Here is a 43,366-nt window from a genome sequence, read left to right as displayed (position 1 = left end):
ATGTGGTGATACCAACACCCATTCATTAGTAAGTATATTTAAGCGCTTATGTGAATAGTCTTGTAAATCTGGATTCATTTTCTATACTTCAATTGAGTTAGTTATAAGATGTGTTCCATTAGAAAGTTTAACTGAATATATAGAACATGCCTTGTTGAATTTTTTCTTGTATACTTCTGAAATAAAGGTTTTAAAAGAAGACGTTTCTGTTTTCAAAATTAGATTAATGGTACAGCCACCAAAACCACCACCCATCATTCTCGCTCCTAAAATATTAGGATTTATTTTTGCTTGTTCAACTAAAAAATCTAATTCTTCACAGCTTACTTTATATTGATTTTGCAATCCGTTGTGAGAAGCGTAAATCAGTTCTCCTAAGGTTTTTAAATCTCCATCTTGCATGGCTTTTGAAGCTTTAACTACCCGTTCGTTTTCTTGAATGACATACAATGCTTTTTGATAATTCTCTGGCGTAACCTGATCTTTAATGGTTTCCAAATCAAACGCTGTAGCATCCCGAAGTGCTTTTACCTTCAGCATTTCTGCAATAGTTTCACATACAGAACGTCTGTCGTTATAGGCGCTATCAGATAAACTGTGTTTTACATTGGTATTAATTAAAATGAGTTCATAATCTTTAAAATCTATCTTGAAAGGTTTGGATTTTACAGTTCTACAATCTAACAATAAGGCATGGTTTTCTATACCAAACATACTAGCATACTGGTCCATAATCCCACATTTTACACCCACATAGTTGTGTTCAGCTTTTTGTGAAATTAAAATCATATCATCTTTTGATAACCCTAAACTAAAAAGGGTGTTAAGTCCAAAAACTACACTGTTTTCTAAAGCTGCTGAAGAGGACATGCCCGCACCTCCTGGAATATCGCCCCCAAATACAATATTGAAATTGCCTATAGTTTTACTTCTATTTTGAATTTCTGCAACAACACCAAGAATATAATTTTGCCAGCTTCCTTGCTGTAATGGTTTTATGAGATTTAAATTAAATTCTAAGATTTCTTCTTTATCGGCTGCAAAGGCTATGGACGCATTAGAGTCACTCTTACCAATAGCAGCAACAATGCCTTTGTCTACTGCCGCTGGAAATACAAAACCATCGTTATAGTCGGTGTGTTCTCCTATAATGTTTATTCTTCCTGATGAGAAAATCATTAGTGGTTCTGTTCCGAATTTATTTTTATAAGTGCTTTTAATGCTTTTTATTAATAAAGTATTCATTTCTAATTTAGTTTAAGCTTCCAATTAATATAATAACTGCCGTTTGGTTTTAAGGTTTTTAAACCTATCTTATTACTAAAACTATTTGAAACTCCGGTAGTTGGCTCTATAGCTATGGTATTCGATTTTGGCGGTGTGTATAATTGTAAAAAACAATCTTTTTCAGAAGAGGTCAACTCAAAACTATAATCCGGCGTTTCAAATAAAATTTTATTTGAGTCTAGTACAAAACAATCATCTAAAGACTTATTTTCAACCTTAAATTCATCATTTATTTCAAAATCTCTTAATCCTTGAGTAATATTTCTTTCATCAAAATAAACCTGTTTATGGCTTTTAAATCGAACGATACTGTTATATAAATCTGAAGTATTAAAATAAGGATGCCAGCCTAAAGTAAAAGGGAATTTATTAGTGTCTGTGTTTTTGACTGAGACTGATAAATCTAGACTTTGCTTAGTTAAAGTGTATTTTAAATCAATTTTATAGGTATAAGGAAATCCTTGAGTATGCTCTTTTTCTTCGTATTGTAGTAAAACTGAAGCTACTTCTTTTGTGGCTTTTTTTTCAACTAATTCAAATGTTTTATTATAAACAAAGCCATGTAAAGCATTATTTTCTTGGGCTTGATTTATATCTAATAAATAGTCCTTTCCTCCAAACTTGTAAACTCCATCCTCAATACGATTTGCAAAAGGAAACAAAATTGAAGAGGCATAAGTGCTATCATAGGTTAAAGGACTTAAATCTTTTATGATATGGTGTTTATTAAGTAGCAATTCTTGCAGGCTTGCCCCTAAATTCAAATGAATTTTGGCATAGCATATTTTTTCAGAATCCTCTATCTCTATATAATCAAGATTTATTGTTGAGTCTTTGATATGTTTGATATTGCACATATATTTAAATTTAGGATCGTTTCAAATTTTAATTTTTTTTGTTGCACCTGAAAATCAATAGTGACTAACTCGTAGTCTGGAAATAAATTAGCTGTTTTATACTTTTTATATGATAAAATGCTAATAGACAGACACATTATACAATGAATAAATCCTTTTTATTTCATTTTCTTTGAGAGTATTTGCTAAATATGAGAAACAATAAACCACATAATAACCAAGCAGGAAGTGTAACAAATGATAGAAATACATCAAACTGAACTGATATAAAGTAGAATATTCCAAAGCTAATAGCCCAAGCCAAAAACACAGATTTATTGAATGAGAGGTTAGCTACTTCTGCATAATTTTTCACAATACCAGCTTTTTTATGGAAGAAGTGTTCAAACACTATAATCGCTCCAAAAGGTGCTAAAATAAACCCATAAAGGGCTACAAAACCTAATAACTTCATTGCAAACGCTGGAAATAAACCTGCAATTGTTGCTATTGCTCCGGCAAGTATAGTAACTTTTCCAGTTGAAAGCTTAGGTAAAATAGCTTGAAACGCTAAACCTGCTCTATAAATGGTTGGGTTTGCAGTTGTCCAACCAGCTAATACCACAGCAATAATTCCAAAAACACCACTCGCATTATTAGCTAGAGGTCCAGGAGCCACTGGAGGTGCATCGCCTACACTTAAAAAAGCTTGTGCTTCAGGAGATTTTAAATATACCGCATATAATAGAGCTGCTGCTATCCACGCCATATAATGGCCAACATACATACCTGCTGCGGTTGTCCAACCTGCTTTTGCTTTCTTAGCAAATCTAAACACTGATAAATCAGACATGCCTATATGCATAGCTCCATTAGCAAACCATGACCAAATAACAACATGCCAAAATGTGAATTTTATTTGTCCTGGAAAAGGCTCAGCTCCTTCTCCCCAAATATTCCAAAAATCAGAAAAACTACTTACGCCTAATTGATTTAATGCAACTATCCCACAAGCAATAAAAGCTACTACGATTATTGGTGACATCCAGTTGGCGGCTTTAGTTACTGTATCATAACCACGAGCTGCAATAATAGAAATTACTGCCCCTATGAGGATAACAATAATAACCCAAGTTGCACCATTAGGTATGGTGTCGGTTAACTTTGGCATCGGCATATCAAATGGAATACCCACCGCAGTAGCTGAAACAGTTATCATTGAACCTGCTAAAAAACAAAATAAAATACCATTGGCTAGATTGTAACCTGTTACTAGTTTTTTACCACAGATTTTTTCTAATTGAAAATATAATGTCAATCTATTTTTAACGGCAATTTCAGCAGTTAAAAAACGCCAACTTAAAACAGCTAATAGATTTCCTATTAATAATCCAACAATCAAATCAAAAGCACTTACTCCAGCAGTCAAAAATAAGGGACCAATCATAAATTCAGTGCCTGCGGCGTGCTCACCAGCATACATACCTATAAAACTTTTCCAACCTTTTAATTTTGATTGAGGCACGGGAGTTCTTTCAAATTCTCCTCCTGCTATCTCTTCAATCATATCTTCTTCAATGCTTACTTGGCTCATAATTATTTAGTTTTATTTAGTGTTGGTATTCTATAATAAATTAGTTGATTAAGTGATATGGGAAATCTGATGTCTTTTCGCAGCACAGTTGCTCCATAACTTGCTGTAATTCTGTTTTTAATAAAGATATGGTGTGATTTCCGCCTTTATTTCCTAATGCCGAAACGCCATACATAAATGAACGTCCCATAAAAGTGAATTTAGCCCCAGAAGCCATAGCTCTGGCCACATCAGGCCCTGATCTAATTCCGCTATCCATCATAACCTCTATTTGATCTCCGTATTTTTCAGCTATCGTCGTTAGTGGTTTAATTGTAGATTGTCCAGCATCTAATTGTCGACCTCCATGATTGGACACAATAATACCATCAATCCCTAGTCTGATAGCCTCTTCTGTATCATATTCTGATGCTACGCCTTTAAGTACCAATTTCCCTTTCCACATATCACGTATTGGTTTTATTTTTTCAGCATTTAATCGGCCACTAAATGTTTGATCCATAAATTTCCCAAGTTGTTTTAAATCTAAACCTTTTGGCATATAAGGTTTTAAAACTTCGAAAGTTGGTATGCCATGTTTTAGAGTTTGTAAGCTCCAATGCGGTCTTCCAAATGCTTGTAAAATATTAGTTAAATTCATTTTAGGTGGCATTGCCAAACCATTTCTAATATCTCGTGGTCTAAATCCAAAACTAGGCACATCACATAGAATAACCAAAACTGGACATTCAGCAACTTCTGCTCGTTTAATAATATCATCTCGTAATCGATCCTCTGCTGGATGGTATAATTGAAACCATGCTTTCCCTTCGGTTAATTCACTTGCACGTTCGATACTTGTTGTGGTAACTGTACTAAGAATAAAGGGGATATTATGCTTAAAAGCTGCTTTGGCTAAAATTTCTGGTGAATTAGGCCACATAAGACCTTGCAATCCTACAGGAGCTATTCCAAAAGGCGCATCATACTCAATACCAAATAGTTTTGTTTTTAAAGACGAGCCGTGATGCGTTCTTAAATAGTTTGGTTTAAGCTGCACATCTCTCAGTTCTGAGGTATTTCTAATTAAATTAACATCTTCATTACAACCCCCATCTAAATATTCAAAGGCAAACTTTGGTATTTTCTTTTGAGCTTTGGTTCTTAAGTCATCTATAGATGGATATCGAGTATCAAATGTTAAGTCCATAATTAGTTATTTTAAAATAAAAGGCACATGTTTTTTAAGTGCATAATTCTGTTTTAAAAATTTTGAATTCAGTTTATTATCTGAAATTGAAATGGCAGCACCTAAAGCAGAACCTAAAGATGCATCTGTAGTACTTAATTTTTTATCTTTAAAGTGATGAGATAGCAACTTTATATAAATATCATTATTGCTAAAACCACCATCCACATAAATTCGAGCAATACTGTTGTTGCCTAAAGCTTCTTTGATGGATTTAATTTGAAGCATTACTAGTTCTGTCATTAACTGATGGTAGGCGTGTTCGTATTTATGGTAAGAGATATGAGTTTTCTCAGGCATATCAACATCTGTAATACTCTCCCATCTGTAACAATGTTTAAAGTCTTGAATGATTTCAAAACAAGTATCATAATCAAACTTAACACTCCGGTGGTAATCATCGTTAACACCAAAATGTTTATCAAGTTTATTAACCTGAACTTTGTATTCATTTCCTAAAAACATGCGCGTTGCTTTAACAGGCTTTCCATTAATACGCATATAATTAATAGCATCTTTATTATCAGTCTCTTCAGAAATTGGTTTTTCTGTAAATGGATTAAAAACAATACTCCATGTTCCTGTAGATACTAAAACAAATTTTTTCTTGATACTTCTTACGTAAGGAAGTAAAGCTGCTGAACTATCATGAATACCAACACCAATTTTGATACGGCTACCATTGTAGTTCATATTTATACTTGTTTCGGTTGAAACTATTGGTGGTAAAATTTTATCAATCCCTTCTCTATACACCCAAGTATGGTAATCTTTTTTACTATAATCCCATAATGCTGTGTGGCAACCAATACTGGTGTATTCACTTAAAGGAATACCCGTAAAAATATAACTGAGATACTGTGGTAAGTGTAATGCATATTTTATCTTACTATAAACCTTTGGCTTAGATTTTTTCAACCAATACAACTGTAATCCAGAGTTTAACATACTTAAATCTGCACAACCTGTGTCTCTAAGAAATTCTTCTCTAGGGCCATATTCCTCAAAAAATTCAGTGACTATGTTTTCAGGCAGTGGCTTTGTATAATTGTAAAGTGGTGTTAATCGATTACCATGTGCATCAATATGTACAAAACTTGCTCCATAGGTTGAAAAATTTATCGCTTTAACTTCAAACACCTTAGCCTCAAGAATGCGATTAAAAACGTCTTTTAACCATTTTTGTAATGCAGGAAGATTTTCTGTTGGATGCCCGTCTTCATCTTCTATCTCTTCAAAAGACGTGTATTCTTTATGTACTTCTTTAAAATTAGTGTCAAATAAGAAAAACTTTTTATTGGTTTTACCAATATCGAAAACAGCAGTTACTTTTTTTTTCATACTATAACCATTAAAGTCCTGTAGCTACAGTATTTTTACCTCTTTCTTTTATAAGTCCGCCTCTAACATCTAAAGCTCTATAGGCGTTAATTGGACTTAAAACACCGCCACTATTTAGACGTGCTTTTTCGAGTAAAGGTCTTACGTCTGTTCTATAAGCACCTTGTAAAATTTCTTGGCATTTAACCACATCATTATTAGATTGAGCAGCTTTTAGTGCAGCTTGATCAATAAGCATTGCTTTGGCATAAGCCTCTTGTATCGCCTCTAAAGATTGAATTAAATCCTCTAAAGGATCTTTGACGTTATGACTTGCATCTATCATCCACGCTAAATCTGGATTCTGAGGGTTATTTGCCATACCGTACACCAACTCATTAAAAATTAAGAATAAGGCATAGGGTTTAATACTTCCTACGGTTAAATCATCATCACCATATTTACTATCATTAAAGTGGAAGCCTCCTAATTTTCCTTTCAATTGTAAAATAGAAACAATTTGTTCTATGTTAGAATTTGGAAGGTGGTGTCCTAAATCTACTAAGGTGTATGCTTTTTTACCACATGCGTTTGCTAGCATTAATGAAGCACCCCAATCTTGGATAACGGTGCTATAAAAGTTTGGTTCATATGGTTTGTACTCGATTAACAATTTCCAATCATCTGGTAAGCCTTTATATATAGCTTTAAGGCTATCTTCTGTGTTTTGAAAAGCCGTTTGGAAGTTATTTTGCCCTGGAAAACAAGCCCCATCTGCCAACCAAACGGTTAAGCTTTTAGAACCTAATTTGTTTCCTATATTGATAACATCTAAGTTATGTTGTATAGCTTGATCCCTAATAGATTGATTTACATTGCTTAAAGACCCATATTTATAACTTTCTTTGGCGTCTTTTTGATCCTGAAAGGTATTAGAATTTACGGAATCAAATTTTATATTTAAACTATCAGCTTGTTCTTTTATAGCATTATAATCTGAAGGGATATCCCAAGGAATATGGAGCGATACTGCGCCAGCAGTTTGTGTTAGACTATGCAAAACACCAACATCTTCTATTTTTTGTTCTAAGCTTGAGGGTTCCCCAAAAAAAGAAAAGCGCCCGAAACGAGTTCCGCCAGCGCCCAAAGCCCAACTTGGTATTGCAATTTGAAATTCTGCTAGTCTAGATATTATATCATTAACATCATGGCCTTGTTTACTTAGCTTACTTGATAAAAAATCAAAACTTTCATTGTGGTTTTCTATAGCTGACTTATTATAATTTAAAATATGCTCTTTATCTATTCTCACCTGTTCTTGATTTTAAAAAAAACTTCTACAAATTTATGATTGAAACTTGTAGAAGTTTACAACTAAACTAACTCAAACTACTAAACAATTAATTATCTTACAAAAGCATTAGCCATACCACCGTCAACATTTATTATATTTCCTGTTGACTTATCTAAAACTCCTACAAAGGAAAATACGCCATTAGCAATATCTTCTGGAGTAATGATTTCATTTAATAAATTTCTTTTTGCATAAAATGCTGGTAGCTCTTCAACAGTAATTCCATTAGCCTTTGCTCTTCCTGCTGCCCAAGCACCTTCCCATATTTTACTTCCTACAATTACACCATCTGGGTTAACTGTATTTACTCTTACTTTATCTTTAGCCAATTCTGCGGCTAATAACCTTACCATATGTTGTTGTGCTGCTTTAGCAGTTCCGTAAGCCACGTTATTTGGTCCAGCTACTAAACCATTTTTACTTGCAATTGCAATGTAATCGCCTCCAAGGCCTTGTTTGCGTACAATAGCAGTAAATTGTTTTGCTAAATCGAACTGACCTTTTACTAAAATACTTTGTAGAATGTTCCAATCTTTATCGGTAGTCTCTTCTAAAGGTTTAGAAATTGCTAATCCAGCACTGTGTACAATAATGTCTACACCACCAAACTCAACAACAGCTTTCTTGTATGCGCTTGCAATTGATTCTGTATTGGTTACATCACAAATAGCATAAGTTGAAACATCTCTTTTATAAGTAGCGTTAGCTGTAATTAAACTCTCTTCATTAATATCAGTAAGCACTACATTCGCTCCTTCAGCAGCTAACTTATCAGCAATGGCTTTACCTATTCCTCCACCTGCTCCTGTAACAAATGCTACTTTACGTGATAAGGGTTGTTCTTTAGGCATACGCTGCAATTTAGCCTCTTCGAGTAGCCAATATTCGATATCAAAAGCTTCTTGTCTTGGTAATGAGGTATATGATGTAATGGCCTCAGCACCACGCATAACATTGATAGCATTAATATAAAATTCATTAGCTACACGCGTAGTTTGTTTGTTTTTCGCAAAACTAAACATACCAACTCCAGGATAGATGATGATTACTGGATTGGCATCACGCATGGCTGGACTATTAGCCTTTTTACAGGTGTTGTAGTAATCAGCATATTCTTTTCTATAAGCTGCAAATGCTGGTTCTAATTTCTTTAAAATCGCATCAGCATCTGATACATCTTCATTTTTATCTAATGTTAATACTAACGGCTGAATTTTTGTTCTTAAAAAATGATCTGGACAAGACGTTCCCATAGGCGCTAATCTTTCTAAATCATGACTATTAATGTATTCCATCACCACATCCGTATCAGAAAAATGCCCAATCATTCTATTTTCAGAAGAACATAAACCTCTTAATAAAGGCATAATTTGAGCTGCTTTTTCTAAACGATCTGCCTTTGGTACGCTTTCTAGTTTTTGTCCACCAAATACGCTACCTTTTTCTTTGATTTTATCTTCAATGAATTGAGAAGCCATTTCTATAACTTCTAAACTGTTTACATAACATTCATAAGATGTATCTCCCCATGTGAATAAACCATGAGAACCTAATACAATTCCTCTTATTCCTGGATTATCTTCTAAGCACTTTTCTATTTGAAGACCTAAATCGAATCCTGGACGTTGCCAAGGTACCCAACCCATAGTGTCTCCCCAAATTTCTTTAGTTACTTGCTCACTATCTTTTGCCGCAGCAACTGCAATTAAAGCATCTGGATGTAAGTGATCTATATGTGCAAATGGTAACAAACCGTGAAGTGGTGTATCTATTGAAGGTGCTTTACTATCTAAATCGTAAATACAGTGATTGAACAAGCCTACCATACGATCTTCATCTTCTAATCCGCCATAAACATTTTTTAAATCACGCAATCTATCAGTGTAGATTCCTGCAATGCCTGATCTATTTAAAGTACCTATATCGCCTCCTGAACCTTTAATCCACATCACTTCAACTTCTTCGTTTGTAAGTGGGTCTTTTTCTGTGGTTCTACAACTCGTGTTGCCTCCTCCGTAATTGGTAATTCTTAAATCTGCTCCTAAAATGTTCGATCGGTATAAAAATAATGAAACTTGGTCATCCCCTAAAGCATCTGCTTTCTCATCATCCCATAGGTAATCTACATATTTAAATTCTTTTTCTAATACAATCATAATTTAATATTGAATTTATTAATTTTAGGTTTAAATTTATTATCAAATGTATAAAAGATGATTTCTTATATTGGTAAAGAATTGACTAAAAAGCAGTGACAAAATGACTTAAATCCCACATTTTCGGATCCAAAGTATATAATCAGAGTTTAGAATTCCAAGAAAATTACTAGTAAATACCCTTATCTGAAAATTTATTCCCAGGAATATATATTTTAGATTACATACTAATAATGGTACAATAACGAAAAAAATATTGGTTACTAGATAGATGACAATTTACTAGTTCGGTAAATCAATAAAGTCAATGACGATTTTTTAAACAATTTAATATTTATATATCAATTAACTAAATGTCATGTATTATATGTCAATATATAACCTATTTGAGTGAAACTAATTGATCAATTTTACAATCTATAAAACTAAATATTTAAACATTAACAATTATGAAACAAAATGAATTACAAAGAATTGTCTTATTATTTTCAGTATGTTTTTTTTCAATCACCATTGGTTTTTCTCAAAGTAAAACGGTCAACGGAGCGGTTAAGTCTGCAAATGATAATATGCCATTGCCTGGTGTTTCAATTATCATAAAAGGCACCAATATAGGAACTACGACAGATTTCGATGGAAACTATTCAATGAAAATAGAAGATAATGAGTCTATTTTGGTTTTTAGTTATTTAGGCTACTCAACTAAAGAAATAATTGTTGGTCAAAACAGTCTAATCAACATTTTATTGGATGTAGATCAAACAACCTTGGATGAAGTTGTTGTTGTTGGCTATGGCACAACCAAAAAGGCTTTTCTCACCTCCTCCGTTTCGTCTATCAAGTCAGATGAAGTAAGCTCAATGGCGGTTCCAAATGCGTCCAATGCGCTTTCAGGAAGAGTACCTGGTTTGATTACCGCCCAGACTAGTGGGGCCGTTGGTAGTGACCAAACATCAATAAGAATTCGAGGTATAAGTACTACGGGCAACAGTAGTCCGCTTATTGTTATTGATGGGGTTCAAAGAAATAACCTGAATGAACTCGACATGAATAATGTTGAATCCTATTCTGTCTTAAAAGATGCTGCAGCAGTATCAATGTTTGGGATTGCTGGTGCGAATGGTGTAATCCTTATCACCACAAAAAGTGGAAAAAGTGGAAAAGCAAAAATCAACTATAATGCGTGGACGGGATGGCAGAACCCAACTCAACTTACCAAGTATGCAAATTCCTATCAACTTGCTTCAGCAGTAAATCAGGCAGAGATAAACGATGGAATTGATATTGCAAGCAGAACCTATTCAGCTGATGACTTAGAAACCTATCGCAACCTTGTGAATGGTAATATAGCAGGTATCGATCAAAATATTTATGCGAATGCGAATGCGGCAGATTTTATTCTGCGAGACAATGCCCCAATTTCTAATCATCACTTGGATGTCTCTGGAGGCACTGACAAAAGTAATTATTATATTGGGATGAATTATCTAGATCAGGGGGGATTATATTCAGCAACAAACCTTAAGAGACTAGGGCTTTCGACCAAGTTTGGTATTGATCTGGGGTCCAAAACGAAATTGAACCTCTCTATAAATGGGTGGAATGAAAATTTTGACAAACCAACAAGTAGCGCCGACGGTATTTTCAACAGTATTCAGGCCTGGTTGCCTACAGAACCAATAAATTATACCAATGGATTATTGGCTGCTAGTTCTACTGGTCTTGTACTCCCAGACAGGGTCAACAAAGGAGACCATCAAAGAAAAACAAACAATTTATTAACACAGCTACGTTTAAAGCATAACATACTTCCATCACTGTCTATTGAGGGAAGGGTTAGTTATGACCATACTGCCAGAAGAAACAAAAATTGGAATGAACCTGGGTCAATTTATTATCAGATTAATCAAAATGACGATCCATACACATTTGATGAAATTGAAAACCCCGGTACTTGGAGTCTAAGTGAGCAATACTTCGAATCAAATCGGTACAGTTTTCAAGGCCTGATCAATTATGACAAGGTATTGGGTGACCATAGTATATCCTTTACAGGATTAGCAGAATCATTATATGTAGAGTCGGAAACTTTTGGGGCCAGCAGAGACCAATTCGAGTTGCCAATCCCAATCCTTAATTTGGGAACTCCCGACAAAGAACAACAGTCAAATTTTGGCTCAAGTAATGAGGCTTCACAGGTAGGTTTTGCATATCGGTTAGCATACAGCTATCAAAGTAAGTACTTGCTAGAAGGTTCTGCTCGATACGATGGACACTATTATTTTGCACCTGGAAATCGGTGGGGTTTTTTCCCTTCTATGGCTATAGGGTGGAGAATCTCAAAGGAGCCTTTTTTATCATCAGTTAGTTTCATAGATAACTTAAAGCTTAGAGCATCTGTAGGTGAGTCAGGCGCATTGGCCGGGGGGCCTAATCAGTTCAGTAGCGCATTAATATTGTATGGAGATTCTTATCCAATAGGTGGACAAGCAACTCAAGGACTATACGCCTCAAGTGAAGCTAATCCAGATATTACATGGGAAAGAGCAACTAAGTACGATGTTGGCCTTGACTTTAGTTTTTTTGATGGACTGATCGATGGACAAGTGGACTATTTCTATGAAAAAAGAGACAATATGTTGGTAAATCCAGGTGCGAGTGTACCTGTAGAATATGGTATTGGATTAGGTCAAGTAAATGCAGGTAGAATGCAGAACAGAGGGATCGAGCTATCTCTTGGTTCAACTAAATCTTTTTCCAATGGTTTAGAAGCTAACTTGAACGTGACATTTACTTATACAAGAAATGAACTGCTGGAAACTTTTGAAAATGAAGCCACCAGAGATGATCCGAACAGATCAAGAACGAGAAATCCACTCAACTCTATTTTTGGATTAGAAGCCATCGGATTATTCACCGAAGCGGATGATATTAATAATGATGGTGTGATTAACTCTGATGATGGGTTTCCTGTACAAAACCTTGGAGGGATAATTCGTCCTGGCAATATTCGATACGCTGACGTCAATGGTGATGGTGTCATTGATTTGACTGATGAGAAGAAAATTGGTTTTTCACCTTTTCCAGAAATCATATATGGAATTAATGGAGGTTTTAAGTGGAAGGGGTTTGATTTAAATTATTTATTCCAAGGAACTGGAAATTCTAACATGTTACTGGAAGGAACATTCCTTACAGCCTTCACTACGGGTAGTAATCTTACTGTTGACATGGCAGAGAATAGCTGGACCCCTGAAAACCAGGATGCCATTTATCCAAGACTAAGCGCCAACGGAACAATAACAAACGACTCAGCTGCTTCATCATTCTGGCTGATTGATACTTCTTATCTGAGATTGAAATTTTTACAATTAGGGTACACAATACCTACTAATCTTTCGCAACGCATAGGAGTAGAACGGTTGAATGTTTATGTGTCCGGTACTAACCTAATTACCTGGTCAAAAACGAGAGATTTATTCGATCCTGAAGTAGACCAGTCGAGTTCGGTTGGTAACAGTACGGCAAGGGGTTGGTATCAGCCTCAGAACAAAACAATTTCTATTGGATTAAACATGACATTTTAAAAATTAATATTATGAAATATAACAATTTAAAAACAGTAATTTTCTCAATTTTTGGTTTGCTCATATTTTTCGGATGTGAGAGTTTTCTTGAGGTAGAACCATTAAACGAATTATCCGCAGATTCTGCATTTTCAAGCGAAGCAGGTGCAGATTTGTTCCTAAATGATCTTTATGTAAGGCTACCCGATTATGAAGGAAATTTTGGAAACGATCGCACACAAACTCATGGAATTGCATGGGATAATTGGGAATACTTTTCTTCCTTTTATATAAGTCGAATTCCATTTGCCACTACAGTAAGGAGGTCGAAAGATAGAGCTTTTACTCCATCGTCGTTTAGTGGTCCTACAGGAATTTACAATAATAATTTCCCTTCGGTAGATTTTCGGTATGATGTTATTCGACAAAGGATTAGGGATTGCAATTTCTTCATAGAGACGCTTACAGAGAATCAATCTAATTATTCAAATACTTTCTTCGAAACGCGAAGAGCTGAGGCTAAATTCGTCAGAGCATATTTATATATGCTTATATGGAGGGCTTATGGGGGTGTTCCTTTAGTTACCGAAGTATTGAATCAAAACGAGATGGGTGATGATATTTTTGTGGAATCCTCAAGTATTCGAGAAGTATATGAGTTCATGTCAGGAGAGTTGGCTGAAGCATCAGCAAGCTTGCCAAATGAGGTTGGAGAGGGACATGCCACTCAGGGTGCTGCGCTTGCATTAAAGGCCTACATAGATCTTTTTATGGGTGATATAGCAAGAGATCCCAGACCATCTGCAATAGGAGCGCCTGACATTGCTTATGCTACTGCTGCTTACAATGCCGCAGCGCAGGCATGTCAGGATATCATGGATCTAGGGATTTATGGTCTATTACCCAATTATGAGGCCGTTTTTACAGAAGCTAACAATAACAGTATAGAATCGATATTCGCGTACCAGCATATTGCAGAGACCAGGAATTCCGGCAGGTCTTCTCGATTTGCTCCATTTTCGAGTTGGAATAATACTGGGGTTAGTGGCATTGGAATACCAACACAGCAACTGGTTGATAAATACAAGATGAGCGATGGATTGCCAATTTCAGAATCACCGCTCTATGATCCGTTAAACCCATATGATAATAGAGAGCCTCGTTTTTATCAAAGTATACTGTATGATGGGGCCAATTGGGCCGGAGCAGACTGGACCCTTGAAGGTTCTGGCGCTGCTGAAGCACTTAATCCGCCAATTAATAATAGGCAAAGTACAGGATATGCGAGAAAAAAAGGAATTAATGAAAGTTTGAGAGGGCCCGATGTAAGCTCCGATGCTGTAAACTTCATGTTCTTTAGATATGCAGAAGTTCTATTGATGTACGCAGAAGCCAAGATCAAATCTGGTAATGCAGACCAAATGGCTATAGATGCTATCGATCAGGTGCGTGCCAGAGGGGGAATACCAACCCTAGAGTTTGCCAACGGTGTTAGTCCATTGACTTTTTCACAACAACAATTAGAAGATATCATTTTTGACGAAAGGGCTGTTGAGCTTGCGTTTGAGTTGAAATCCTATTGGGATATTATCAGGAATCGTAAAGCGGGAGATATGCTCAATGGACCTGTTTTAGGGGTGCGAAGAAATGTATCAAACCAGTACGAAACATTCAATGTTCATGGATCCATTTGGTCTAGTGACACTTATTATTTGATGCCCATTTATATAGAATGGTTAGAGCGAAACCCAGCATGGCCTGAAGACCCTACGCAGCCTAATGGTCGTGTAGCAGGACAGAATCCCGGGTATTGATAAACATTCATTCCCAACAAAAAGCTGAGTCGTTAATCGACTCAGCTTTTTAGTTTAAACATTATATGCTATTTCTATATGTGATAGTAAGGGCTTTTCTAATCTTCTCATGTAAGCAAAAAAGAGAATAAACTAATAGCACAAACATGGAGCTCTTTTTTTAAAATATTAAATTTCATCCTACATTATTTAGTCGAGCCTTAAAAAAGAGTATTTGCCATTTATTATAATCATCTCTATTTCTTGTGATTCTGATTTGAAAATAAAGCCAAAGCACATTTTCGTTGAGGTTTTTCATTAATTTTCTATAATTAAACCCAGTTGGAGTCTTAACAAAGTTGATCGTATTTTCTGTTTGTGCTTTAAGGAAATTTCAAATCACTCTATGGTCAGATTTAAGGTGCCTTATAATTGGTTCAATAGTTGCACGTCGTCTGAAGTGTTTTCTTTTTTTCGTTTTTGATACTCATTGTTTTTATTTACTGGAGGTTTTGGGATATTGATTTGAGTATTGGCAATCATTTGCTAACCTTTATGACCTCTATCTACTATGACCTCTATCTACCGTTCTGTTTTTGTTGTTTTCCTGTAAGGTTTTTGTTCTGTTCTAATACATCTTCTAGATTATGCCCATCATAAAGATTGGATGTAAAAGTCATTGCTACTAAAAATATTGCCTTTCTTTTGGGTGAGCACCACAGATGATTTGCAATCATATTCATATTTCTTATGTGCTTTCCCCTTACTCATGCAATAAACCTCAGGCTCGTGTAGGCTATAAATTTTATGCTTACTGTTTTTCTCTTGTGCTAGCACCTTTTTATAGAGTTCTAAATCGCTATTGTAAATATCTTCTGATAATTTGCGTTCTTATTCCCTAATCAAGCGTCCTGCAATGGTTCTTAGCAATTGGATCTCTTTCTGCGTTTTGGATGTTTACCATTATAAGTATCCTTGACCGATTGTATACTTATTCGTTTGTAGCTTCTGCGTAAGGTAATGTCTAATTTATTGGCTTGTTTGACATATTTGTCAATAATCTTTTTGTGCTGTTTTGCATCCGTTGGATAGGGAACATTCTTTTCCTTTGCAGTACTATCGATGCTAACATGTTTGTCTTTTCCATCCTTGCTATGCTTGTCTATGGAGTGTTTTAATATTTTCTTTACAACTGATTCGATTTCGCGTTGACAAAAATGCAATAGATCACTTGATACACAGGGCTGTCCCCATTGTTGTACTTGTTTGCCTGTAAAATATTGAAAATAGGCATTCATCTCCCAATGCTCTTCTACTAACTTTTAATTAGATAAATGTAAATAGCCTTGAGGATCATAAGACGTAAGCTGTGTGCTGAACGCCCTTTATGGGAATTGAGTTTTTTGAATTCAGCCTCAAAAAAATCCCAATCTATTTAATGAGATAATAAATAAAGTTCATGCTTGGGGTTGAGTTGATCTTTTAGTGTTGGAGCTAAAAAATGTAATTGGTTTTTTGAATCTTTTTTAGCCCGCATTTGAGGGGTTTTATACTACAATGTAGTTTAATTCGTTTTTAAAACGTTATCGTCACAATCACATCCTCAATTTGAGGTACTTCAACCACTAAATTGTTCGAAATGTAGGAGAATTTTACCGGTTTTGAATTGGCAAATACTTCCCTTGGTTTCTTTTCTGACCAAGATAAAAAATTACCACCTTCCAACAACTTCAGCGAGATAATATCCTCGGATAATCGGTTAAATTCTGAAATCATTCCTCCAGGGTTGTATTTTGTAATGACTCCAATTGGTGCGAATCCATCCTGAATAGGTACATAAGTAAAAAGGTCAAAATCCAGTTCTTTCAGTTTTACGGGTATGGCGTACTTTTTTGATGTTACGATCAATTCATCATTTGAGAAACTGTAAACAGCAAATTTTTCTCCTTCTATATTTTCAATATCTGTGGCCTTTATTTCTTCTGAAACGCTTACTGAATTTTCAGGATTATAAGAACAATTGAATGCACCCACAATTCCGCCTACCAGATTTGTATTGTAAATTTTTACTGCCTTTTCATTTGCAAGCGGATTTGTAAACAATGAAGAGGTACAAACTCTTCCGACATCCTTACAACGCAACAATTTACCTTTTGATGTCATTAATTTATTTAACACATCTTTATTTTCAGCACCTATTTCTTCGGTAGTATAAACAGGTCCACCAGAAATAGCCCTAGCCGCAGCATGAAAAGCACCAGCCGTATGCCCAGATTGAAACATATCCCAATCGGGCAATATAAATTCCCCCAACCAAAAACTATTATGGGCGTTGGTATATATATGTGCTCCATGTGATTCTGGTTTTTCAGGAAAAAAATCACCAGAAGATCTTGTAAGATTTGAAGTTAATGTATTAAAAATATAGTCATTTGAAAGAGAAGAGCAATTAATCATTTCATTATTAAAATGCACATTTACTGCACTTTGTAATCCTTGCATCATATACTTCATGCTTGCTACACGGCCTCCTCTATTTTGTCCTACAGATTCTACCCAAGTCATGGCATCTATTTTAACACCATCAGCTCCTTGTTTTCTTAAGTAATCAAAATATTCGTTATAGTAAGGAATAAAATCTGGTATTATAATTTCTTTTGATTCCTTTCCTGGATAAAAAATTTCTCCCATGGTAGCTACTTTATTAATGTTTTCATACTCTTCTATTTTGGCATGTTTCATAACTAATCGTTCAACTGGAAACGTTTTAGTTTTTATCTCTAAACGCGGAAAGCTAGATTCATTTAAACCTGCAAATGTGCCCCATAAAGCCTGCCACATTATAATTTTTTCTAACCCATAATTATTTTTAAAGTTTGTTATCATAGGGGCGAGTCCATTTGGGAATTTTTTTAAATCAGCACCATAAGAATTAAGTTTCCCATCTTTGTTATCTTGCCAACCATTATCTACTATCATATACTTAACAGGTATGTTGTTTTCATAAAAATGTTTCATCGCATAAGTTAGCGTATCTTGGCTAACATCGGTGCCGAGGGCGTTCCAAGTGCACCAACCAAAATAATCTACCAGCCAAGGCGTTTTTTTTTGTTCGCGAAGCTTGAAGGTTTTTAGTTTTGATTGTATTTCAATGGCTGCTTTTTTAATCATTTTATAAGGGTTATTACCAGACAAAATATAAATTCCTAAAAATTTACTAACGTTTGTCAAAGTATCTCCCGTTTCAGCTATTAATTCTAATTCACCAGAATTAAGACCACCAATACTGCATCTTGATTTTTCGTCCACCAATGGTATCATCATTAAATAATTAGAATTTCCTCTATCCAATAATAAAAATTGAGTTTCAGCTGGTAAATCAGAAATTTTATATCCAATGGATGGAATCATCCAGCACGATTTATTTCGGTATGTCGCAGAGTATCTTTGGAATCCTTGAATCTTACCTAAATTAAAAAAATGCTCATTTGCTTTATTTTCTATTTCAAAACTTAAAAAAGTGCTTTCGTTATTTAAAATGGTTTTAGCAATAACTTCTTCAGCATCTTGTTTTGTTTTTACTGTTTTTTCATTTGCAAATGATTCCGAAATATTAAAAATCGCTAAAAAAAATAAAATAATTATGATTTTAAAATTTTTATTCAATTGTATATGGTCTAATTTATTTTTTATTAACATATTTCATTTGTGTGTCATTGATTTTTTTAAAATCAGATTAAATATTTAACTTTCATATAAGATTACCTTAACTTTCTATTTTTCTCAAGAACAACTAGAATTAAGGATTATTAATTTTTTTTTCATAATATTCGTTTTGGACATATATTTGGTTTAGTTAATATATACTCTACAAAAATCGCTGTAATCAGTTATTTGATACATAACAAATTGATTTAAAAAGCAGTTCATTTGGCTTTTATTAAAGTTTATTTGGATAAAAAAATTATTAAAAAATTTGATTATCAATATTTTAATTAATTTGTTTTTTTATTACAGAAAATCATTTAGAATATTTAATAAGATTTTGAAGCAGAATTATTTCACAAAGAATATTTCTCACAATAATCAAATAATATAACACTAGTAATAGGGTACATGTAATTTAATTTGTTAATAATAATTTTTTAGTAGCTACTCCTCCAGTCGTTTGTATTCTGACCAAGTAAATACCTGATCTCAGATTTGAAGGTAAAGTTATCTGACTATTATACTTAGAACTTTTATTTGAGTTTTCATAAACTCTTGATCCATTTAAAGAGAATATTTCAATTTCATTAATCTCATCTTGTTGCTTAACTTGTATAGTGAGATTATTACCTTTTTTGATTGGATTTGGGTATAACAAAAGTTTATCATTTTCTAAAAAAACAACATCTTTAATATTTGAAGATTTAGATGATGATGCACTTATTTTGGTAGCTGTATAAGCTTGGGCAGTTGTATTTAAACGTTTGTTGGCATACCCATTTGTTGAGTTTGAAGTAAGCACTTGTTCGCGTCTAAAGGAAGAACATATTACATAACTACTATCAGCAAGTATTTCAAATCTAAAAAGTTGCCTCTCACTTGCGTCAAATTCTTCAAGAGCTAGTGTACTATTATCAACCAATGTTAAATAATCTCCAGTATCCTTATTAGATATAAAAAATGTGTTATCCCCGTAATTAACTAAAGTCCATATTTGGTTATCATTAGAATTTCCTTGCTCCATAGTTATATTAGTGCCATTAGATGAAAAATTTAACTGGTTAGCTTTTGAGGTGAATTGATAGTCTCCAAACTCAAAATTTTGACACAATTCTGAGGGTTGAATTCCTGATGATGTAAAAAAGCAGTCCGCTTGTGGGTTAGATAAATCTGCATAATTAATTATATCAGAATCAAATGCTGATGAATCTGTTAAATCTACCAAATCATTAATATCTGTAATTAATACACCATTAATTTTATTTCCCTTAAGCCAAATAGGTCCCGCTTCTATTAATTTTATTTTGGCATCACTTAAAAAATTATTATTATAAAATTTTATGTCTTCTGAATACTCTAACTTAATTTTATCAACAAAAGTATTACCTTCAAATAGTATATTTCTGTGTCTTCTTTGTGTTGTTGTTTTCGGGCTTTGTAAATATGTTACTAATGAATAATTAAAACCATTTCCGATAGGTAAAAACAGGTTATTTTTTAAGGTAACGCCATTGGAAGGAATACCTTCGCGATTGCGTTCGCTTTCAAAGGGCATATATGCTTGAATTGTGCAATTTTCAATCAAAAAATCAGGTGATTTAAATGTAGTCTGTGTCAAAATATCGCTATTTTTTATGATACTCCCAGAATTTAATTGATTATTGGAGATCATAAGATAATCACTGTTTTGAAGATCTAATGTTATATCTCTATCTAATAAAATATTTGCATTTTTCCCTGAGATTGATGCTTGAGAAATATTTGCATCTGCCTCAATCGCATATGTGTCTTTATTCATAAAAGAAACTGAATCACCTAATAAAAAAGCAGATCTTGAAAATATCCCATTTCCAGTAAAAGAAACTATTAAACTTCTATTACTTTTCAGTTCTTTAACCTCAGACATAAAAGTAGATAGATTAAATGAATCATCATATGTATTTGAAACATAACAATTATCCCAAACTAGTGGGGATTTATTATTTTTACAATGAAATCCGTCCCGCCAAGCCACAAATGGCCTATTTGGATTCTCTGATTTTAACTCTACATTATTAAATGTTATAGGCCCTACATTTGATTCTATTAGAGTAACATACTGAGGCACTGCGTTTACATTTATATTATCAAAATTTATATTATCAGATTCAATTATTTTAATGGCATAGTTCCCTCGATGAGCATAATACCCATTTGGTAACAAGAATTTATTTACCTGACTATTGTTTTGCCATAAGGTTAATTTATTTGACTGGTTATCTGAACTATATACCCTTACTTTCCTTTGGCCAATATCAAGTGCTTCTACTTTTTTTATATATATCAAAGGAATATTGGTATTTCCTCCAACTGGTTTTCCAAAACTCCATTTATTTGATAAATCTTTTGCTGTTATGGGATCTAGCTCAGGAATTGAATATCCCTGGTCAATTGTTAAATCGAAAATGCTAGAGGAAGGATTTATATTACTAACAGTTCCATAGGCAACTGGAAGAGGTGTATAAAATATATCTAAGTTTGAGATATTGATATTTTCAGATTCAAAAATATTAATTGGTATTACTGGAAGCTTACAAATGAAATTACTACCATTCCCGTCTACGGTTAAATTGCTGTCGTTTTCGAAATCTAAAACATAATCCCAATCATTAGAGTATTTATTATCTCCATTGGACAAATAGTAAGAATGGTTAGCTTCAAACAATAAAGTTCCTCCTTCTAATTTTTTTAAAGCTTCAACAGCTGCTTTGACTGCCACAAGATCATTAGTAACCCCATCTCCAAGGGCTCCAAAATCTTCAACATGTATTATATTACCATTATAAATAGTTATAGGAGATTCTTTAATTAATAATTGAATTTTTAAATCATCACCAAAATCATCTTCTCTTGGTAAAATCATTATATCTATCTTATCACCTAAATTCGTATTCGGAAGAATAACACTAATATCACCAAATGAATCAGGACTTATAAAGTTATTATTTATTTCATCTCCATTTTTGAACATTTTCAACACCACGCCGTCATCGCTATTTATATCTAAAAAATAATTGCCAGATATTTCTAAATCTCCAGATATGTTTGATGTCCATCTACGAATTGAAGCTATCGGAGTACTATTTGAAAACCCAGGAATTTGTGTATAATCATCAATCATTGTGTTATTTGAAGACCACTCTCCATTAGCATAACTTGAATTAACAAATTCTGTATCTGCATCATAAATTTCATCTGAAACCCAAGAACCATAATTCCATTGATTGGTTCCTTGAATACTTGAAAAACCTAAAACTGAACTTGCTAAAAAACTATTGGCACCTGTTGAACTAGTTGCAATATTTACTTCAATTTCCGTCTCGTCTTTGAAATTATTGGTCGAGGGATCAAGTATTAAATCGATTGTAGAATTTAATTGTAGATCTCTCAAAATTATATTTGTATTTACTGAGTTACCTGGATTTAATTCATAATCATATAACTTAGCTCCATCTTGTAAGAGTATTAAATTAACCTTATCGCCATATTCACTGTAGCGATTCATATTAAGACTAACTTCTAATTCGCTATATGTGTTATCACTTGTCCAGCGTAAAACTGCATTCGAATCATTAGATGGGGTTAGACTCAAATTTGTTATTTTAGAATTAGTAGTTGAAATCCATTCTCCTTCCTCATAATTATTAGACATTTCAAATTCTGATGGGAGATAATAATTTTTCTTGTCATAGCTTCCATAGTACCATCCATTATTACCTTGTGCGCTTGAAAAATCATTTATAGAATTAGCAAGATAATCTGGTCCATTGGATGCTGAAATTCCACCGATAACACAATATATTCTTGTGCTATCAAATGATGAATTACCATTTGCGCCAATCATTAAATCAATTTCATCACCTAATGAAACTCCACTGATATTTATGTCAAATGTTTTTTGTTCTCCAGCTGAGAGTATTTCCGAGTGTATTAATTGACCAGATTTGTAAACAAGAAATTCTACTCCATCTCCGGATTCATTAAATCTATCCAAATATCCGAAAAGATTTATATCTCCGTTAATAGTACTTTTCCACCTATTAACAGTATATATGTGGTCATTAGAATTTTTGTAAGGATGCACTGTGGACTTACCAATTAAAGGTATGGTTCCAATTGTATTGTCACGCCACTCATTATTAACGAAGTTTGGAAAGTTCATAAAATCATTAAGAGGATCATATAGGTTATCTTTAGCATAATAGCCGTATTCCCAACCATTACTTTCTTGAATTTGACTAAAATCATCTGAGTAATTAGTTAAGATTTTATAGTTATTATCTGGTAATTTCATTATATCAATTGATAAATCAGTACCATCATAAGAGCTGCTTCCGTTTGAATCTACCATAAAATCTATTACATCTCCAGCTTTTAAATAATTTATTTTAAGTGTATCGGTTTCAAAACTACCAGATTCAACTAGATTTTTCTTCAATAAATGACCATTTAAGTAAATTAATAAATTGACGCCATTTCCTGCTACATTATACCTGTCTACTTGCGTTAATATTTCTGCATTGCCTGTATAATAACTTTCCCATCTTTTTACAGGAACGAATTCTGAATTGGGGTGTAATCGCTCTTTGCCAATATAAAATACACCATCTGTCAACTTTGATTCCCATTGTGACTTTACAAAATCCTTATTACTATTAAATAAGATAAAATCTTCATTTAAATCATAATTCCCATCATCAATATAACAGCCATATAGCCATCCATTGTACAATTGAGATTTGTTGAAATCGCGAATTGAGCTAGTGATTAAATTTTCTCCATAAATTTCGGAAATTGAAATATTAAAATCAGTTGCGTCATACGAAGAATTACCATTTGAGGCTACTACAAAATCATAAATATCATTTTTGTTATTATTTTGAATGAGTTCGTTAATTTGAGTACTTGTACCAGCATTTAACGCTCCAGAGATCACTTCAATCCCGTTTTTGTAAATAATATATTTTATTCCATTTCCTGCCGAATTAAATCGATCTAAACTCCAGTTAATTTGAATATTTCTCCTGGTATCACTTATCCATCGGTTTATAACTTTATATTCTTCATTATTTAAAATATAAGGATGTAAACGAGAAGCGCTTGTATAAAATGTATTACCTATAGAGTTATCGACCCAATTATCTGAAGAATTGAAATTTGTAAATTCGATAAAATCATTAGTTGAGTATGTCGTATTTCCTATGCTATAACCATAATACCAATTATTTTGGCCTTGAGTACTGCTATAATGATAAGATGAATTACCAATAATATCTTCTCCTGCACTTGTAGTATAGATATCATAGTCAAAATTTACACCATCGTAAGAACTATTATCATTCGAAGAAATCAAAACATCTATAAAATCTCCTTTTTCAGTATTTCTAACTACAAAATCAAAATTACCTGTTCCTCCTGAATTGATAGTTTTTTCAAATTCATGAATCCCATTTTTATAGATAAATAATTTTACACCATTTCCTGCGTTTTGAATCATGGAATAATCACCAACAAGTTTAAAATCGCCAATATTATCTGATTCCCATCTCATAACAGTTATATAGTTTGTATTATTTATATAACTAGGATGAGCTTTATTGCTATTAATATATGGAATAATACCAACCGAATTGTCACTCCAGGAATCATCACCAAAATCATTAAAAACGATAAAATCATTGTATGCATCATAACTTGCATCTTCTATGTAGTATCCATAACTCCAGCCAGCTTTTTTTTGAGTATCCGAAAAATTTTCAGATAATCCACCTTTAAAACCTGAGGGGAATATTTTATTAATTTCAATTTCAATTGATGTTGCATCATAAGATTGTGTTGTTTTTGGAAAAATTAAAAAATCTATGTTTTCTCCTATAGAAACTGAGTCCAGAATAATGGTTTTTTCAATAAATTCTGTGGGTTCAAGATTTATTTCCTCTACTAAAGAACCATCCTTGTAACAATAGAAAATTACTCCATCACCAGCATTTGTAAATCTATCTAGTTTAACTTTAATTGAAATATCTCTATCCGTATCACTAACCCACCTTCTTCCTGAAAGATATTTAGTACCATTATTTATAATTGGATGTTGTTTTTCGTTATCAACAAAAAAGCCATTTCCAAAACCAAGACTTGGAGAGAGCCATCTTTGTAGATTTACGTCAAAATTTGAAAATGTTTGAAAATCAGCAGTTTCATAATTTGCATCTTCTACATAATAACCATAATACCAATTATTTTTACCTTGCTCTCCACTGTATTCATAAAAACTTTGAGCATGCGATTGTGCTTCGGAAGACTGAGTAAACATTGCTGCAATGCAAACACAAATTATTAAAAAGAAATTTTTAGTGGTTGAAAAAGTATCCATAATAGTTTTTTTAGTTTAGATTGTATTATTTGAAAAATTATTTTTTATTTAGCACATCTTAAAGGGTTGTTATTTTTCATCACCAATTTTACGAAGAAGGTTTTCTATTAAAGATGAAAATTTGACTTATTTTACATGGTAAACAGATAATTACTTCTATGATGAAGTGATTTTTCACCTTAATTATTTTTTATTTATTGTAATAATGTAATTTTGGCTTAATGTAATATTTATCAAGACAGTTTAAATTTTAAGAATTGATTTTTCTGATTATTTACTTGCAGAAATTCTTAAAATAATTTAGTAAGAAAATCCTTTTTGCTCCAGTCAACTGGTGTTAGTTAGAAGCTTTTAAAAAAATGCATTTATTTAGTTTAATTAAATATCACCAATGTTAGGACTTCGTCACATAATACTTTTATGTTTTAGTATATTTTCAACATCGTTATATGCTCAATTCCATAGTAGTTTTCAAAGTATTACCATAAATGAAGGATTGTCTGATAATCAAGCAATAGACATAATTCAAGATAAAGAAGGTTTTATTTGGATTGGTACAATGAGTGGCTTAAATCGTTTTGATGGTAAAGAATTGATTAACGTAATTGCCAATGAAAAACATGTAAAAACATATAACAATAGAATAAATAAAATTTTAGAAGATAATTTTGGAAATTTATGGCTTGATATTTTTGATGGAAGCCATTTAGTTTATAACAAGAAAAAACACACATTAAAAAATCTTTCTTCCGAACTTGGAATTGATTATCCAAGTTTGAATAATCATTTGATTTTTGTAGATGAAAAAATAGCTGTTTTAATATATAAAAATTTTGGGGTTTTTCTATTAGATATGGAACATGGTCAAAATCTTTTAGGCAAATATTTGTTTGATAGTGAAATTTTAGATAAAGACTTTAGAATATCAAGTGTTTTTGCAAAAAATAGAAACAATATTTACTTGAACTCAAATTATGGGTTATTAAATTTAAAAATAAATCCCAAAAACAATGAAGGCAAGTTTGAATATCTTATAGCTAACAAATCAAAAAACAATATAGATGTAAAACATCTTATAAGAGGTGACTATTCATATCTGTCCTCTGAAGAGTACGGGTTAATTAAATATAACTTACAAACTAATGAGCATTCCACTTTTAATGAAATTGAAGGTATTAATCTTAGTGATATTACCTCAATAAAAAACTGCAATGACTTTATAATACTTACTACATTAAGTGAGGGAATAGTAGTTGTAAATGAGTTTGGACAATTGGTTACCCAAAAAAACACATTTCAGAATAAATCATTTGGAGAGGTCAGTAATATATATGTTGAAAAAAACAAATTTGCCTGGTTTGAATCTCAAAACCATGAAGGTCTATTTAAACTCGATTTATCCATTCAAGAACTCCAATTTTACCCACTTTCTTTTAAACACGATGGTTTAACTAAGCAGAATTTTATCAGTTCATTTGAATCAGACAGTTATGGCAATATTTGGATTGGTACAAAAAAGCAAGGTCTCGTTTATTTTGACTACAAAACCAATCAAATTTCTCAAATTAAGAATATTCATAATAATTCAAAAAGCCTTGTGGCTAATGGAATACTAAGTATTTTCGAGGACAAAAATGCCAATATTTGGATTGGGACTCAATATGGGATATCAAAAACAAATATACGCCCTAAACCTATACAAAATATTACACCAGTAGAAGAGATAGAACATCCATTGACTAATAAGTTTGACGCCATTTATAATGACTCTTATGGAAATAAGTGGTTTGGTTCTACTTTAGGACAAATTTATGTTTATGATAAGGATAAAAATTTCAAATTTAGTTTTAAAAACAAATTAAAAGCCGATTTCTCAGAGGTTCTAATAACTTCATTTTTAGAGGATTCAAAAGGCCGTATGTGGATAGGAACAAAGGGTAATGGATTGTATATGTTAAATCTAAAAAAATATAGAGACAACTTGTCTCAGGCTAACATGATTCATTTATTCAACAATAGCAGTAAGTATTTTTTTGATTGCAACGAAATATACGACATGGTAGAGGATAGAAATGGACGAATTTGGTTAGCTTCGTATGGTAATGGCCTATTTTTACTTGAAGAAAATAGCGATGAACTAAACTTTTTAGATTATAATAAGTATCTTAAAAATCATCTTCCGTTCTCTATTAATTTTGGAAGATGCTTACTTGTAGATAATGAAAACAATATATGGTTTGGTGGTTTAAATGGTCTTTGTAGTTTTAGAGTGAATAAAAATGATTTATTACCAAAAAATGTAGTGGCTTATTACAAGAATATTCACAATCCAAATTCTTTAAATTATAATGATATTGGGTGTTTGTTTCAAGATAAAAGTAATAGAGTTTGGATAGGTACTAATGGTGGAGGTCTATATTTATATCAACAAAAATCTAACAATTTCATAAACTACAGCATAAATGATGGATTGTCTAATAATATGGTTTGCTCAATTATTGAAGATGATAATGCTAGCCTTTGGATAAGTACCAAAAATGGTTTAACTAAATTTAATTACAATTCTGATAAATTTAATAATTTCACCTACGAAGATGGGTTACCTTCAAATGAATTTACTGAAAGCAAATCATTTAATGACAATGGAATTCTATATTTTGGAACCACAAAAGGCATTGTCTATTTAAACCCTAAAAATTTAAAAAAGGATTCAAATTCAGTCCCCAACATCCTATTGACAGCATTACACGTTTCTAATCAATTAAAAGAAGTAGATCAAAAAGGTATTTTAACTGAAGACATTAATTCCATTGAAAAAATAAATTTAAAGTACAATGAAAATAATTTTAGTATTACATTTTCCACAGACGATTATCAATTAAATACCTCAAAAAATATTGAATACAAGCTTGAAGGTTTTGATAAGAATTGGTTAAATAATACCAATAACCTTGTAACATATACCAATATACCTTCGGGAAATTATGACTTAAATATAAGATTAAAAGATATCGAAGGTAGTGTTAAGAAATTAAAAATTAACATTGCTCCTTCAATATGGAGAAGCAGTTTAGCCTATTTTTTCTACGTCGTATTTCTTATATCGATATCTTATTTAATTTTTACGATAATTAGAAAAATTGTTAGGCTTCAAAATTCCTTAAAATTAGAAAAAAGTATAACTGATTTTAAGTTGAAATTTTTTACTAACATATCTCACGAATTAAGAACGCCTTTGACATTAATTATTAATCCTATTAGAGAAATAATTAATGGTAAGATATTAGAAAATACTAGAGGTGAAAAGTTAATAAATATTGCACATCAAAATTCCTATAATCTTTTGAAATTGGTAAATGAAATCCTTGATTTTAGGAAATTACAGACTAAGAATATTCAATTAGAAGTAACAAAAACAGACATAATAAAATTTTTTAATAAAATAACGAATAATTTCAACTATGTCTCACAACAAAAAGATATAAAATTTAGTACAAATATAAAAAATGCCAAAGTAAATTATTGGTTTGACCAAGAGAAACTGGAAAAAGTGGTTACGAATTTGTTAACTAACGCTTTCAAATTTACTCCTCCTAACGGATATATAACAGTAGATTTGAACGCAGATTTTTCAAGTATTATGATAACTGTAAAAGATTCTGGAAAAGGATTTAATTTTGAGCAAAATGATAAAATTTTTAATAGGTTTTACAAAGAAGAAGACCTTACCAGAAGCTTTTTTGCCAAAGGTTATGGTATTGGATTATCGATAGTACAAGAATTTGTATCACTTCATAAAGGAGAAATTAAAGTCGATAGCAAATTAGGGCAGGGAACTACAATTACAGTTATAATCCCAGGTAAAAAGCAGGCCTATAGAGAATTTGAAACATCAAATAAAAGTTCATGGGAGGTAGGGGTATTATCTTCTCAATTACAAAATATTAATACAATTCTAATTCCAGACATTTTGGACAAAGAATTTGAGAACAATATTTTATTGGTTGAGGACAACCACGAACTTTTAGCACTTTTGAGTCAAAAACTGATGGACTACTACAATATAAAAACTGCAAGAAATGGAGTTGAGGCCCTTGAAAGTCTTAAAAATTTTACTCCAGATATAATTATCACAGATTTATTAATGCCAGAAATGAATGGCTCAGAGCTTACAAAAAAACTAAAAAACTCTTTTGAAACATCTCATATACCAATAATCATGCTTACTGCAAAGGCTGCATCTGAGGATAAAATCGAAGGATATGATGTTGGTGCTGATGCATATTTAACAAAACCATTTGAATATGAATTATTAATTTCAAGAATTAATAATTTATTAAAACAAAGAATTGTACTCAAACAAAAATTTAGTGAAGATTTAAATTTTGAATCGAGAACTTTTGCAAAAAACAAGGAAGATCAGGAACTTATTGAATCTATACATGATTTTATAATCCAAAAATTATCTGAGCCTAATTTTATTCTTCAAGATTTGTATGATTATTTAGGCATCAGTAAAACGGTTTGCTATAATAAAATTAAGGGTATAACAGACATGAGTCCTAATCAATTTGTAAGAACCATTAAGTTTAAACAAGCGGCAAAGTTATTTAAAACAACAAACTTAAATGTTGCTCAAGTCGCATATGAAATTGGCTTTTCAGATGTAAACTACTTTAGTAAAGAATTTAAAAAACAGTTCAATAAAACACCTAGTCAATTTATTAAAGAATTTGAATAATTATTTTCTTACAGTAAATTTTTAAATATTTTAAATAGAATATCTTACCGTTAATTAAATAATTTTTATTGATTAGTCGGAATTGCACCAGTAATTAATATTTATTATCTTTAAGTAAAAGATAAATGTATGAATATTTTAGAATTTATTAATCAATTTCCAGATGAAAACTCCTGTCGCGAAGATATGAGAAGTGCCCGTGAGCGAGAAGGTGTTATATGTAAAAAATGTAAAGGAAAAAAACATTATTGGCTCAAGGCAAAATGGGCTTGGCAGTGTGCCGACTGTAGTTTCAGAACCTCCCTGCGCAGTGGCACTGTTATGGAGAATTCAAACTTGCCCGTGCGAACCTGGTATCTTGCGATGGCTTTTATGACCTTCACCAAAAAAGGGATCTCTGAGGTCGAGTTACAGCGTCAGCTTGGGCATTCCCGCTATAATACGGTGTGGTCCTTGATGCACAAAATTCGCTCTGCAATGGGAAAGCGTGATGATACTTACGGTCTGGAGGGGATGATTGAATTCGACGAGGGATATTTCGAGAAGGCGACAAAAGAAAAGGATAGAAAAAAACTTAAACGTGGCAGGGGCAGTCAAAGACAGTCCAACGTTGCCGTTATGGCGGAGTCAACAAAACTTGAAGACCTGGAAACTGGAAAAAAAGATAGCCATTGCCGTTATTTTAAAATGAAAGTATTGCAGACACATAAAAAAGAAGAGTCAACGAGGTTGTATCGGGCAATCTTGATGATAAGTGCATAGTTTTCAGTGACAAGAGCACAAGCTATGTGAATATTTCGGATTATGTCGAAATGTACGTAAGCGTAAAATCGGATAAGGAAACAACCAAGACTACCTTAAAATGGGTTCATATTGCAATAAGCAATGCAAAAAGAACGCTCTTGGGGATTTACCACAAAATTGACGGCAAATATTTGCAAAATTATCTTGACGAGTTTTGCTATAAACTCAATCGCCGATATTTTGGTAACAGGCTATTTGATAGGTTGGTAATAGCAGTGACACATCAATACTGGTGTAAAAGCGTTTAATCAAATAATTTTTATCCGAAAATGTTGGATTTAAGTCATTTTGCCCCTGCTTTTTAGTCAATTCTTTAAAACTATAAACAACCATCTTTTATAGCTTTGTCATAAAAATTTAGCAAAAAAATAACAAGTCCAATATAAAACTATGGCATTAAGCATTGCATGAAATATAATTCAATATTTATAAACTAAAAAATGAAAAAATTAACCATCATCCTTTTAATCAGCTACCTGAGTATGACAGCTTTTGCCCAAAATGAAAACTGGCAAGCTGAGAGAATTACCTGTTGGGAAAATCAAAATGCTACTAATACATGGATAAACTTTAGGAAAGATATTGTACTAGAATCTGTACCAGATCAAGTTATTGCTAAAATAGCCTGCGATTCAAAATACTGGTTGTGGATAAATGGGGAGTTAGTTGTTTTTGAAGGTCAATTAAAACGGGGGCCAAATCCTAATGATACGTATTATGATAAAGTTGATATGGCACCTTATTTAAAAAAAGGAAAAAATACCATTGCGATTTTGTTATGGTATTTTGGAAAAGATGGTTTTTCGCATAATAGCAGTGGTTTGGCAGCATTGGCATTTGACTGTCCAGATATTAGTCTCTATAGTGATAATACATGGCAGGCTCTTTTAGATCCGGGTTTCTCCAATACAGGATTGCCTCTACCCAATTTTCGTCTACCTGAATCGAATATACTTTTTGATGCTAGGAAAGGAAATTTCAATTGGATAGAACCAAATACCAATTTGGTAGGATTTCGTGCTGCAAAACTAGAAGGAGCACCTGAGTCAAAACCATGGAACAGGCTGGTAAAGCGTCCAATTCCTCAATGGAAAGATTTTGGGATGAAGCGGTATGAAAATAATTTTGAATTCCCATTTATAAGTAAGGGAGATACTATTGTAGGTCGTCTTCCATACAATGCTCAAATCACTCCATTCTTTAAAATTGAAGCTAAGGAAGGAGAAGAGATAACCTTACTTACTGACCATTATGAAGGTGGAGGTCCACTTAATGTACGTGGAGAATATATCACAAAAAATGGGATACAAGAATATGAAAATCTAGGCTGGATGAATGGACAGAAGGTTTATTATGTTATACCAAAAGGTGTTAAGGTTTTAGATCTAAAATATAGGGAAACAGGTTACAATACTGAGTTTACGGGAAGTTTTAAAAGTAGTGATGATTTTTTTAACAGGCTATGGAAAAAGGCAGAGCGTACCCTTTATGTAACAATGCGTGATACCTATATGGATTGTCCAGACAGAGAACGTTCACAATGGTGGGGCGATATGGTAAACGAAAGTGGCGAAGCGTTTTATGCACTCGACCCCAAAAGTAGATTTTTAACGCAGAAAGGAATATTGGAGCTCATCAACTGGCAACGGGAAGACGGAACTATTTTTTCACCTATACCCGCCGGGAATTGGGAAAGAGAGCTACCCGGACAAATGCTGGCTAGCGTCGGTTACTATGGCTTCTGGAACTACTATTGGAATACGGGAGATAAAGAAACTATTGCCAAGGTATACGATGGAGTAAAACGTTATTTGGATGTATGGCAATTAGATGAAAACGGTGTGTTGGTAAAAAGATTGACGAGTAATAATAGCAAAGTCTGGTATTGGGGAGACTGGGGCACCAATGTTGATAAAGATTTATTGATGAATGAGTGGTTTTATCTGGCATTAAAAGGTTACAAAAACATGTCGGAGCTTTTGGGAGAAGATGAAGAAGCCAAATGGGCAGCAGATCTTATGGTCAATTTCAAAAAAGCTTTTAACGATACCTTTTGGAAAGGAGACCAATACCGTTCGTACCACTACCAAGATGATATAGACGATCGTGGTCAAGCATTGGCTGTGGTTGCGGGATTGGCAGATGCTGATAAGTTTAAAGCCATATATAAAGTGTTACAAACACAAGAGTATGCCAGCCCTTACATGGAAAAATATGTATGTGAGGCTTTGTTCCTCATGGGGGAATCAGAATACGGATTGGAGCGATTGAAAAAACGTTTTCAACCTATGGTGGACGACAATAACCATACGACTCTTTTTGAAGGCTGGGGTATTGGTAAAGATGGCTTTGGTGGTGGTTCCACCAACCACGCATGGAGTGGCGGTGGTTTAACAATTCTTTCTCAATATGTATGTGGTTTAGAACCCATTGAGCCAGCATGGACAAAATTTAGAATTAAACCTCAATTAGGTGGTCTTGAATATGCAGAAGCGTATAATGAAACTGTTGCGGGTAAAGTAGGAGTTAAAGTGGCTAAGATTAATGGTAGGATAGACATGGAAGTAATAGTCCCTTATGGTAGTGAAGCCGTAATTTATATACCTAATAAAAACAAAGAAGTACAAATTGGCAACAAAAAAGTTACATCAAATGAAAAAGATGGCAATTATACTTTATATCAGATTAAAGGAGGTGAGTATAAAATTACTGCTAGATGAATATGAGTATTTAACTTAATACTAATTAAAGTTGGAAAAAAAATTATCAGATTTAATACCCAATAATTATGAACATCACAGAAAACAGGAGTACATAAAAACGATTAGAATGAATAAGGGAATATTAATTTTTTTTGTATTAATAACTTTGAGTTTTTGCTCATTTGGTCAACTAAAAAAAGCAGACAAAAATGACCGATTAATACTAAATGTAAGTGATTATGGCGCTATTGGAGATGGTAAAACTGATGACGGTCCTGCGCTTAGAAAACTTTTTAAAATGGTATCTTCAATCAATGTTCCTGCTAAAATTATTTTTGAAAAAAATAAAATATACTATCTGGGTAAAGAAGAAAACCATCTTGCAGGAACTATGTTTCTTGATCGTGCCGATGATTTAATAATCGAGGGTAATAATGCTTTATTACTAATTAATCCTAATCGTAGGGCATTTGAACTATATAGGTCGAAAGACATCACGCTAAGAAACTTTCAAATCGATTACTCACCGTTGCCCTTTACACAAGGCAGAATAACAAAAATCAATAATTCAAAAGGTTATCTAGAATTTAAAGTAGATGATGGTTATCCTCAGCCATATGTTAGAAATGAAGAATACTATGTTGATGGTAGAGTTTCAGATTGCGCAACGTTAAATGGTGAAAGCCTAAAATTTTATCAAGGGCATTCCAGAATCTCTAGTATCAAAAATATTGAAGGTTGCAGGTATGCTGTTAATTACCGTATGCATCGCCAATATGAAGCTAAGGTTGGTGATTATTTTGCAATGAAAGTATGGCTACCAGAAATGGACCGGGTTTATAGTTCAAGCCAAAAGTCTTCTGAGTTTGGCGAAAATTATATTAGTAATTATGCCAACATACAAGTAAATCATTCTAATAATATTACTGTAGAAAATATTATTTCCTATGCCTCGCCTAAAATGACATTAAATGCAAGAAGTTGTACCAATTTGGTGGTTCGAAGACTTATTATAACTCGTAAACCTGGACGCACAATTGCAAGTTGTAGTGATGGGATTCACATTAAAGGGAATGAAATTCAACCCCTTATTGAAAATTGTTACATAGAAGGGACTTTAGATGATGGCATCCATATCAAGATATCTGGGGATGAAATAGAAAAAATAGTTTCATCCCAAAAAATTAAAATTCGGCATATGGACACTCGTGATAACACGAATCTAGGTATTGGAAAAAGAGTCATGGTTTATGACCCAATAAACAAGAAGGAACTAGCTACAGCCAAAATCCTAACTTTTGAATACATTGATCACAAAAGTGGATGGGTTACTTTAAATCAAGTCGTTCCTGATATCAAGGTAGGTCATATCCTATATCTTCAATCCGATACTGAAGCAGTTATCCAAAATTGTCAGTTTGGAACGCAATTGCAACGAGCTATATTAACACATCAACCCACAACAATTAAAAATTGTGCTATTCTCGATAATGGCCAAGGAATAAATATGGCATTATCAACAAGTGGAATTGAAGGACCTCCAACACAACGCCTAATAGTTGACAATGCCGCATTTGTTAATTTAACTAAAGCAGGTATATTTATAGAATGTCCTTCAAAAGAATATAACCAATTGGGCAGCCCTCAATTAATAATAAAAAATAGCATTTTCAACCTTCCAAATGGTGTCTCTGCATTAAATATAAAAAATTCAAATGGGGTGTTTTTAAGCCGTAACAAATTTAGTTATGTTGAAATTAAACCTGATAACAGTATTTTTCAATTTTCAAATACAGAAATAACAAATAATTCTCACAATATTTTTCAAAAGGGATGGTTTCTTTGGGATAGTGATTATGATGGTCTTGCGGACGTTTTAGAAATTCCTGGAGATGCAGATGGTGACAATATTGAGAATAAATTAGATAAAGATTCTAACAACAATGGAATTAATGATTTTGATGAGTTTAAAATGGCAAAAAACCCATTTAAACTAAATTAAACTATTCACAAATAAATATTAATAATTATTAAGATGGAAAAAATAAAATTATGTATAACTTTTATAATATTAAGTTTTACTTTAACCTCATGCATAAATAAAGAAGAAAAACTAATAGCTAAAAAGCCAAATATCATTTTTATCCTTGTTGACGATCAAAGAAATGATGCACTGGGATGTTATGGTCATGAAATTATTAAATCCCCTAATATAGATAAACTAGCAGAGGAAGGTGTCCGTTTCTCTAATGCTTTTGTTACAACTTCAATATGTATGGCTAGTAGAGCAACTATCCTGACAGGTATGACATCTAGGAGTAATGGTGTTAGTAATATGCAAATCCCCCTAGACACTTTACTTTCAAAGGAAGTTTACCCAAAACTATTAAAAAAAGAAGGGTACAAAACTGGGTTTATTGGAAAATTTGGTTTTAGTATTATGGGTAAGAAAGAGCCTCAAAATTGGTTTGATTACTTTAAACCAACAAAGCGATATTGGAATGAAATGCCTGACGGAAGTAATAAACATGAAACAGAATTAGATGGTGATTATGCTATTGAGTTTTTAAACCAACAAGACAAAACACAACCTTTTTGTTTATCTGTAAGTTTTAATGCTGCACACGCAGAAGATAGCGATTTAAGACCCGGTTTTGGTCATTATCCTTGGATTAAAGAAGTAGATGGTATGTATGAAGATATACGAATACCAGAACCAAGATTAAACGATAGTACTATTTACAATGCACATCCAAAATTTATGAAAGAATCATTAAATAGAATTCGTTATTTCTGGAGATGGGATACACCTGAAAAATATCAAACTAATATGAAAGCTTATTATAGATTAATAAGTGGTATAGATTATACTATTGGTCGGATAACCAAAGAATTAGAAAAATTAGGTTTAGCAGATAATACTATTATTGTTTATGCTGCTGATAATGGCTATTATATGGGTGATAGAGGTTTTGCTGGAAAATGGTCTCATTATGAACAATCATTAAGAATACCAATGATAATTTTTGATCCAAGGGTAACTAAAGAAAAACGAGGAAAAGTAGTGGATAATATGGTGTTGAATTTAGATTTACCATCTACTTTTTTAGAATATGCTGGAGTTACTGTTCCTAAATCTTACCAGGGTATAAGTTTAAAACAATTTTTAGAAAAGGATACCGTGACAAACTGGAGAACAAGTTTTTTTTGTGAACATTTATATCCTGATAAAATAATTCCGAAATGGGAAGGTGTAAGAAATGAACGCTATAAATATGCGGTTTATTTTGAGCAAAATCCTCCATATGAGTATTTGCATGATTTAATAACAGATCCTGATGAATTAATTAATTTGGCTAATAATCCAGAATACAAATCGATTCTTGATGAATTAAGAGTAGAATGTGAAAATTATGTAAAAAAATACACAAATATTAGTAAATAATTTAGTAAAAAAACCAGAACCTCTTTATAAAAAGACAACATTGTAGTCAGAAATAGCAGAAAAAAAAGATCAACTCCTCAAATACAATTTTATAATGTCCCCCTAGGAAGATTACAGTCAAAGTTGTGGCTAATGGAGAAGGAATGATTTAATAAGAAGCAAGAAAATGGAAGATGTAGAAATGCTAAAACAAAACATTGCGGTTATGAAGAAATGGGCTAAAGAAGGAAAATAAAAATTTATATTATTTAATTATAAAAATAAAACACGTATGATAGCGAAAACCAAACTTGTAATAATATTTGCACTTGTAGTTCTGATGAATACTTATATAACTTCTAAAAGTCACATATGTAAAATTAGAAGGATACCATTTATTTCATTAATAACAGTGTTTATAATACTTTTTGTACAAACAATCAATGCAGAGGTTAAACTTCCATCTATTGTTTCCTCCAATATGGTTTTACAGCGCAATACAACTATTATGCTTTGGGGTTGGGCTGATGTCGATGAGAAAATTGCTATTAATACTTCTTGGTTAAGTAAGCCCATTAGTATTCAAGCAGGCAAAGATGGTAACTGGCGTGTTGCTGTGAAAACAACCAACAGTAAAGAACCCCAAACCATTACAATAAATGATGAAACTTCAAATATTACATTAGAAAATATCTTATTTGGAGAGGTGTGGTTATGTTCTGGCCAATCTAATATGCATATGCCTATAAAAGGCAATAATGGGCAACCAATATTTGGTTCAGTCATGGCGACTGCATGTTCTAATAATTCAAATCTACGCTTTTTTACTGTTGATAATGTTGGTTCAAAAACGCCATTAAAAGATGTTGAAAAGTATACAGGCTGGCAGCAGGCCTCTCCAAAAATTGTTTCAAACTTTAGTGCAGTTGCTTATTTCTTTGGTCAGCAACTTCAGGAAATTTTAGATTGTCCTGTGGGGATGATACATTCATCTTGGGGCGCAAGTTCAGTCCAGGCATGGATAAGCAATGAGGTATTGAGTTCTCTTCAACCTGTTAACCTTGACAATGAAAATATTACAAAACAAACACAGAAAATTCCTACAGTATTGTTTAATGCCATGATATACCCTTTAATTCCCTATTCAATAAAAGGCGTATTATGGTATCAAGGTGAAGCTAACCGTAAAGAGCCTGAGAATTACAAAAAACTTTTCCCAGCGATGGTAAAAGATTGGCGATCGCGTTGGGGAATTGGAGATTTCCCGTTTTATTACGTACAAATTGCGCCCTTTCCATATGGGAATAATAATGCCTTTCAAACAGTTGACAATAGTGCTTTTATCCGCGAAACGCAATTGCAATGTTTAGATTTAATTCCAAACTCAGGGATTACCATAACCATGGATATTGGTGACAAATATTCCATTCATCCTCCCAAAAAGAAACAAGTAGCTGACAGGTTATTGTTTAATGCTCTTAATAAAACCTATGGTTATGAAACTATAGATTGTAATTCTCCCGTTTATAATTCACTGGAGGAAGAAAATGGGGGTATCCTTTTGAAGTTTAAAAATGCGGAAATGGGTTTGTACTCCTGTGAAAATTTAAGTGGTTTTGAAATAGCTGGAGAAGATAAAGTGTTTTATCAAGCTAAGGCAAAAATAAAAAATGGCAAGGACGTATTTGTTATTAGTGACAAGGTGCTTAATCCTGTAGCTGTAAGATATGCTTGGCGTAATTGGGTAATGGGAACCCTTTTTGGAACAAACCTTTTACCAGTGTCATCATTTAGAACTGACGAATGGGGTGATGCCACAAAAATTGAAAATTAAGAATACAACTTAGTTAATTATAAATATTCTTAAATGAAGAAACAAAATTAAAATTATTATAACTAACTATAAATCATGAAATTTATATTCATAAATAACATCATTACTAAAAACAAGTTTCAAATTTATCTTATTTGTATATTGTTTTCAAACGATATTATGTCTCAAAACTGTAATAATTACTTACCTTCTAATGTCTCACATGTAAGCATAGTTTTACTAATGGGCCAATCTAATATGAAAGGGCGAGGTAAGATACCTGAAAAGCAAATTGAAAATCCGCAAATAATTTCAATGAATATGACAAATGATAAATGGTATCCAGCTATACACCCATTGCACACAAATGGCATACCTGATTTAATTGATGGAAGTAGTAATGCAGGTGTTGGACCGGGATTAGATTTTGCAGAAGCATTACTAGAAAAAGATAGTACAGCCTTAATAGCACTAATTCCTTGTGCGAAAGGAGGGTCTTGGATAGACCTCTGGATGCCAGGAGCAGATTTATATAAGGAGGCCCTTAGACGCACTACAAAAGCTTTAGTAGATTTTCCAAAAAACATAAAAGTAAATGTAATTGCTGCGCTTTGGCTTCAGGGAGAATCTGATTCAAAAGGCAATCGCTACAAAATGTATGAAGCTAAACTCAAAAAAATTGTAGAAAATATTAGACTAGATTTAAGTCTACCTAATTTACCATTTATTTCAGCCACAATTGGTGCTTTCATGGAAAATATTTCACAAGATTATCCTCAATACAAAAGTATTAATAAAATCCTTCTAAATGCAAATAATGCTATTGACAACTACCGTTGTGTTCATACTAAAGATTTTGGTGTAGATATAGGTGATAATATGCATTACGATACAGCTTCACAACAAGAAATCGGGAATCGTTATGCCAAGATGTATTTTGATATAATTAACACCAAACCATGTTTAATCAAAAATAAATAAAAATATTTAATAAGCATATCTATTATTTAATATTCCATTAAGAATCAATTATCTGGACTTCTGTTTTAAGAATAGATTGTTGGTTTTCCAAAAAAAATTAGATTTCAAAATAACATAAATGTTATAAAATAATTACGGTAATGAACTTACATCTATTTTTTAAATAAGGTCTTAATAATTGCCGTATCCTTTAAATAGACATAAATCATTTTCTTAATAAATTTTAGCGAGTTTTGCTTTTTATTTAGGGCTATTTTTAATTTAAATTGCCCTTTCTGATGTTTTTAATCAGCTAACTTAATATATACTAGCTAGTTCCTCATATAAAAAACACTCTATTGCCTCATTGACATTTTTTTCTCTCCTTTTGTTCAATTGGAAAATTAATAATATTACTACTAAATTAATTTTTTCTAGCTAATTAATAAATAGCGACTGTGCCTCTCGATGAATCCGTTTAAAATTCCTTTTAAGGTCTTTCTTTGAATATTTTTTTGCTTTTGGTAGTTTCTTTTTAATGCCTTGTAGTTTGAATTGCACCCTTTTGTCATTGCCATCAGCAAAACTTATAAATTCTCCAGATTTTAGTTTAAAGAAAATATCAGCTCTTACTTTTGAGACTTCCTTTTCCCCTTTGGTGACTCTAGTATCAAAATTCAGATTATGTCCTTTATTGATGCTGGTCGTTTTCATTTTAATAAGTTCAAAAAAGCGCTCATAGTATTTTGCGGTGTCTGGATCATTCACTTTTCCAAAAAATTGATAAGATAGATTACTTAATATTGCTCTACTAACTTTATCTCCATACATGATATCATTTTGCACTTTATCCTGCATCACATAAATGGTCGCAATGTTATAGCTTCGCAAGGTAGCAGGAATACGTTGCATGTTCAAGAGCCGAATGGTCGATGCTTCTTCCATGAGTAGAAAAGAAGGTTTTCGGTGTCGCACGCTCATCTGTTTGGTAATGGTATGCACAATGGTCGCTATTAATGGTGCATAGGCGGTTTCAAATTTCGGATTGTTCACCACTGAAATCACGCCAAGAGTCTCTGAATGGTTAATTGCCAGTGGCACATCATCAGCAGATAATACCATAAAAATATGCTTGGTGCATATCTTTTTTAAGGCATTGGCCAGAGTGCTTTTAACCCCTGCGGTCTGCCGGTCTGAATCCTTGCCACTAATAAAAGCACTAGCCATAGCTCTGGACGTTTTATTGCTTTCTAAAAAAGCGATGAGACTATCGGTATCCAAATATTGATAGATGGCAATCAAATGTGGTAGGGTACAATATTCTGGATAGGCCGTTTTGAGTTTCCATATCAAACCTCCAATCAACCCCTCAGCAGCATCGGTAAAAAACTTACTGGAACTATTTGTTCCTGACTCTTTTTGTTCCAATAAGTTCTCCATAAGCACTCTGGAGACTTCATTGACACTTTCCTCATTCTCCATATACTTGGGTGCAATGGGATTTACCCGATCGTATATGGTATCAAAGGAAACAATATAAAAAGGAATGTTCCGTGCTTTAAAAAGTGGATATGCCATTTCTGTAATCTCAAAATCCTTATAGTCATGAATGACGCCAGAAAAGCCATACCTACTGAAATGTTGCATGAAATTATAAACCACACTTTCTGTTTTACCACTTCCTGCCGAACCAATAATGGATGCGCCACGTTTAATATTTTGAATAAAAAGCTTCCCATGCTTTAGTTTGAAATGTACTTTGTACATCTTTTTGGCATTAATAGAACCCTCTTTGTTATGAAGAAATACATACATCACAACATTAATAAAAAGTAAAGGGCATCCAATGGCTAATACTGCTTTGCTAATATCAAGGACACTTTTATCAATCAATAACAGTATTGCAAAAAAACTTAATAGGAGCAGTAGGTTAAAAATAAACGCATATCTGGAGAGCCTATATAGAATATAGAAGAGGATTGATGACCCGATTAGGATGCTTAGGATAGTTGTAAGATTTAATGGTAGCATAATTGATATGTTTTATATGATTTATTAATTTTTTTAGATTCCGATGGATCCTGATTTTATGGCGATATCAATGCCATGTTTTAATGTTTTGATGGTTTTTAAGGCGAGCTGCACTTGGTTTGTTGGAATACAGGCTAGCGGAACTCCAGCTTTACCAAGTATTTTAAAGGCAATGGCACGTTCATGGGTCGGTAATCCCAATAAGCTTGAAAAGTAGAGTTTAGGGTTTTTAATAAACCCCTTTCTGGCTTGATAGGATTCCGCATAATTACGTTTGTAGGCAAAGGTTCTATCAAAAGTTTGTTCTGCTTTGGCAAAAAAGCTGTCCCTATCAAAACCTCGTTTAACGAGCTTGCCGTTAATAGCCACATCAGAGGCTTTATATTTGCTTCCTGGAGATAAGCTTACAGAATTAGAAGCATCCTTGCGACTGACAATAATGTGGATATGGCTTTGATTACCATCTTTTTGCATGCCCTGGACAATGCGTTTTCCGTTTTGCTGATGGGGTGCTGTGCGCTCCAGTTTCTTTATTGTTTGCCTGTTCTTTTTGATATTACCTTCTAGTGTGCCACTCTCTATTTTTCTTATGTCTTGTTTTAGCTTTAAAATTTGGGTGGCATACGGTTGGTTTTCTTTGACCTGTGTATCAGTGCCTTTAAAGGATCTTGTATGTTCTATTTTGGCATAATATTTAATATCGCTAATGGTAATAGGTTTGCCATTGATTTCACGATTAAAAGCGGTGACATAGTCTTTCATCAATTCACGGGTGTAATGCTTTAAATCATTGCTACTGTTCTGTAATTGTTTTAATTCCCGTTGGCTCGGACTTACGGTAATGCTATAAAACTTAGGCTCATGCTTTTTGAGTTTTGCGGTGTTATTGTCAATATCCTTTATGACCTCTTTAGCGGAATACTCATCGCCATACTGATTAAAAAAATGTTCTTGTTCTTCGATTATTACACCCTCATTTTCCTTTTCCAAATACTGCACAAAGTCCCCAACACTTTGTGAAAAATTGTTGCCTAATGTTTGGGCTGAAATGCTGATGTACATAATCTTAAATTTTGACCATAGAATGGCTCTTGTTATTTCGCCTTAAAGCGTGGTTTCTTTTCTTTTTTGTGTTCTTTTTCCAAAAGCAGTAGTTTCTTTTTTGGTTCTGCTTCTTGAAATAAGGATTGCATCATGGCAACCGTAGGCTTAGTTTGGTTTTTCTCAATATCTTTCATGATGGCAATCACGCCATTGATCCTTTTTTTGATGAGGCTTTCTAGCGTTTGCATTTGTGGTCCGATGGATTCCTTTGGGGAGATGCCATTACTTTCAAAAAATTCTATCATCAATAACAAAGTCATCGAATTGGATGCTCCCATTTTTTTAGTGAAAGACCTAAATTTTTTTGCCGTCGAACATTTAAAACTGATGGTTGTAAATTGCTCTTTTTCATATCCTTTATCCATTTTTACTCTAAAAATCTATTGGTTTTATTGGGCTGAACGCATTTTTACTCTAAAAACCCCATCAAAATCCATATCCGTATTTTTTTAAAACTTTTTAATCAACTGATTTTAAGTTGATTACTGATTAAAGCAAATATGTAACCTCGCAACGCGGGTTACCCTCTTGCT

Annotated in this window: 22 protein-coding genes and 1 pseudogene; 9 read left to right on the top strand and 14 right to left on the bottom strand. The window is 32.9% G+C overall.

The window, feature by feature from the left end; translation table 11 throughout:
- Positions 1 to 81 precede the first annotated feature (81 nt).
- The 7 genes from galK to P8K68_RS06975 all read right to left on the bottom strand — a co-directional run bounded on the left by galK (position 82) and on the right by P8K68_RS06975 (position 9,775).
- Positions 82 to 1,245 carry a galactokinase gene (gene galK / locus P8K68_RS07005; protein ID WP_300248980.1) on the bottom strand — a complete coding sequence of 388 codons (1,164 nt, stop codon included), beginning with the start codon at positions 1,243 to 1,245 and terminating at the stop codon, positions 82 to 84.
- A gap of 2 nt (positions 1,246 to 1,247) precedes the next feature.
- Complete coding sequence (locus P8K68_RS07000) at positions 1,248 to 2,144, bottom strand: aldose 1-epimerase (RefSeq protein ID WP_300248979.1); 897 nt, start codon at positions 2,142 to 2,144, stop codon at positions 1,248 to 1,250.
- A gap of 163 nt (positions 2,145 to 2,307) precedes the next feature.
- Complete coding sequence (locus tag P8K68_RS06995; RefSeq protein ID WP_300248978.1) at positions 2,308 to 3,717, bottom strand: hypothetical protein; 1,410 nt, start codon at positions 3,715 to 3,717, stop codon at positions 2,308 to 2,310.
- 40 nt (positions 3,718 to 3,757) lie between these two features.
- Positions 3,758 to 4,906 (bottom strand): alpha-hydroxy acid oxidase, encoded by a 1,149-nt coding sequence (locus P8K68_RS06990; RefSeq protein WP_300248977.1) that lies wholly within the window; start codon positions 4,904 to 4,906, stop codon positions 3,758 to 3,760.
- A gap of 6 nt (positions 4,907 to 4,912) precedes the next feature.
- A complete protein-coding gene (locus P8K68_RS06985; RefSeq protein ID WP_300248976.1) occupies positions 4,913 to 6,286 on the bottom strand; it encodes an FGGY family carbohydrate kinase in 1,374 nt (457 codons plus the stop codon).
- Between the two features lie 10 nt (positions 6,287 to 6,296).
- Positions 6,297 to 7,577 carry a sugar isomerase gene (locus P8K68_RS06980; protein WP_300248975.1) on the bottom strand — a complete coding sequence of 427 codons (1,281 nt, stop codon included), beginning with the start codon at positions 7,575 to 7,577 and terminating at the stop codon, positions 6,297 to 6,299.
- A gap of 92 nt (positions 7,578 to 7,669) precedes the next feature.
- Complete coding sequence (locus P8K68_RS06975; protein WP_300248974.1) at positions 7,670 to 9,775, bottom strand: bifunctional aldolase/short-chain dehydrogenase; 2,106 nt, start codon at positions 9,773 to 9,775, stop codon at positions 7,670 to 7,672.
- 449 nt (positions 9,776 to 10,224) lie between these two features.
- Between P8K68_RS06975 and P8K68_RS06970 the strand changes: the two genes are divergently transcribed.
- Positions 10,225 to 13,362, top strand: coding sequence for a TonB-dependent receptor (locus P8K68_RS06970; protein WP_300248973.1), 3,138 nt, complete (start codon positions 10,225 to 10,227; stop codon positions 13,360 to 13,362).
- A gap of 11 nt (positions 13,363 to 13,373) precedes the next feature.
- Positions 13,374 to 15,155: a RagB/SusD family nutrient uptake outer membrane protein gene (locus tag P8K68_RS06965; RefSeq protein ID WP_300248972.1), complete on the top strand. Its 1,782-nt coding sequence runs from the start codon at positions 13,374 to 13,376 to the stop codon at positions 15,153 to 15,155.
- Between the two features lie 902 nt (positions 15,156 to 16,057).
- Here the strand turns inward: P8K68_RS06965 and P8K68_RS06960 are convergent.
- The 3 genes from P8K68_RS06960 to P8K68_RS06950 all read right to left on the bottom strand — a co-directional run bounded on the left by P8K68_RS06960 (position 16,058) and on the right by P8K68_RS06950 (position 25,254).
- Positions 16,058 to 16,432 (bottom strand): hypothetical protein, encoded by a 375-nt coding sequence (locus P8K68_RS06960; protein ID WP_300248971.1) that lies wholly within the window; start codon positions 16,430 to 16,432, stop codon positions 16,058 to 16,060.
- Between the two features lie 277 nt (positions 16,433 to 16,709).
- Complete coding sequence (locus P8K68_RS06955) at positions 16,710 to 18,833, bottom strand: Sip1-related alpha-galactosidase (protein WP_300248970.1); 2,124 nt, start codon at positions 18,831 to 18,833, stop codon at positions 16,710 to 16,712.
- A 424-nt stretch (positions 18,834 to 19,257) separates the two neighbouring features.
- Positions 19,258 to 25,254 carry a T9SS type A sorting domain-containing protein gene (locus P8K68_RS06950; protein WP_300248969.1) on the bottom strand — a complete coding sequence of 1,999 codons (5,997 nt, stop codon included), beginning with the start codon at positions 25,252 to 25,254 and terminating at the stop codon, positions 19,258 to 19,260.
- A gap of 391 nt (positions 25,255 to 25,645) precedes the next feature.
- Between P8K68_RS06950 and P8K68_RS06945 the strand changes: the two genes are divergently transcribed.
- Positions 25,646 to 29,995 (top strand): hybrid sensor histidine kinase/response regulator transcription factor, encoded by a 4,350-nt coding sequence (locus tag P8K68_RS06945; protein WP_300248968.1) that lies wholly within the window; start codon positions 25,646 to 25,648, stop codon positions 29,993 to 29,995.
- A gap of 129 nt (positions 29,996 to 30,124) precedes the next feature.
- Positions 30,125 to 31,047, top strand: a pseudogene (locus P8K68_RS06940) (IS1595 family transposase).
- On the opposite strand, the gene P8K68_RS06935 reads toward P8K68_RS06940, so the two are convergent.
- Positions 30,965 to 31,132: a hypothetical protein gene (locus P8K68_RS06935; RefSeq protein WP_300248981.1), complete on the bottom strand. Its 168-nt coding sequence runs from the start codon at positions 31,130 to 31,132 to the stop codon at positions 30,965 to 30,967. The pseudogene P8K68_RS06940 and the gene P8K68_RS06935 sit on opposite strands and share 83 nt — an antisense overlap.
- Before the next feature lie 107 nt (positions 31,133 to 31,239).
- On the opposite strand from P8K68_RS06935, the gene P8K68_RS06930 reads away from it, so the two are divergent.
- From P8K68_RS06930 to P8K68_RS06910, 5 genes are all read left to right on the top strand, one after another.
- On the top strand, positions 31,240 to 33,519 hold the full coding sequence (locus P8K68_RS06930) for an alpha-L-rhamnosidase C-terminal domain-containing protein (RefSeq protein ID WP_300248967.1): 2,280 nt from the start codon (positions 31,240 to 31,242) through the stop codon (positions 33,517 to 33,519).
- A 109-nt stretch (positions 33,520 to 33,628) separates the two neighbouring features.
- A complete protein-coding gene (locus P8K68_RS06925) occupies positions 33,629 to 35,503 on the top strand; it encodes a hypothetical protein (RefSeq protein WP_300248966.1) in 1,875 nt (624 codons plus the stop codon).
- A 33-nt stretch (positions 35,504 to 35,536) separates the two neighbouring features.
- Entirely contained in the window at positions 35,537 to 36,946 is a 1,410-nt protein-coding gene (locus P8K68_RS06920; protein ID WP_300248965.1) for a sulfatase, read from the top strand.
- Between the two features lie 391 nt (positions 36,947 to 37,337).
- Positions 37,338 to 38,759, top strand: a complete 1,422-nt coding sequence (locus P8K68_RS06915) for a sialate O-acetylesterase (RefSeq protein WP_300248964.1) — start codon at positions 37,338 to 37,340, stop codon at positions 38,757 to 38,759.
- 75 nt (positions 38,760 to 38,834) lie between these two features.
- A complete protein-coding gene (locus P8K68_RS06910) occupies positions 38,835 to 39,719 on the top strand; it encodes a sialate O-acetylesterase (RefSeq protein ID WP_300248963.1) in 885 nt (294 codons plus the stop codon).
- Between the two features lie 417 nt (positions 39,720 to 40,136).
- On the opposite strand, the gene P8K68_RS06905 is transcribed toward P8K68_RS06910, so the two are convergent.
- From P8K68_RS06905 to P8K68_RS06895, 3 genes are read right to left on the bottom strand one after another with little or no spacing between them, the layout of a single operon-like run.
- Complete coding sequence (locus P8K68_RS06905) at positions 40,137 to 41,729, bottom strand: type IV secretory system conjugative DNA transfer family protein (protein WP_300248962.1); 1,593 nt, start codon at positions 41,727 to 41,729, stop codon at positions 40,137 to 40,139.
- 33 nt (positions 41,730 to 41,762) lie between these two features.
- Positions 41,763 to 42,791, bottom strand: a complete 1,029-nt coding sequence (gene mobB, locus P8K68_RS06900; protein WP_300248961.1) for a MobB family relaxase — start codon at positions 42,789 to 42,791, stop codon at positions 41,763 to 41,765.
- 32 nt (positions 42,792 to 42,823) lie between these two features.
- On the bottom strand, positions 42,824 to 43,198 hold the full coding sequence (locus tag P8K68_RS06895; RefSeq protein WP_300248960.1) for a BfmA/BtgA family mobilization protein: 375 nt from the start codon (positions 43,196 to 43,198) through the stop codon (positions 42,824 to 42,826).
- Positions 43,199 to 43,366: the final 168 nt, after the last annotated feature.

This window comes from Algibacter sp., assembly GCF_029245835.1.
Taxonomy (GTDB): Bacteria; Bacteroidota; Bacteroidia; order Flavobacteriales; family Flavobacteriaceae; genus Algibacter_B.
The sequence above is the reverse complement of the archived record's forward strand: the minus strand, read 5'-3'. Positions and strand labels throughout refer to the sequence as shown.

Bases quoted from the DNA above. Each gene is read 5' to 3' on its own strand.
- galK (WP_300248980.1), bottom strand. From the start codon at position 1,245: ATGAATACTTTATTAATAAAAAGCATTAAAAGCACTTATAAAAATAAA.
- P8K68_RS07000 (WP_300248979.1), bottom strand. From the start codon at position 2,144: ATGTGCAATATCAAACATATCAAAGACTCAACAATAAATCTTGATTAT.
- P8K68_RS06995 (WP_300248978.1), bottom strand. From the start codon at position 3,717: ATGAGCCAAGTAAGCATTGAAGAAGATATGATTGAAGAGATAGCAGGA.
- P8K68_RS06990 (WP_300248977.1), bottom strand. From the start codon at position 4,906: ATGGACTTAACATTTGATACTCGATATCCATCTATAGATGACTTAAGA.
- P8K68_RS06985 (WP_300248976.1), bottom strand. From the start codon at position 6,286: ATGAAAAAAAAAGTAACTGCTGTTTTCGATATTGGTAAAACCAATAAA.
- P8K68_RS06975 (WP_300248974.1), bottom strand. From the start codon at position 9,775: ATGATTGTATTAGAAAAAGAATTTAAATATGTAGATTACCTATGGGAT.
- P8K68_RS06970 (WP_300248973.1), top strand. From the start codon at position 10,225: ATGAAACAAAATGAATTACAAAGAATTGTCTTATTATTTTCAGTATGT.
- P8K68_RS06965 (WP_300248972.1), top strand. From the start codon at position 13,374: ATGAAATATAACAATTTAAAAACAGTAATTTTCTCAATTTTTGGTTTG.
- P8K68_RS06960 (WP_300248971.1), bottom strand. From the start codon at position 16,432: ATGAATGCCTATTTTCAATATTTTACAGGCAAACAAGTACAACAATGG.
- P8K68_RS06955 (WP_300248970.1), bottom strand. From the start codon at position 18,833: ATGTTAATAAAAAATAAATTAGACCATATACAATTGAATAAAAATTTT.
- P8K68_RS06950 (WP_300248969.1), bottom strand. From the start codon at position 25,254: ATGGATACTTTTTCAACCACTAAAAATTTCTTTTTAATAATTTGTGTT.
- P8K68_RS06945 (WP_300248968.1), top strand. From the start codon at position 25,646: ATGTTAGGACTTCGTCACATAATACTTTTATGTTTTAGTATATTTTCA.
- P8K68_RS06935 (WP_300248981.1), bottom strand. From the start codon at position 31,132: ATGGTTGTTTATAGTTTTAAAGAATTGACTAAAAAGCAGGGGCAAAAT.
- P8K68_RS06930 (WP_300248967.1), top strand. From the start codon at position 31,240: ATGAAAAAATTAACCATCATCCTTTTAATCAGCTACCTGAGTATGACA.
- P8K68_RS06925 (WP_300248966.1), top strand. From the start codon at position 33,629: ATGAATAAGGGAATATTAATTTTTTTTGTATTAATAACTTTGAGTTTT.
- P8K68_RS06920 (WP_300248965.1), top strand. From the start codon at position 35,537: ATGGAAAAAATAAAATTATGTATAACTTTTATAATATTAAGTTTTACT.
- P8K68_RS06910 (WP_300248963.1), top strand. From the start codon at position 38,835: ATGAAATTTATATTCATAAATAACATCATTACTAAAAACAAGTTTCAA.
- P8K68_RS06905 (WP_300248962.1), bottom strand. From the start codon at position 41,729: ATGCTACCATTAAATCTTACAACTATCCTAAGCATCCTAATCGGGTCA.
- mobB (WP_300248961.1), bottom strand. From the start codon at position 42,791: ATGTACATCAGCATTTCAGCCCAAACATTAGGCAACAATTTTTCACAA.
- P8K68_RS06895 (WP_300248960.1), bottom strand. From the start codon at position 43,198: ATGGATAAAGGATATGAAAAAGAGCAATTTACAACCATCAGTTTTAAA.